This is a genomic window from Enterovibrio gelatinilyticus, assembly GCF_028683095.1.
Lineage (GTDB): Bacteria > Pseudomonadota > Gammaproteobacteria > Enterobacterales > Vibrionaceae > Enterovibrio > Enterovibrio gelatinilyticus.
This window is the reverse complement of the sequence record NZ_JAJUBC010000007.1, coordinates 1-57,671: the sequence shown is the minus strand read 5'-3', so window position 1 is coordinate 57,671 and position 57,671 is coordinate 1. Positions and strand designations below refer to the sequence as shown.

Genomic DNA, 57,671 nt, shown 5'->3' with positions numbered 1-57,671 from the left:
CTTCGTGCGCGCTCAAACACAAGAGGCGATCAATCAAGGCGCTAAAGCCCTGATCGACCCGCATCACTTTCCTGCCGATCAACCCAATACGCCGTACCTTGCCCCTCAGTTACTGGTCAATGTCACTCATGCTATGCGTGTGATGACCGAAGAAACCTTCGGTCCACTACTCGGTATCCAAAAAGTGAAAGATGACGATGAAGCACTTCGCTTAATGAATGACAGCGAGTTTGGTCTGACAGCGGCAATCTTTACCCAAGACGAGGCACGAGGAGAGCAACTGGCAGAGCGGGTTGAGGCTGGTACCGTGTTTCTTAATCGCTGTGATTACCTCGATCCTGCGCTTGCTTGGGTGGGTATCAAAAACAGTGGACGCGGTTGCACACTGTCCCAAGTTGGCTTTGAACAATTGACACGTCCCAAATCTTTTCACTTTAAGCGCGTTTAGGAGCAAACCATGAGCCTTTCTTCTTGGAACTACCCCACAGCCATGGTCGCGGGTGAAGGTGCAATCTCGCAACTCCCTGATGCATGTCACAATCTCGGTATGCGTCGGCCATTACTGGTGACGGATCCTGGTATCGCGGCATTACCGATGACCAATCAAATCATTGAGTTATGTCAGCAATCAGGCATTGAACCGACCCTGTTCAGTGACGTGCAAGGCAATCCGACTGGCCAAAATGTAGAAGCAGGAAATCGTGCATTTGTTGGCGGCGAACATGATGGCGTTATTGCGCTCGGTGGCGGCTCAGCACTAGATTGCGCCAAGGCCATTGCATTGTCCGCGCAACAGACACGTTCGCTTTGGGATTTCGAAGATGTCGGCGACAACTGGACGCTGGCCAATGAAGACAAAATTGCGCCAGTTATTGCTATACCAACCACTGCAGGTACGGGTTCTGAAGTGGGTCGCGCCTCAGTCATCACCAACGAGCACGAGAAGCGAAAAATCATCATTTTTCACCCAGCTATGGTGCCGCTAAAAGTTATCCTCGACCCCACACTGACAGTCGGTTTGCCAGCCGCTATCACGGCGGCAACTGGCATGGATGCCCTCTCACATAATCTCGAAGGTCTGTGCTCTCCGTTCTATCACCCAATGGCTGAAGGGATCGCAATAGAAGGCATTCGACTTATCAAGCACAACTTGCCAACCGCCGTCGACAATGGCGCAGACATAGATGCACGAACGCAAATGCTCGTCGCATCAAGCATGGGCGCAACGGCTTTTCAAAAAGGGCTGGGGGCGATGCACGCCATCGCTCATAGTCTTGGCGCTTTATATAACAGTCATCATGGCTTACTCAACGCTATTTTGATGCCCTATGTGCTCAACGCCAATCGCGATCAAATCGAAGACAAAATGACACGACTTGCTCGGTACCTTGATTTAGATATTCAAGGAACCGGTACAGATACCGTGCTGGCTTGGGTATTAGCGCTGAGAAAATCGGTTGGCATACCGCATACATTGGGTGAAATCGGCATTACTGAATCAGACGCCGAACTGGTGGGCATAATGGCGCTGAACGACCCTTCAGCGGGCGGTAACCCGATTTCATTCACCGCGAAGCAATACAGCCAGTTGTTCTCAGATGCTGTAAATGGCAACGGCGTGTAGTGGGGACGACGTATGCAGGTTGGCATTTTACTTTGCGATGATGTGAAAACAGAGCTTCAAGCGACACATCAGAACTATTCAAACATGTTCGCCGCGATTCTATTTCGCGAAGATCCAGAATTGTCGTTGCACTTCTATCGGGTGATTGACGGAGAATATCCGCAGCAAATCGACGAGTGCGATGGGTACATTATTTCAGGGAGTCGCTACAGCGTGTACGACGACCTGCCATGGATAAATAGGTTCGAAGCCTTTGTTCGCACTCTGTACGCTGAAGGCAAGCCGACTGTCGGTATTTGCTTTGGCCATCAGATGATGGCGCGAGCGCTAGGTGGGGAGGTCCGCCGATCAGAACGTGGCTGGGGTGTTGGTATCGCCACCAGCGAAATCAAAGCCAATGCTGATTGGCTGGATCCTGATACAAGAAAATTCTCATTGGTCGTCAGCCATCAAGATCAAGTGAGTCGTTTACCCAAGCACGGAAAAAACCTAGCAGGAAGTGAATTTTGTCCCATTGGTATGTTCACCGTAGACAATCACTTTCTTGCCATTCAAGGACACCCCGAATTCAGCCGCGCGTATTCTTTCGATCTCATGGAAACTCGGCGTGACCGTATTCCCGAAGCCGTTATCGATAAAGGTCAGGCATCACTGACTCATACACCTGATAGCGGCAATGTCACCAAATGGCTACTGAATTTCTTGCGCCAAGCTACGCGCAATTAACTCCGAAACTAATGATCATCATAAGGATATGATTCATGGACTCTACCCGCGATGAAGCCGATGAGACACTGAAGTATCTGCCCTCACCGCTAGCAGGCTATGTCAGGTTTGTAGAAACGATTAACTACTATGTAGGCCGTTTCGCTATGTACCTCATTTTTCTCATGCTTGGCATCCTCGTTTATTCCTCTGTCACCAAAACCTTTTTCTTTCCGTCACTTTGGACATTGGAAATGGCGCAGTTTGTCATGGTTGCTTACTACATGCTGGGGGGCCCCTATTCCATGCAACTCAATAGCCATGTCCGCATGGATTTAGTGTATGGAAATTGGTCACCGCGAACCAAGGCAATGGTTGACACTGTTACCGTCCTCTTTCTGTTTATCTATCTCGCCGTGTTGCTTTACGGCGGTATTTCCAGCACCACTTACGCCTTGGAATATGGCGAACGTAGCTATTCCGCTTGGCGACCTTATATGTCTCCTATCAAAATTATCATGTGCGTCAGCATCTTCCTTATGATCCTTCAAGCGACGGCCGTCATGCTCAAAGATATCGCGAAATTACGTGCACCTCTTGATCCGCCAGCGAGTTCAGCAGAAGGAGATGCACAATGAGCTATGAGTTGATCGCACTGCTAATGTTCTCCTCCATGATGTTGATGTTGCTAACAGGCCAACGCGTCTTTGCCGCCATAGGCTCTGTCGCCGTTATCGCTTCATTATTGCTTTGGGGCGATGGCGGCTCAGAAATCGCATTCGGCGCCGCAATGAAACTCATGAAGTGGTACCCACTGCTTACCCTACCCCTGTTCATCTACATGGGTTACATGCTGTCAGAATCCGGTATTGCCGAAGATCTCTACAAAATGTTCCACGTTTGGATGGGGCCGATTCACGGCGGGTTAGCTATTGGGACAATTCTCTTGATGGTGGCCGTCTCCGCCATGAATGGCTTAAGTGTGGCGGGCATGGCTATCGGTGCCAGTATCGCCCTTCCCGAGCTGCTTCGGCGAGGCTATGACAAAATCATGGTCACAGGGGTCATTCAGGCGGGTAGCTCTCTTGGGATACTCGTACCTCCCAGTGTGGTACTGGTGCTCTATGGCATGATCGCGAGACAACCCGTTGGGCAATTATGGTTAGCTGGCGTGTTCCCCGGCTTGCTCATGGCGTTCATGTTCGTCATGTATATCGTCATACGTTGTAAACTTCAGCCACAACTTGGCCCTGCGCTGTCAGAAGAAGAACGTAACGTCCCCTTCTCTGAAAAACTCAAGCTACTGCGTGCAGGTGTACTTCCTCTTGGGATCTTTTTCTCAATGACTGGCCTGTTCCTCATGGGCGTAACCAGCTTGGTCGAAAGCTCCGCTGTCGGTGCGCTCGCTGCGACGGTCGCCGCCATAATCAAGCGTCGCATGACAAAACAAGTGATCGAAAACACACTGCGAAAAACCCTCGCCATTAGCTGTATGTTCATGTGGATTATTCTGGCAGCACTGTGTTTTGGTGCAGTATTCGACGGGCTAGGTGCAGTCAAAGCGATTGAAGCCTTATTCGTCGACAGGTTGGGGCTCACGCCTTGGGAAGTACTGATTCTGATGCAGCTTTCTTATCTCATCATGGGCACATTTCTCGACGATACCGCCATGCTGGTCATCGTCGCGCCGCTTTATGTTCCCTTGGTCAAATTACTTGGCTTCGACCTCATTTGGTATGGCGTGCTCTACACCATTACCTGCCAAATTGCCTATATGACGCCGCCATTTGGTTACAACCTCTTCTTGATGAGGGCAATGGCGCCTCCAGAAGTCTCGTTGACTGATATATACCGTTCCATTATTCCGTTTGTACTCATCATGATGGGCGCGCTTGTCATCGTGATGGTTTTCCCACAAGTCGCCTTGTGGCTGCCAGAATGGCATTACAGCCGATAGCTGGCAAAAGAACCTAGACTCAAAAGTAAGACGAGCAAGGTGTAATACCAATTGGATTAAGTAGGTGGTCATAAATTTGCGCCGGGAAAATCGTCAAGAGCAAGGAAGATATTGCAGTAAGTAGTTATTCTACCTACAAAATATCTGACGCCGTTATTGTCGATTTTAACCAGCAAGAATGACCGAATATTTAATCAGATTGGTATAACACCGAGACACGTAAACCAAACGATGTAGCGTCAAACAGTGCAACATCAAACCTATATGTGAAAAGGACACCGCTATGAGTAATAGACGCGATTTTTTGAAAAAAGCAGGGATCGTCGGTGCGGGTAGTGCGACCGCCATCATGGGCGCACCCGCCGTTGTTTCTGCCAAAGAGCCGATTCGTTGGCGTTTGCAAACATATGCTGGCCCCGCTCTTGCCGAACACGTCATTAAGCCAGCCGTGGATGCATTCAACATTGCTGCCAATGGCGAGATGGTGATCGAGTTGTATTTCGCCGACCAGCTTGTTCCAACAGGCGAGTTGTTCCGCGCAATGCAAAAAGGAACCATCGACGCCGTACAAAGTGACGATGACTCGATTGCTGCCCCGGTAGATATCTCCGTATTTGGTGGTTATTTCCCTTTCGCAACCCGTTATAGTCTTGATGTGCCAGTTTTGTTTGAAGAATATGGCTTGAAGGAAATTTGGAAAGAAGCCTACGATGAAGTTAAAGGTGTGACTTGGCTAAGCGCAGGCTCTTGGGACCCTTGCCATTTCGCCACCGTTGATCCAATCAATAGTCTCGCAGATCTCAAAGGCAAACGTATTTTCACCTTCCCAACTGCAGGCCGATTCCTATCACGATTCGGTGTTATTCCAGTCACCTTGCCATGGGAAGATGTAGAAGTGGCGGTTCAAACTGGCGAACTTGATGGCATAGCATGGTCAGGCATTACCGAAGACTACACAGTCGGCTGGGCAGATGTCACTAACTACTTCTTAACCAACAATATTTCTGGCGCTTGGTGCGGGTCATTCTTCGCAAACTCTGAACGTTGGGATGCCCTACCAGAACACTTAAAAGTGCTGTTCAACATGATGATGGATACATCTCACTACTATCGTCAGCATTGGTACTGGGGCGGCGAGGCAAAACTTAGAACTCAGGGCACCAAAATGCAGCTCACCACGATTCCAGACGAAGAGTGGCGACAAGTGGAGCTGGAAGCGTATAAATTCTGGGATGAAGTGGCAGAAACAAGCCCACGCAACAAACGGGTGGTAGAAGTATTCAAAGAGTATGCGGCTGTGATGGAGAAAGCGGGTAAGCCGTATCGTAATTCCTAGTCAAAGACGGTGAACGAAAAAAGCGGCTGATGATTGCCGCTTTTTCTTTGCCTGAAGCAAATCACAAACGACAGAAATGAAAAAAACCAGCGTCAATAGGCCAATACCGACACTGGTTTTCCTCGAGTTTTGCTAGCGGCTTTAGAGTTCCGCCCTCTCATTTATTTCCTTCAGCTTACAAACTAAAAACAGAAAGAAATGAAAGTCTTGTGGTTCAGAATCAGTCGATAAGTGGCGGCCTGCATTACTGACTGATTTTGAACACAGGGCTAATTTAGTATCTGATGAATAAGAAAACTGTGAGGTCTATAAAAAGTTCCTTTATCTTTTAAATAGATGCGTAAAAAATGCGACCCACCTAAAAAAGTGGAACTAGGCTAACAATAAAATACAACAATCAGTTCATTCCTATTTCACAAAGTTTGTGGCACATTCCGCACGACCTAATTGATAAACTCGTTTTTCACGAATGGTTCGGCGGGTTTCATTCCACTGATGAATTATTGCAGCGCGATCAACACCTCTGCCCACTTCATTAAACAGAAAACGGTCAACCGTGTGATTGAACGCCTCGAGATCCATCTTCTCTTGATAAACGACACCCATATATTCAAATGCCCACATTTTCTCTTTGGCACTCCCCACCACAGTAAATCGTTGCAACGTATCCAACGCCGCTTCGTATTCGCAATCAATCACTTGCTGCTCAACGGATACCAGCTTTCCATGTACACCGTAAGTCGGTATATATGAACATGCAGTCAATACTAACAACGCCATGGCGGCAAAAAATGCGGTTCTCATTCTAAGTCCCTTTATCTATTCATTTTTAACTAGCGGCAACGTACAAAATAACTGCAAGTATCGCGCCATTCCGGTGGGATTCTATTATCAGCATCGCTCAACTCTGTTCACAAAATGTCCGCAACACACCACCAAGGGGTGCCAAACATAGATAAACTCCGACAAATGAACAGAAAGGCACTTCCAAACAATCCAAATGACATGAATGATTACTCGTTACTACACGAATATCGGCTTAATTAGCATCAACTAGCAGTCGTAAAAGCGCACACGCGTTGCTTACCTTATTGAATATGAACAAAAAAAGCAGAAGCGTTTCCGCTTATGCTTTTTCATAAAATGAACACTTTCAACCAGTAAGCCTTAACGAAGAAGGCAAACGTAATGAGAGTTATGGGCGCGTACCCAACTTCACCGTACCGTTTTGGTCAAACATGGCTACCTGCTTGTTCTTACGACCAATAAGCAAGGGCTTGTCATCGTAAAACAGAAAGTTCTTCCAGTACTTTTTGAACATGCCCCAGCGCGTTTCTATGATGTTACTTTTCTCATAGCAAAAATAGACAACGGCGTTGTCCTCCCAAGGGAAATGCGCAATGAATGCCTCAGGCAAATCCGCTTCATCTTCCCAAGCCTTTTGCCAGTTAACATCACCTTCCCACACACTTTGCATCACAGGCCAATCACCTTTACCAAAATGGTCTGGTGTCGGGCTTTCATTGCTAATGAAATCTCGCCATAACTGCGCACCACGTGCTTCTGCCATTGGCTTAATTTCCGTGTAATCTTCGGGGGCAACAGGCATAGACTGATGCGTGAAAATCCACTTACGCTTGTAATCTTCAAAGGGAATGTAATTCATAGCTCTCTCAGATTGCAGGGCAATTAACCTGCAAACATGTAACCTTCACCATGCACAGTAATAAACAACTGTGGTTTCTTAGGTTCTGCTTCTATTTTATTTCTTAAGCGACGAACCAGCACATCAACGGTGCGGTCATTTGGTGCGTCGACACGATGGCTAATCAAGTTGAGAAGGCGTTCTCGACTCAACACTCGACTAGGGTTTGCCGTAAAAGCCACTAGCATTTCATATTCAGCTTTAGTCAGCTTTACTGCGTCGTACTTATTGCTTAACGCGCGTCGATCAATATCAAATGTCCAACCGTTGAAGTTAACGATTTTATCATTTTCTCGAGGCAAACTCTCGACATCCGACGCTTTGTTGTTGCGAGATATCCGCCACAGCAAATTTCTGACCCTAACTAACAACTCACGCAATTCAAGAGGCTTGGTGAAGTAATCATCCGCCCCCATCTCTAAACCAACAATGCGATCGATGCTGTCGGTACGCGCCGTGACCAAAATAATACCCACATCAGATTTACTGCGTAGATCTCGTGTCAGCATTAACCCGTCTTCACCCGGCAAATTGATATCGAGTAAAACGAGATCAATATGCTGGTCATTCATAACTTTGTGCATTTCCCTGCCGTCAGCGGCCTGACTGACACTATATCCTTGTTTTTCGAAGTATCCGCTTATCATTGTGCGAGTAACAACTTCGTCATCTACGACCAAAATGTGATAGCTCAACGCAATCCTGTTCACAATTCGTCACTAAGGCGCGCACTGTAACAGTAAATGGGTGATGAAATTTGATTTATCTCACGGTTTTTTCAGTTTTTTACACACTCAAGCTGATGATTTCAAAAAGGCAAAAATTAAGGTTTTGCGAGTTACATTGCAAAACCTCAATTTTTTAAGCATTTAGAAGCACATAGCTAGCACACCTCAGCACTCTTTCTGACGCTATTCACAATCTTTCACAACTTGATCCTGACCGTTCATTTTGGTGCGTAACCATATTCACATCCAACCGTTACTATGCGCCACTCGAAATAACGCATCAAAAACACGTAGCTAAAGTGCGCTGGTTTGCTTTCCTAACACGGTTCAGGGAATGACCCATCACTAACTACAAGAACATTATGGGTGTATCCATTTTATGAAAAAGCTATTGCAAAAGCTGATGAAACCAAGCCGCAAGTATCCAATTATTGCGTTGGTACTGATCGGTGCCATCATTGCGATCGCAGGTGTGGTCACGATGAACAAAACCTTTGAGGTGTTCTCGTCGACTGAATTCTGTACGTCGTGCCATACCATGCAGCAGAACTACGAAGAATATAAACAATCTGTCCACTTCAGCAATGCCAAGGGTATTCGTGCTGAGTGTGTTGACTGCCACCAGCCAAAAGATTTCACAGGCAAGGTATGGCGTAAAATGGGCGCAGTGACAGACCTTTATCACCACTTCATCACTGGCAAGATCGATACGCCTGAAAAATTCGAAGAGCACCGGCTCGAGCTCGCCCAAAAAGTCTGGGATCGCATGGCTGACGAGAACTACAAAACCTGTACGACTTGTCACTCATACGACGCTATGGATCACAGCAAACAATCTGTTCAAGCGATGAAAGAGATGATCCCTGCTGCGAAAGAAAACATGGCGTGTGTGGAATGTCATAAAGGTATTGCCCACGAACTGCCAAACATGGCGGGTGGTTTCCGTAAGACATTCGAAACCTTGACCGCATCTGCAACCGTTCCTGCTGGTGCTAAAAAGCTGTTCTCAATCGAAGAGAAAAGCCTGTTCGCGACCGCTGATGCGAACGGCAAAGTAGAAGGTCAACTGCTTCCTGCGTCTGAAATCGATGTTATTGCTGAAGAAGGCGACATGCTGAAAGTTCGCATCCAAGGCTGGATCGAAACCAACGGCAAAGGCCGCGTCATGACCGAGTACATGGGTAAACGTGTATTCAAGGCAACCATTCGTGGAGACGTTAAAACAACTGAAACTGTAATTTCAGAAGAAGTTGACCAAGCGACCAACATCGCTTGGAAACAAGTCGCGGTTAACGCCTACGTGACCAAAGACGGCCTGATTGACAGCATTGATCCTGTTTGGGATTACGCGTCTGAAATGTACTCGTCTTCTTGTAACTCTTGTCACGCAGCCCCTGCTCCAGGCCACTTCACCGCTAACGGCTGGATTTCGAGCCTGAAAGCAATGAGTGCATATTACCGCCTGAGCAAAACCGAAGAGCGCACCCTGCTGAAGTATCTGCAGAACCATGGTAGCGACACGGGTGGTGCTGGCGCGCACTAATCTGCCGCAGCGATAAAAAGAATAAACAATGGACAGGTGCTCAAGTGCCTGTCCAATTCAACTTTAAACGAATAAGGATTCCTACATGGCGACTGAAAAACTACAAGGCATTACCCGCCGTCGTTTTCTCTCTGGCATGTTAACCGCAAGTGCGGGTGCTGTTATCGGTGGTAGCTTACTAGCACCACGCTCTGCAATGGCAGCGACTGACGCGAAAAACACCTTCTCAGGTGACGTGATCCACGGCTCACACTGGGGTGCTTTCCGCGCGAAAGTAGAAAATGGCATTTGGGTAGACACCGTCCCGTTTGAGCACGACCCGCACCCAACAGCAATGCTTAACGCTGTTCGCGAAGTGGTTTACAACCCATCTCGCGTTAAATACCCAATGGTGCGCCTTGACTGGCTGAAACACGGTTGGAAATCTGACACATCACAACGTGGTGATAACCGCTTTGTACGTGTGCCATGGTCTCAAGCGTTGGACTTCCTCCACCACGAGTTGGAGCGTGTTCAAACCACTTATGGCCCTAGTGCTCTGTACGCAGGTAACACGGGTTGGCAATCAGTTGGCAAGCTCAACGTTGCTGGTACCATGATGCATCGTGCGATTGGTTTGCATGGTACTTTCCTTGCGAAGATGGGCGACTACTCAACAGGTTCAGCGCAAGTGGTATTGCCATATGTTGCTGGTGCAATGGAAGTTTACGAACAACAAACTTCATGGCCTGTCGTACTGGAAAACACCAAAAACATCGTGATCTGGGGTAACGACCCTGTTAAGAACCTGCAAGTTGGTTGGCAGATTCCAGACCACAGCGTTTATGGCTACTACCAGCAATTGGCTGAGAAAGTTAAATCTGGCGACATCAAGGTATTCCACGTTGACCCAGTAAAAACCTCTTCTTATAAATTCTTCGGTGGCAAACAGATTGCGGTTAACCCACAAACTGACGTGCCATTGATGCTAGCTATTGCGTACACGCTATACACAGAGAAATTGCACGATGAGCAATTCTTGGCAGACTACACCACAGGCTTTGACAAGTTCTTGCCTTACCTGTTGGGTGAAAAAGACGGCGTAGCAAAAACACCAGAATGGGCAGAGAAAATCTGTGGCATTCCTGCTGATGATATCCGAGATCTTGCACGCACCATGGCAAGTGGTCGCACGCAAATCATGGCTGGCTGGTGTTTGCAACGTATGCAGCACGGCGAACAGTACGCATGGATGATCGTTGTTGTTTCAGCAATGCTAGGTCAAATTGGTCTACCTGGCGGTGGTTTCGGCTTCGGCTGGCACTATAACGATGCAGGTACCGTGACCTCTGCTGGCCCTCTTATGTCTGGTTTCAACTCTGTCACTGGCGTTGACCCAATCCATAACGGTAGCTACAACGGTTACTCAAGCTATATCCCAATCGCACGTATTGTAGATTGCCTTGAAAACCCAGGTGAAACCATTGATTTCAATGGTCAGAAAGTGAAATTTCCGCACATTAAAATGGCAATTTCATGTGGTAGTAACCTATTCCACCAGCACCAAGACCGTAACCGCATGATCAAGGCGTGGCGTAAGCTAGAAACTTATGTGTCTATTGACCATCAGTGGACAGCAAGTTGCCGTTTTGCAGATATCGTTCTGCCAGCAACGACAACTTACGAGCGAAATGACATTGAGTCATTTGGTAACCACTCAAACAAAGGCATTATTGCGATGAAACAAATCGTAGAGCCAATGTTTGAAGCGAAAGATGACTTTGATATTTTCCGTGAGCTTTGCACCCGTTACGATCGCGAAGAAGCGTTCACTGGCGGCAAAACCAAAATGGAATGGATCGAAGAGATCTACAACGGTGCGCGTTTGCAAGGCCGTGGTATCGGCGTTCGTATGCCAAACTTCGTTAAGTTCTGGGAAGAAGAGCAATTCATTTCGTTCCCTGAAGGCACAGAGTGGGTTCGCCACCAAGCGTTCCGTAACGAACCAGATTTGGAGCCATTGGGTACTGCATCTGGCTTAATCGAAATCTACTGTAAAACAATCGCCGATATGGGTTACGACGACTGTCAAGGTCACCCAATGTGGTTCGAGAAAGTAGAACGTAGCCATGGTGGTCCTAAGTCAAACAGCTACCCGCTTCACATGCAAAGCTGTCACCCGAACTACCGTTTGCACTCGCAACTGTGTTCATCAGACGCTTTCCGTAACACCTATGCGGTTGCGGGTCGCGAGCCTTGCTACATCAGCTCAGCGGATGCAAAAGTGCGCGGTATTGTGTCTGGCGACCTTGTTCGCGTGTTTAACGACCGTGGTCAAGTGCTAGCAGGCGCAGTGGTGACTGACGACTATAAAGCGGGCGTATGTCGTATTGAAGAAGGCGCATGGTATGCCCCTCTTGAAGGCGGTAAGCCAGGCACGCTTTGTACCTACGGCGATCCAAACGTATTGACTGTAGATATCGGCACATCGAAGCTCGCTCAAGCTACCTCTGCGCACACTGCATTGGTTGAGATCGAGAAGTTCACAGGTAAAATTCCAGCGGTTACTGGCTTTAGCGGCCCAACCTCTGTGGATGATGTGAACCCACTGTTCCCAGCGATGGATATCGCATAAGAGACAGAGTGAAGAAAAAGGGCAGCTTAGCTGCCCTTTTTTACTCCATATTCTATACACTTATACTCTTACACATTTGTACTCTCTCTGCCCTTCCCTAACGACGGAATGACAATGAAAGAATTTAACGCCATCAACGAACAACGCGCCGAGTTTTACTGGTGGATGTCTTCTCTGTTTGCTAATGAGCTGACCCAAGAAGATCTCATCAACTATCAAGGTAGCAGCATGGATAGTTACTATTCCGCGCTCGCCATGACCGATGAATTGAAAGCCCCAATCGCAGGTTTTCGTAGCGCACTAGCCGCATTAAAATTGCGCGAAGACGCGCAATTGGAACTCGCGGCTGATTTTTGTGGTTTGTTCCTTAGCACCCCAAAAACGGGCGCATTGCCTTATGCCTCCATGTACATCGGCGAGACTGGTTTGCTCAACGACAAACCTGCGCAAGAGATGGGTCAATGGATGGAGAAATATGGCATCGCTCAACGAAAAGACTTCAATGAGCCCTTTGACCATCTTGCTGTCGTCCTCGATTTCATGGGTAACTTGGTCATTCTTGCGAACAAAGAGACCGAAGAAGACAAACAAGAAGCCTTGATGCAAGAGCAACAGGTTTTCTTAGAAACCATGGTTACCCCATGGTTAGGCAGCTTCCAGAAGTCGCTTGAACAATTCGATGGCTTTGGCTTTTATAAAGCGTCTGGCGTGCTCCTCAACGCATTTGTCGCATTAGACCTCTCGTTCCTAAAAGGCGAATAGCGTCCTACTCCCGAAACCAAAAAGCCGGGCTTGCCCGGTTTTTTCATTTTTTAGAGATAGAAAGTGAAAATCGTAGCGATTTCGCAAGCTTGATACGCATCAAGCTTATGCGAGTCGCTTCAATTGAATAATTGCGACTGCGTCCATGAGCCAGTAAACTGTGAACGCAAGCGATTGGCATTGAGAAATTGCTGAAAAATCTCTTTCACAGCAACAAGGTCATAACACCTAGTGTTGTGTCGATGGAATGGTTTTTGGCGTGCTCAATGTGACATTTTGAGCCGATCTTTAGTAGCTTTAGGTGGCAAGGTCACTCCAACTCGTTTCGAACGATTCGCCGCTTTCCGTGTAAGACGAATCATAAGAGAACATGCTTGAACCAGCATAATGTTCACATCGTCAGTGCTAATGAACGTTCATCAGAATAAAGAGTCACGATTTAAGCTGATTCTTTTAATCAACGGCAAACAACCGACATGTGTTCTAGCACTACCTATTACGATGCAAGATAAAGAAAGCATGTATGCACTTCAAAAACGTGCTTTCACACATTGATACGAAACGGTCGAGAAAATGGAAACCTGTTTCGTCGAACCCAGTACGCCGCTCCTCGTTAGCGGCGTAAACATGTAAGGCAGCCAGCATTTCTCATGCTGCCGATGAAAATGATAAGAAGAATACCAAATGGCAACGATTAAAGACGTCGCACGCATGGCCGGAGTATCAACCACAACGGTTTCTCACGTGATCAACAAAACACGTTTTGTCGCAGAGAATACGACCAAAAAAGTTTGGGCTGCGGTGGATGACCTAAATTACGCACCCAGTGCTGTTGCGCGTAGTTTGAAATGCAACTCAACACGCACCATTGGCATGCTTGTTACCAAATCAACAAACCCATTCTTTGCGGAAGTTGTTCATGGCGTAGAAGAGTACTGTTACAAAGAGGGCTATACACTGATCCTATGTAACACAGAAGGCAACCTCGCCAAGCAGCGCGACTATTTACGCATGTTGGCAGAAAAGCGTGTCGATGGTTTGCTGGTAATGTGTTCAGACCTCAATGAGGAACTGCTTGCCCTTCTTGAGAGAAAGCAAGATTTGCCAATGGTCGTGATGGATTGGGGAACGCAGCACGTCAACACTGACTGCATTCAAGACAATGCAGAACTCGGTGGGTATATTGCGACGAAATACTTTATTGATAACGGCCATACGAAAATTGGTTGTATGTCAGGCCAATTGGATAAGCTAACCTGCCAAACACGACTTGCCGGTTTCCGCAAAGCGCTGGCAGAAGCTGGACTACAAGAAAATCCAGATTGGATTGTAGATGCAGATTTCGAATGCGACACAGCGGTAGAAGCAGCAAACAAATTGTTAGCACTTGATGAGCGTCCAACGGCACTATTTTGCTTTAACGACATTATGGCATTGGCAGCAATCAGTACATTCCGCCAAGCGGGTCTAGACGTACCAAACGACATCTCGATCATTGGCTACGACAATATCGATTTGGCTGCATTTTTCTCGCCACCACTAACGACGATCCATCAGCCCAAAAACCGCTTGGGTAAAACGGCAATCAAATTATTGTTGGAACGTTTAGCGAACAAAGAAAACAAGCAACAGATTTTCGTTATGCAGCCTGAACTGATTATTCGTAATTCAGTGAAAAATCTAAACGCCGAATAGTTTTAACACACAAAGTTCATCAATAGCCCGCCATTTTTGGCGGGCTATTTTTTTATGTGACAAGAAAATTTAACAAAATCTTCTCATTATTGAGATCCAGCTCAATAAGCATAGTTTGTCTAGTTTTCTAGTGCTAATCTTTAACTCAATTAAAAAATGACCGCTTTGGTTAAAATGGCTTCAATTACAAAGAGAACCTGATATTTTCATTCATATCAATAAGACTCTATCTGAAGCAAGATCACATTTTTTGAGACTAGCAATAACGACAATATGATGCGATTCAGTTAAGCTAATAGTCGTCAAGAAAAAGGCAAACCACAGCGAAAGCGTGGGACGCAAAGCTTCCGGCCTCACAGCACACAAAAATTTTGTGTTGGTGGTAGCGGAGTTACCGATGACGTTAGCATTCATACACCGAAATTACTTTTCGGTACATTGACAATTCTCTGAATTAGCTTTGCTACGTTGCTCCTTGACCGCTCATCCAGGAACGGAACGTAATGATTGAGAATAAGTCACATGGATAAACCAACACTAAAAAACACGTTAAAATTCTTCGAATGTCTGGGCAAAATCAAATCGCGTTCTATGTTTGGCGGGTTTGGTGTCTTTTGCGACGAGACAATGTTCGCCTTGGTCGTCAACGACCAACTTCATCTTCGCGCTGGTCAAGCGAATGAAGCCGATTTCATTAAACTTTCGATGACGCCCTACGTCTACAAGAAACGTGGCTTCCCTGTCACAACAAAATACTATGCCATACCAGAAACGTTGTGGGATCAATCAGAGGTTCTGATGAATTATGCGAATATTGCGTATGCCATCGCCAAAGATGATCAACAAGAAAAGAAGACTGCGGCGCCAACGCGTATCAAAGATTTGCCAAACCTAAGACTTGCGACAGAACGTATGCTGAAAAAAGCAGGAATCGATTCTGTTGAGCAATTGCAAACTGAAGGTGCCGTAAGGGCTTATCAAGCTCTACAAAAGTCACATAGCGATACGCTAAGTCTAGAACTTCTTTGGGCGCTAGAAGGCGCAATTGAAGGTAAACACTGGTCTGTCGTCTCTCCTCAGAGACGCGATGAACTGTTAGAAACACTAAGACAGTAAAAATTTCATTATTTCGCCCTGTCGGTACCCTAAAGTGAACAATCAAGGGATCGACTGGGCGAATCTATCTTCGCCCAGTCTTTCAGTTTCACCACTCTCTCGAATTCGCCTCTCACACCGCACTAAGCGCATTTCATACCGTATCTTCACAAACAACCAATCATCTACCCCAATATTACGTTCAATTCTTTCAGTTAATCGAAAAGAACATCATGTTCCATTGCTTATAGGCCATGCTTCTAACGAGCTTTTTATCTATAAATAAGCAATTATCACAAATCTCATTTTAAGGCTGCCAAAAAACCAATAATCCCATTTATGCGACATTCGTCACGTTTATTATGCTAAATGCATCTAGTTGACTATCTTTGGTTGGAATTTTGAACTAAGCCAAAAGAGTAGATAGATGAATGGCAACAATAAGATGCATTACAGCAGACCCTATCCAGACCAAATTGACAGGATCTTTAGAGACCATTTTCGTAAGTGGCCTCGACGTTTTAAGTGGGCAGTGTTTTTCTGCTTCTTATTGCCGATCTCATTTTACGCAGCGCTTGTCGACGGAATGTTTGCGCCGTCATTTCTTTCAGTATTAGTGATCGTCTTTATTAGCATTAATGCTGTTGTCATCCTCTGGGGCTTGAGGCTCAATAGCTTTGCACAAAGATACTGGCACCGTAACTATCACATCGTTGGTGCTACAACACTTGCCGTGGTTCCTTTGTCATTGTTAGCCATTCAATATTCGAAATACTGCTTATAACCACCTCTTTTATCACTTTCTCTCGGTGACCATTTCTGCTCGTTCCCGTTTTTCGCTCTGAGCACCGCTATCATTCCAATACGCAATTCGCAATATAACCACTATAAATCAATAAATTAAATGAAATCTCAAATCCAAACCTCGACAACTCTCGTACTAGATTCGAAAAAATTGATGAAGAGTGTAATGAAATCCCAAATTTGCAGGTCTTTATTTCTTAGCAAAAGCACTGAAACCCAAAACACAACTTGCTGCATATTTCGAATTTTGATTGGGCCTATTGTGGTCACAGTCTTGGCAAATAAACGCAATAATTCATTGAGATAAGCCATTCAATAACAATGACGTTATACACTTAAGCTAAGGATGGGCAGTGAGCATGTTCTCACTGAACAAGCACTTTCAAATTGCTTAAGTCATTTGGCGATGGTGCCCGAGATTCGGAACACTGATTTGCAGTAAGTGACTCATAAAGGAATACAGATGAATAAACAGAAGTTAGGCATTATCTTTATCATCGCAGCCATATTTATTGCGTGGTTTGCCTTTGATTTAGGGGCGCTTTTTACACTTGAAAATGCAAAAGCACAGCATGAGTCTCTCAAAGACAGCATTTCACAAAACTTCTTAACTGCCAGCGTTGTCTACTTCTTGGTATACATCGCCATGACCGCCCTCTCATTGCCAGGCGCAGCCATTGCGACTTTGCTTGGGGCTGCACTTTTTGGCTTTTGGTGGGCATTGCTTCTGGTTTCTTTTGCAAGCTCCATCGGTGCCACACTGGCTTTCCTCGTCAGCCGTTTCTTGCTGAAAGATTCTGTTCAAAACAAATTTGGCAACAAACTTACAACCATTAACGAAGGCGTCGAAAATGATGGTCCTTTCTATCTACTGACACTTCGTTTGATTCCCGTCTTCCCATTCTTCCTTATTAATCTGCTGATGGGTCTAACCCCTATCCGCACATTGACCTTCTATGTTGTCAGCCAAATCGGCATGCTTCCGGGCACAGCGGTATACATCAATGCTGGTACGCAACTCGCCCAAATTGATTCACTAAGCGGCATTGTGTCTCCCGGCGTACTGCTTTCACTTGTGCTACTTGGTCTGTTCCCCGTTATTGCAAAGGTTATTATGAACTTCATTCAAAAGCGCCGTGTTTACGCGAAATGGCAAAAACCCGTGACTTACGATCGTAACCTCATCGCTATCGGTGCCGGTGCTGGCGGATTGGTAACGACTTACATTGGCGCAGCAGTGAAGGCGAAAGTCACGCTGATTGAAAAACACAAAATGGGCGGAGACTGTCTAAACACGGGCTGCGTGCCATCTAAAGCGTTGATTCGCGCGGGACACTCAGTGCACGAAATCAAACGTGCCAGTGAGTTCGGCGTCACTGTTGGCGAGCCTAGCGTGAACTTCAAAGAGGTTATGGGCCGCGTTCATCAAGTGATTGCGGATATTGAGCCCCATGATTCAGTCGACCGTTACACAAAGCTTGGTGTGGAGTGTATTCAAGGAGAAGCGAAAATCCTTTCGCCTTGGGAAGTCGAAGTGAATGGGGAGCGGCTTACAACCAAAAACATCGTAATTGCCACTGGAGCGCGGCCATTAGTTCCGGGCATTCCTGGACTCGCTGACGTTAGCTACCTCACTTCAGACAACGTATGGGAACTGGAAGAGTTACCCAAGAAACTGCTGGTATTAGGTGGTGGCCCTATTGGCGCTGAACTGGCACAAAGTTTCTCTCGTCTAGGCTCCGATGTTACCTTGGTCGAAATGGCTGACCAACTGTTGATCCGTGAAGATGCCGATGCCGCAGCGTTGGTTGTTAAAGGCTTAACGGAAGATGGCGTTAATATCTTGCTTGGTCACAAAGCCACTCGCTTTGAAAAAGACGGCGACATTCAACGCGCTTATCTTGATAAGAGTGGCGAAGAAATCGTGGTGGAATTTGACCATGTCATGCTCGCGCTAGGGCGCGTTGCCAACACCAAAGGCTTTGGCCTTGAAGACATCGGTGTTGAGTTAACAGATCGCGGCACAGTAAAAGTGAACGACTATCTGCAAACCAATTATCCAAATATCTTTGCTGTTGGCGATGTAGCTGGCCCGTTCCAGTTAACACACGCTGCAGGCCACCAAGCATGGTATGCCGCTGTAAATGCCTTGTTTGGCGACTTCAAGAAGTTCAAAGCTGATTATTCTGTGATGCCTGCGGCAACTTACACCGCACCAGAAGTTGCACGTGTAGGCATCAATGAAAAAGAAGCCATCGCACAAGGCATCGAATATGAAGTGGCACACTACGGTATAGACGACCTAGATCGCGCGATTGCTGACGGCGAAGACCACGGTTTTATCAAAGTCATCACACCAAAAGGCAAAGACAAAATACTAGGCGCCACCATTGTCGGTTCGCATGCTGGCGACTTACTCGCAGAATTCACACTCGCCATGCGCCATGGGCTGGGTCTGAACAAAATTCTTGGTACGGTTCACCCTTACCCCACCATGAGTGAAGCCACAAAGTACACTGCAGGCGTTTGGAAACAAAACAACGCGCCACAAGGATTACTGGCATGGGTCGAGAAATTCCACGCTTGGATGCGTAACGCGCCAAAAAACAATCGCGCTTAATTGACATTAAGGAAGACAATTAACCATGAATTACTTATCAATCGCCGCTGCATGTGCACTCAGTGTTAGTTCTGTCAGCATCGCAGCTGACCTCTCAAACTGGGAACAGATTGAAAAAGATGCCAATGGACAAACGGTTTACTTCAACGCATGGGGGGGCAGCCAAGAAATCAATGCTTACTTACGCTGGGCTGGTGACACACTTAACGAACGTTACGGCGTCACGCTTGAGCATGTGAAGGTGTCAGACATTGCAGAAACCGTTAACCGCTTGGTTGCGGAGAAAGCCGCTGGTAAAATCGAAGGCGGCAGTGTGGATATGGTATGGATCAATGGTGAAAACTTTAAATCGATGAAATCCAATGGACTGCTATTTGGCCCGTTTGCCGAACAGCTACCAAACTGGTCAATTGTCGATAAGTCACTTCCAGTCACCGCTGACTTTACTGAGCCAACGAATGGCTTAGAAGCGCCTTGGGGTGTCGGCCAACTTGTCTTTATTCATGATGAAAAGACCCTAGCAAATCCACCGAGATCCTTTGTAGAAATGCTGAGTTTGGCGAAAGCGAATCCGGGTAAAATCGCCTATCCAAAACCACCGCAATTTCATGGCACCAGTTTTTTGAAAGCGGCTCTGCTTGAACTCGCAACAGACAGTGATCCACTTTACGTCCCTGTTGATGAAGCACGTTTTGGTGAGATCACTGCGCCACTCTGGGCTTACTTAGATGAGCTCCACCCCGTCGCTTGGCGCAATGGTAAACAATTCCCTGCCGGTAGTGCAGAAACCATGCAACTGTTAGACGACAGTGAGCTACTACTCGCCATTACATTTAATCCAAACGCGGCGGAAACTGCGGTTAAAAACGGCACACTCGCGCCTTCAGCAAAGACCTTTGCGTTTGATAAAGGTGCGCTTTCAAACATTCACTACATGGGTGTGCCTTGGAATGCCAACGCCAAAGAAGGAGCATTAGTCGCGATTAACTTCCTCATGAGTGAAGAAGCACAAGCCCGCAAGGCAAACAGCGATGTATGGGGAGATCCCGCCGTGGTGACACTGTCGAGTGTTGGCAGTAAACCCCTGTTTAAATCGCAACCTGAACCACATCCGAGCTGGCAAGTTGCGTTAGAAAAAGCATGGCTCGAGCGCTACGGCCAATAATGGTAATGTGCTATACATCACCATTAGTTAAGGGGTAAGCATGTTACGTCTGCTGTACGTTATGACGCTGACAGTATGTTGTTTACCCTTAATTCCTGGGCTTGGTGGTGTGTTACTTTCTGCCACCAGCTACCTTCCCGTTCTAGGATTAACCGAACCAAACCTTGATGGTTGGCGCGCCATGCTGGCATGGCCTGGTAGCCTTAATGCACTTCAACTGTCGGTTGTTTCTGGTGTCACCGCCACATTGCTGGCAGTAACAATCACATTTTTAATTCTTCAGCGTTGTTGGGGGACGCGTGGTTGGAATCGCATTGAAAAATGGCTTTCGCCGCTACTTGCCATGCCTCACGTGGCGTTTGCTATTGGGTTCGCCCTAACATTCGCGCCATCTGGTTGGCTGTTTCGTTTCTTTGCTTTATTTACGCAAGAATCAACGCCCTATACATGGTCATTAGTTCAAGACAGCAATGGCTTCGGGCTAATTATTGCGTTGGCAATCAAAGAAACCCCGTTTCTGTTACTAATGAGCCTATCGGTGTTGCGTCAAATGCAAGTCGACCGCTTATTGGCTGCTTCACAAAGTTTGGGATATAACCGCAGTGCGGCATGGCTAAAAGTCGTGTTACCGCAATGGCTGCCCAAAATGCGCTTCCCTATTTATGCGGTACTCGCTTACGGCTTATCAGTGGTAGACGTCGCCATGATCCTCGGTCCTTCCACTCCATCCACATTTGCTGTACTGGTCTGGCAATGGTTCAACGACCCTGACTTACTTGAACTTCCTCGTGCTGCCGCCGGTGCGATTACCCTATTCATATTATGTTTCGGTGTTTTGTCAGTGTATCGCTTGTTCGAATATGTGCTGATTTGTCGTTGGCAGAATTGGCAGTTCAGCGGCAGCAAAGCATTCAACCTACCGGGAAAGCACTGGTTCAAATTGATCGCCATTGTGCCATTTCTCATGATCCCTGTTTTACTGGTTTGGTCTTTCGCCCTGCGTTGGCGTTTTCCCGACATTTGGCCATCACGTCTTAGTATGCGTTTCTGGGAGCAAGAGTCTTCAAACCTTCTAGAACTGGCCGCCAACAGTTTGATATTGGGGTTGGTCTCCGCCACTGTCGCGCTGATTTTTTCCATTGGCTGCTTAGAGCATCGAGACAGATACCACAAATCATTGCCACAACTCGTGATCGCAATTCCTATGCTGATCCCGCAGCTTTCAATCCTGTTTGGCATACAAATCGCCATTTATATGTTACCCGGTCAATGGCATGTCCCTGCCACCATTTGGGCGCATATTCTGTTTGCCTTTCCATATGTGTATTTAGCGTTAGATGGCCCTTGGCGTTCTTTCGATCAGCGCCTGACCCAAACAGCACGAAGCTTAGGCCAGAGTGCAACAAAAGCGTGGTGGTCGGTAAAGTTACCGATCGTGCTACCTGCGATTTTGCTTGCGTGGGCGGTAGGCCTTAGTGTGAGTTTTTCTCAATATTTGCCCACACAACTATTGGGCGCCGGCCGCATTACCACTTTAACCACAGAAGCAGTTAGCCTTGCAAGCGGGCAAGACCGTCGCATCAGTGCGGTTTATGGCTTGATACAAGCCTTCTTACCACTCGTATTCTTTTGCTTTGCATTGGCAGCAAGCCGCTTTGCCGACCCACGTAGACGTATTGCAAAACGCGCCCCAAAAAGAGAAATAATGAATGAGTTTGTCCGTACAAAACCTGACTATAAAGTCTAAACAAGCGACCTTGTTGACCAATATGTCCTTCGAGGTTGAGAATGGCAATATTCTCTCGGTCATGGGGCCAAGCGGATGCGGAAAATCAACCTTGTTGAGTGCGATTGCAGGACATTTGTCACCAGAATTCGAATGCGAAGGAGACATTCAAGTCAGTCATAAAAGTGTGCTGACTTTGCCTGCTGAAAAACGGGCAGTCGGTATCTTGTTTCAAGACGATCTGCTTTTTCCTCACCTCAGTGTTTGGCAAAACCTAGCTTTTGGTTTGCCCTCCACAATGTCCGCGCCAGAAAAAAAGGCACGTTCATTAGCAACATTAGAAGACATTGAGTTGGCCGATATTGCCTACAAAGCGCCGGACCAAATTTCAGGTGGGCAGCGGGCACGAATAAGCCTCATGCGTACCCTACTTTCGCACCCTAACGTTATTTTGCTTGATGAGCCATTTAGTAAGCTCGACAAGCCGCTTCGAAAGTCCTTTCGAGCCTTTGTATTTCAGCAAATCAGAAACCGGAATATCGCCGCCGTCATGGTGACCCACGATGAAGATGACGTACCACCTGAAAGCATATTGCTTAACTGGCCGATAGCATCAAATGAGTTATCCACCGACGAGCGTCAATCGGAGCAAAAACATGCTTGATCGTTACGCAATTCCCATCATTCGATGGCCGCTTAAACAAGCGGCAAAACTGCCAGATAAAATCGGTTGTTCAGCCAATCAGGTCACTGTGGTCGGTTTTCTTATTGGTTTGCTCGCGTTGCCTGCTATCGCTATGGAGCACTATTGGCTTGGGTTATTATTTATCGCGTTGAATCGTATATTTGATGGGCTTGACGGTGCATTGGCTCGGCGACAAGGGATCACCGATGCGGGCGGATTTCTCGATATCACCCTCGATTTCTTGTTCTATGCCATGGTTCCATTTGCTTTTGCATTGGCTAACCCTGAACAAAATGCTGTGGCTGCGACCTTCTTGGTATTTTCATTCATGGGAACGGGTTCTAGCTTCCTGGCATTTGCGGTGATGGCAAGCAAGCGCAACATTGAAAACCCCGTTTATAAAAGCAAGTCGCTTTATTACATCGGTGGGTTAACCGAAGGAACAGAAACCATAGGCTGTTTCGTGCTGTTCTGTTTATTCCCCGGCTACTTTGCAGAAATCGCTTGGACCTTTGGCGCATTGTGTTGGGTGACAACAGCAACTCGGGTTTGGGCGGGATATCAAACATTGAAAGTAGAAAACAGCGACAAATAGTCAAGCAACACGCTTCAAAAAGAACCAGACAGAACATTTGATAGTGGTTCGCACCCGCACTATTTGTTTTGATGCTCAGTACGAACAACACAACGCTATGACTGCTTTGCTACAACTCTATTAATGGCAAATGCCAGCGACTCGACATCCACTTGACCAAAGAAGCGATAGCGCCCTTCGTCAAATATCCACGCTGGGCTGCCCGGTACTTTATCCGTTTCAGCACGCTTGATGTCGCCATAAACAGTGGCCAATGCATACCCACTTTGCAGACATTCCATTACGTCTGGCACCGCCAAATGCAGGTCAGAAAGCACATCTTTCATCACACCAAAATGGCTAATGTCTCGGGCATCGCAAAAAAAAGCTTCACGCAGAGCACGTTCAACGTCATGCGCCTCTTTCTCCCCCGCAACATACGCTACCGCTTTAACGGCTTGGTGTGGCATCAGTGAACTGGTTGGGCGCACTTTTCGCCAAAGGTCAGGGTGAACATCTAAACCATCAAAACGTGCCATCAATCGCTCAGTGATTTCAGCGTATTTCATGTAGCCTTTGTCACCCTCTCCTAACGCGCGCATGCGCTCCGGCACGTTTCCGTATAAATCTAAACAATGGTGTTTCCATTCCACATTGTCATCACAAAGTGGCATCACTTGATCGTTATGTTGTTGGCCGACCCAACCCCAAAAACAAAGCAAGTCGCTATAAAAGTTGATAGTTACCGTCATGTTCAATTTGTCCTTTTCATTGCGTACTTACTTCGAAGTGGTTTACCTATCCGATGGCTTCGGTTTACCCATTCTTCACTGAACTTTTCTCAATAGTTGACGGAAAATATCGTCTGACATACCGTCTTTCATCGCATCAATTTGCTGCCACATTTTCATAAAACGCTCTGGCTTTTGGTCCCATTGCGTACGACGAGATACCCGCTCTTTCATCAACCCTGTCACCGCATTCACGTTACTGTTTTTGTGCTGTGCATTGATGAGATACTGGATAAGAATGTCTTGTTGCGCATGGCTTCCCCCAAGAACAGAAAGGCTGTAACGCTGAGGGTGCATTATCTTTGCTGCGATGTCGTACTCCTTAGCCTCATAAGCCGATATACCTGAAATTAACTCTTGAGCAATCGACGTTTCATTGGTGTATCTGGTTTTGCTCCAATCTGACAGCGAAGCATGAAGTTGTGACAGTTGAAAGGCATTGCCCGATCGATTCAGTATCATCGCGGTATGCAGTTCAGTGAAAAGATAGAGGTAATCACCAACGGAATCTTTAACCCCTTGATAAAGACGATCCCATCGATTGCCAACATCAACGCCCACGAACTCAAGGCGTTTAAGCAAGGAGGCGCCGTTTTGTACACTGAGATAAAACGATGACGCTTCTGGGTAGATATATTCGTCAAACAAAGACAGCACTTTATTGACGTGGCCTTGCTCTAAATAAAACAATCCGAGATGCCACCAGATATGACCGACAAATGCGTTGTGTGTTGGTAAGTCATTTTGTCTCGCCTCAATCCAGGCGATGCCTTCATCGGTTCTCGCATTCATTTCCAGCACATGTGCCATCGAGTGTACTGCCCACATATCAGATGGGTTTATTTCAACAGCGCGACGCGCATATTTCTCAGCGAGCGAATATTCCCCCACCTCTTCGAGCGCGAAGCTGAAAGCACCAATGAAGTATCCATATCCAGGGGTATTTTCAGTCCAATGAGGCGCAATTTTCGCGGCGGTGTCCACCAAGCGTTGGCGCTCACCCATCCAAAACAAATTCCCCGTTGATTGGCGAAATGCGAGTAAATCCAGTGGCCATTCATTCAAAATATCAGCCCAAATTTCCACTGATTTTTTAATATCGCCTTGTGCATAAGCCGCCAGCGCCAACACATGCTTCCTCTCCCTTGGCGTAGAGGCAATGCTGATAGTACGATTTTCAATAAACGTCAGCGGAATACTGCTCAGTGCCCCAAAGCGCCCTTCACTGGCGATGCTGTACCCCTTTAACACCCATGCCATCAAAAAGTTTGGATACGACGCTAACAATGCATCGACCTTTGCCAATCCATTGGGTCGATAATCGAAATTCCATGCCAATGCTTCTTCATATATCGCAATACCTTCTTGATCGGTTCCTGAATATAAAAGACCTCGACTGTCTTTTTGCATGGTATTTATCTCCTTATCTCGTGCGTCCTGTGCATTTCAATCTTGTTTTATAAAGACGCTTTAGCCACTGACTTAACGTTCGTTGAGCATAAGCAGCAGTTAGGGCGCAATCAACGCAGCATAAATTGGCGGGTAAGAAAGAAATTGTTTATCGGGGGGAAGAAATAACGAAACCTGTAAAGCGATACGCGCTCACAACCCCCACATTAGGATCGCAAGGGTTCTGAACAAAGCTCTGAACGCGAAAAGCCAGTCATAAGACTGGCTTCAAAAGGTATGTGTTCAGCAAAGTGATAGAATGCGGGAAGACTATTCTTCGCCAGATTCCGCCTGCAAACGACGCTCTTTCCGTAAACGCGCTTCTTCCATCACAGCATTAATTTCCGCCATGAGTCCATCAACATCAGCGTCACTGCCATCGTCGACAAATACACCTGTCAGTTCTGTGTTTGGTGTAAGGTCACCCGCTTCGTAAAGCGCCCACATTTCTTTGGCGTATTGCGTACCAATCAACTCTGGCGCGTATTGGCCGTAATAGCTGGTCATGTTGTTCACGTCACGCTCAAGCATCCACTTCGCGTTATTATTTGCCGATGCATCCACTGCTTGTGGCAAATCGATAATAACAGGGCCGAGGTGATCAACCAGAACATTAAATTCTGACAAGTCGCCGTGAATGATACCCACGCAAAGCATGCGAACCACATCTTTGATCACCGTGGCATGATCTCTCAATGCTTGCTCTTTCGTTAGCGTCACATCGTTTAAGCGTGGCGCAACACTGCCTTGGTCATCAGTGACGAGTTCCATCAATAGCACGCCATCAACGCAACCGTATGGTGTAGGTACACGAACACCCGCAGCTGACAGCGCATACAAAGCATCAACTTCTGCGTTCTGCCACACTTTCTCTGCTTCTTCTCGTCCGAACTTCGAACCTTTCGACATCGCACGCTCTCGGCGACTGTCACGGACTTTACGTCCTTCTCGATAAGCAGCGGCCTTTTTAAAGCTGCGCTGGTCGATCTCTTTATACACTTTGGCGCAGCAAATGTTTCCATTGCTCGAAACAACAAAAACGTCAGCTTCTTTGCCACTCATTAGCTGAGAAATCACTTCATCAACCATGCCATCTTCGACCAATGGCAGTAACCTTGTCGGTATTTTCATTACACCTTCGTACGTGATTAAACCTAGTGATTTTGTATTAGCGACAATACATTTTCCGGCACAATAATTGTCATCGCGGCATAAGTAAAGAAACATACGCTGCAGTACACAGATAGGCAGTTTAACAGTGCAAAAACTGATTCGCTGCATTAATAACAAGCGCAACCATCACTACTCAACAATATGGCATCAAAACATCAGCTTCTATGACCAATGTGCACTTTTTACTAAATACAGAGCAAAAGACAGACAATTGTCCAAAACGCTTTCGGCTACACTATTTCACACGTTCTTCTGCCCGCTGTCAGAACAGCGCTTACAAAAGTTAATAGGTGCACGTTAGTGAAGGGAATCGAAGCAATGAGTAAAGAACGCAAGCAATGGATTCATGACCTTTTAAAAAAAGGTATCGAAAATGGCGATGCTGAAGCCGTCGCTGTCGTGGACGAATCTCAATATGTTCAACATAATCCACTAACAAAAGAAGGCGGCATAGGTTTGGCCGAATTGTTTGCTCGCCTTGCTTTGACCAATCCCCATGTGGAAATCATTCGCATTTTCTCAGACGGCGATTACATTTTTGCCCATACCGAATACGATTTCAGCAGCGAGAAGATTTGCTTCGAAGTTTTTCGTTTTGAAGGAAACAAAACCGTTGAACATTGGGACAACCTCCAACTTCGACAACCCCCAAATGCTTCAGGCCACTCAATGATCGATGGCGTTACTGACGTTACCGACTTGCCTCAGACAGAAGCAAACAGACAAACCATCAGTCACTTTGTCGACAACGTTTTGATCAACAAAAACATTGAAGCGCTCACAGACTATATAGACGCAACCAATTACCGCGAACACAGCCCAGAATTAAGTGACGATGTGCAGTTGCTGAAAGCAGCATTAGGCACAGCGGACAATCCTTCCACCCTTCATTATGAAACCCATCACCGTACCCTTGCCGAAGGCAATTTCGTGTTATCCGTTTGCGAAGGTTTTCGTGCAGGGGAACACACCGCTTTCTACGATCTGTTCAGGCTAGAAAATGGCAAAATTGTAGAGCATTGGGACACCGTAGAAACCGTCCCGCCCCGTAAAGAGTGGAACAACGACAATGGTAAATTCTAAACATCCACCCTCTCTTGACCTTGCAGACAGGCTGTGGAGTATGTCTTGAAGTTGTCACCCATGCGTCATGAGTTCGTCGCATTTAACAAGCTACCATAACGACAACGTTGATCATTTATGCAATACTTTGCGTAGTGATAGTACATCTAGTATGTAGAGAGGTGTGGTATGTTTTCACTATTTAAGAGAGACCCAACCAAGAAACTGCGTGAGCAATACAACGATAAGCTAGAGCGTGCGATGCAAGCGCAACGCAATGGTGACATCAGTGCTTATTCCTTTATCCACGCAGAGGCTGAAGATCTTTGGCGAGAAATAGAACGCATCGAAAGCAACGCCAAATAACGTTTTCAATTCACCTTTTCAGCCCATATTCATCCTAAAAGCCATTGATTCGATCAATGGCTTTTCTTTGTGTCGTCCAGTTATCTCCGTCATGTTAAGCTCTCGAATATTAACCACTGCTTAATAGAACGTCATGCTTAGAGATTGCGATTTAAACCTTCTTACTGTTTTTGACTCAGTCATGACTCTGGGCTCGGTTGCCAAAGCTGCCGACAAACTCAACATGACATCCGCCGCTGTCAGCCAGAATTTATCCCGATTGCGCGAGCACATTGGAGAGCCACTATTCATTCGCCAAGGGCGCGGTATTCAACCGACACAATTGGCGATCAATATGCACAAACATATTGCAGAAGGATTGAGTGCCATTCGATTTGGCCTAGAGGCAAACACATCATTTGACCCAGCAACCAGCACAAGAGAATTTATGTTAGGCGGTCACGCTTACTTTGATCTTGCAGTGCTTCCACAGTTATTACGAAGACTCAATGAGATAGCGCCAGGTATCACCGTAAATCTGACGCCTTACGAAGACAATCACTTCACACCAAGTCAGGTTCTCAGTGAAAGAGATGTTGATTTATTCCTCTCTTCTTTACCAATCAGTCACCCTTCGATTATTACCGAGAAAGTGTCGGAGGAAGTGCTTGTCGTCACCTATGCAAAAGACCACCCTAGGCTAAAAGGGAAAATCACGCTCCAACAGTTTTTTGCTGAAAAACACACTGCACTTACCAGCCGTCGCTTTGGTAGCTTTATGTTTTCTAACCTAATTGATAAGCCATTGCCAGCACGTAAAGTGCATTATCAAAGCGATTCCATGCTCAACTTAATGGCAACAGCAGCGATGACCGATTTACTGTGTTTTACGCCAAAACGTCTAGCCGATCTATGGGCAGAAAAACTAGGGCTGAGCGTACAAACTCTGCCGTTCGAAATCCGTCCCGTCCCAACATTTGTGTGTTAGCACCAAGCTAAACAACATGACGAAGGCATCACTTGGCTTCGCCAACAGATTGAAGAAATCCTTACCAACTATTAAGCGAGGCTTAACAATAGATTATTGAAGCACGAATCGTTCCCACACGCCTGTTTCCTTATAGTGAATCTCGTTTCCTGTTCTATTAGTGAAGAAAGCGAGATCACAATGAAAACAACATTCAAACCGACGTTAATCGCATTGTTAGTTGCAGCTGTTAGTATTCCTGCCGTTGCCCACACGTTCACACCAAACACCAAAGCGCCGACGGCAACCACACAAGCCTTCGCCACAGAGCAACGTGCCACTCTTCCTTTCTCAGACAAGAAGGATTTTGAGTTAGTCGAAAAAGGATTTATCGCGCAGCAAGAAAATCTAGAAATTAAAGATGCCAACGGAAAAGTCGTATGGGAGCTCGGTAACTATGAGTTCCTGCTTGAAGGTAAAGACTACGACAGCATTCACCCAAGCCTCCAACGCCAAGCACAACTAAACATGCACCACGGTTTATACAAAGTCACCGACCGCATTTACCAAGTCCGCGGCTATGACCTTGCAAACATTACCTTTGTTCAAGGTGATACTGGTTGGATCGTCTTCGATCCACTCACCGTGCCAGCGACCGCAAAAGCCGCGCTGGATTTCGTGAACAAAGAACTTGGCGAACGCCCAGTAAAAGCCGTGGTATACAGCCACGCGCACGCTGATCACTTTGGCGGCGTAAAAGGTATCGTGACACAAGAACAAGCTGACAGCGGTGAAGTCGCTATTATCGCGCCTCGCGGTTTCTTGCATCACGCTGTCGCGGAAAACGTGCTAGCAGGCAATGCAATGTCTCGCCGCGTGACCTACCAATACGGTAACGCTTTGGAAAAAGCGGCAACAGGCCAAGTGGATGCAGCCATCGGCAAAGGTGTAGCGCAGGGTGAAATCAGCCTGATCGCACCAACTACAGTGATTGTCGAAGAAGTCGAAACCAAAACTATCGACGGCATCACCATGGAGTTCCAAAATACACCGGGTACCGAGTCTCCAGCTGAAATGAACACCTACTTCCCGCAATTCGATGCGCTGTGGATGGCGGAAAATACCGTAGGCGGTCTGCACAATGTCTATACGCTACGCGGCGCAGAAGTGCGTGATGCCAAAGCATGGAGCAAGTACATCAATGAATCCATTCATATGTACGGCGACAAATCTGACGTGATGTTCGCATCGCACAGTTGGCCACGCTGGGGCGAAGAAGAGATCAATCACTTCCTTCGTAAACAACGTGACATGTATGGCTACATTCATGACCAAGCGCTTCGCATGGCAAACCACGGCGTTACCATCAACGAAATTCAAGATGAGTTCTATGTGCCAGACGTACTTGCGAATGAATGGTACAACCGTGGCTATCACGGCAGTTACCACCGCAACGCGAAAGCAGTGATCAACAAATACTTGGGTTACTTTGACATGAACCCAGCAACGTTGCGCCCTCTATCGCCAGCCGATGCTGCACCAAAGTATGTTGAAGCTATGGGTGGTATCGAAAATGTCATCAGTGTAGGGCAAAAAGCCTTTAACAGCGGCGATTACCGTTGGTGTGCCGAGATTGTCGATAAGGCTGTATTCGCAGAGCCAACCAATAAGAAAGCACGTTTCCTGCAAGCTGATTGTTTAGAGCAATTGGGCTACCAAAGTGAATCTGCGGGAGAGCGAAACACCTACCTAATGGGCGCATTTGAGCTTCGTAACGGCACGCCGAAAGGTGACGCAACCAAAACTGCGAGTGCTGACATGGTGGTCGCTATGGATACCGAGCTGTTCTTGGATTACCTCGGCGTGCGTTTGAACGGCATGAAAGCGGCCAACGTGGATTACACCATCAACTTTGTACTGCCTGACGTGAATGAAACCTTCTTGGTAGAGCTAGAAAACGCGCACTTGAACAACCTCGAAGGTGTGCAATCTGAAAACCCAGACATGACGCTCACCATAAACCGTTCAGAGCTTAACAAAGTCCTGATGGGCACTACCAGTATCTCTGAGTTAGTGAAAGCGGGTAAAGCAAATGTCGAGGGTAACGGTAAAGCCCTAACCGATATCGCAGGCATGATGGACAGCTTTGATTTCTGGTTCAACATCATCGAACCGAAAAAGTAATCACTACACGCTAATCAAGAAAACAGGCTTTACTAACGCCTTATTCAGCAAAACCTCCTCATCTAGGGGAGGTTTTTTTTCCGCTTCCCCTCCCCTTTATCGATAAGAACTACGCGCTATCTCAACACGATGTATGGCTTATTATTCCTTGGCGTAATGACACCAAGACAAAAGTGGGGTGAGATCAATTGAACGCGCTTAAATATCGAAAAATTCGAGGGAATTATTGCGACTGACTTCGATTTCCTATGTAATTCGCGCGCGCAATATCGCGCTTTATCAATATACCCAAGCAACCTGAACACCCAACCATCCTGAAGGTGCAGGATTCAGCGAGCTTTACTGATATTATGCTTTCGGAAAACACGACATAAATGAAAAAAACCTTTGTTATCGCAGCGACCTCTAGCCTGCTTTTCTCTGCCTCTGTGCATGCTGAACAATTCTTGAACATCTACAACTGGTCAGAATATCTTCCACAACAACTGATCGAACAGTTCACCAAAGAAACCAACATCAAGGTCAATTACTCTACGTTTGAGAGTAATGAAACCATGTACGCCAAGTTGAAATTACTCAATGCAAAAGGCTATGACTTAGTAGTGCCTTCCACGTATTACGTTTCTTTGCTGGCACAAGAAAACCTGCTGCACGAATTAGACAAAAGCAAAATCGCTGCTTTTACCAATCTTGATGCATCTATCCTTAACCAACCGTTTGACGCAGAAAACCGCTACTCTCTCCCGTACATGTGGGGCAGCACTGGCTTGGGTTATAACGCAGATATGGTAGATGGAAAAGACGTTAAGCGTTGGGCTGACCTTTGGAAAGATGAATTCGCAGGTCAGTTGATTTTGACTGATGATGTACGCGATGTGTTCGGTATGGCACTGATCATGAATGGTCACAGCGTAAACAGCCGCGATGAAAATGAAATTCGCCAAGCGTATGACAAACTAAAAGCGCTGAAGCCAAACGTCACCTTGTTTAACTCAGATGCGCCGCACACGCCGCTCATCATGGGTGAAGTGAATGTTGGCATGCAGTGGAACGGTACAGCATACCGCGCAACGGTTGAAAATCCTTCCATCCACTATGTTTACCCAGAAGAAGGCACCATTTTCTGGATGGATAACATCGTCATTCCAAAACATGCTGAAAACAAAGACGCGGCTTACGCCTTCATCAACTTCCTGATGAAACCGGAAAACCAAGCGGTGTTAGTGAAAGAGATTGGCTATGCAGTTCCAAACCTTGGCGCACTTAACCATCTGCCTGACGAGCTGAGAAACAGTGACGTGATCTTCCCTCCTAAAGAGGTTAAAGACAAAGGTCAATTCCTGTCAGACATTGGTGATGCCGTGTCTATCTACAATCAGTACTGGCTGGAGCTAAAAAGATAATGAAGGTCATTTACAGCGAGAAGCAAAAGCTTCACCAAGTAAAATACGAATTCCTTGGTGGTGAACCCACCGCGTGCTTTGAAAAGCCAGAGCGTGCCGACATGGTACTCAACGCCATAAACAGCAATGGTGGCTACGACGTTATCGAGCCAAAAACGTTTGGCATCGACCCTATGCTGTGGGTTCACACGCCAGATTACGTCGAGTTTCTTCAAAACGCATGGAACGAGTGGGAAGCAACCTACGGCTCAGAGCGTGATGCCTCGCCTTACTGCTTTGTTCCTGCTCGCCACCTTCGCAACCGCGTGCCGAAAGACATTGAAGGTAAACTGGGCTATTACAGCTTTGACATGACCGCAGCCATCACCAAAACCAGTTTTGAAGCCATTTCATCGGCGGTAGATTGCGCCCTGACAGGTGTTGAAGCTCTGATAAGTGGCGAGAAAGCCGCATTCGCATTGTGTCGTCCACCCGGCCACCATGCCGCGCCAGATCTGATGGGCGGTTACTGCTACATCAACAATGCCGCCATTGCCGCAGAAGGCTTACGCCGACAAGGGCACGTGAAAGTTGCGATTCTTGATATCGACTATCACCACGGTAACGGCACCCAGAGCATTTTCTACGACCGTGACGATGTGCTTTTCGTATCGATTCATGGTGACCCAGATTACGATTACCCGCACTACTTAGGCTTTAATGATGAACACGGCGAAGGCAAAGGTGAAGGCTTCAACCTCAACCTGCCATTGCCACAAGGTAAAACCGATTGGTCTTTGTATCGCCCTGCGCTTGAAACCGCTATCGAGCGAATTCGCCGCTTTGGCGCGGAGTCTCTCGTGATTTCATTGGGCATGGACACGTATGAGCACGATCCAATCAGCCACTTCAAGCTAAAGCTTGAAGACTACCTGAACATCGGTGAGATGCTGGGCGAGCTTGGTTTACCAACCCTGTTTGTGTTTGAAGGCGGATACGCCGTTGACGATCTAGGCCATAATACGGTTGCTGTGTTAAACGGGTTTAAATCCACCTACTAACTGCAGATAACTCAAACTAAAAAGCCTCACGAAAGTGTGAGGCTTTATGCGAATCTAGCTTTGCTTTGCGTCAAAGGCGTTGAGATTCGACGAGGTATCAATCATTAAACTGCACCTAAATATCAAACTCCACCTAATTATCAAAAAGCAGGTGACCAGCGTCACTGCCATCAGGATATTGTCCGGTCCACTTGCCTACTTTTTCCCCTGCACGATAAACACCCGTCCACATCGCGGTTTTACTTTTTTCAGGAATAATGGTTTGCCATTCCCCCTCTTCCTTGCCGTCCACGAAGTGGCCTTTTGACCAAAGTGTGCCGTCATCCCTGTATGATTCTGACAGGCCATGCTGAATACCGTTGTCATAGGTGTCCAATCGGTCTAACCCACCCAAACGGTAGTATTTTTTAACTTCACCATGGTATTCGCCCTTCTTGTTATAGTTAAAGACGCGCTTACCATCCCAGTCATGCTCCCAATAACCGTATTTTTCACCCTCAAAATACTCGCCCTGTTCAATGATTTCACCAAACTGTGTCACCGAAAACTTGCCATGCTTAACACCATGTTTATAGTGCTGCTTCCTTGCTTTATGATCCACAAGTTGAGTGAAATACAGGTTGTGGTATTTGCCATCAATGCTCTCTGTGCGATGAGTTAGCTCGCCTTCGTCAAAAAACTCAGTCAGCTTCCAAGCCTTACTTTCATCTTCCTGAAGCCTTGCCGTGACAACACCCTTTCGATATCGATATTCATCACTGATACGTTCGCCGTTTTCATTAAAACTCACAGAAAGATCGAAGGTTTTCTCGCCTTGTTGATTGAATTCTTTTTTCGCGATCAAACGACTGTCAGCATTGTATTCATAAAGGGTCTCAACAACATCACTCTGCTGATGAAATACACGCTGCTCACCCACTTTCTTTCCATCCATATAATGATAGATTTTCGTGGTATTTCCGACTTCGTCATACTCAGTTGAAACGCCGTGCAGTTCGCCAGCAACAAAGTGTTGCTCAGAAGACAGTTGGCCATCGGCATACCAGCTCAACGTCACGCCATGCTCTACATTGTTCTTGTAGTTTTGCTGTTGAATTTTGTTCCCGGCTTTGTCGTACCGATTAAACACACCTTCATACTGACTAAATGCGGATTGACCTTCACTCTTTAGCTGACCGTCAAAATAGTACGCTCGGTATTTTCCATGCCGCTGATCATGTTGAAAGTTCATCTCGTAATTGACATTGCCATTTGGGTAGTAATTAAACATTGGCCCATGCTGCTCTCCATCCAGCCATGTGGTCAAAGACCTGACAGAACCGTCATACTGATAGCTGATACTTTCACCCGTTTGTTTTCCATTCAGCATTTCAAATTTTTCAGACACATGACCATTTGAATAAAAGACCTTTTGCGTCCCATTCAAAACACCGTTCACATAGTGTTGTTCTTTTTTCAAATCGCCTGAAGAGTATGTCTGCTTCAATCCGTGTTCTTTGCCTTCACTATTTTTGTGTCCCTTAGATTTAATCACCCCTTTCCACGTATAGTACTCATAGTCTCCAACGACGTTCCCTTTCGCAGGCTCTTTGCCGTTAAACCCGCCGTTAAAGTAGACAGTGTCGTATTCAACAAAATAGACAACCGCAGGCCACTTTTTGTCTTGCTCCGTAAGTGGCTCCGTCATGTAGTACGTGGCTTTCTTATCACCCGTCACTGCCTTTAAATTGGCATCAAGTAATACTCGTTCTGCAAAAGCGGGTGAAATCATGCTCAATGATAAAATCATGAGTGAAATTAGAGTAAAAAAGCGCATCAATCCCTCGTTTATGCTTTTGACTAAATGGGTTTAACATTGAAAATGGCACCCTTTTGGGTGCCAAGATATTGCACGTGCTATGTCTATGGTTACTTGTCGTCACTAAACAGGAATGACGACGAGTCGTCTTCGTCATTGCTCCGCACATATTTACCCATGTCATAACTTTGCGTCTGGTAAATATCGCCATCGGTTCCATAAGTGTCGACATCGCCATCCAGCTCATCATCGACATAACGCTCAACGCGTTTTACATTGCCGCTTTCGCCAAAGTAATAGAATGCTCCTTGCTTACGACCTTGAATATCAAACTGCTGACGCCCCAACTCATAACCTACCTCTGAGTGCGCAAACCACTTTCCGACTTTATTGCCCTGTTGATATTCTCCAGACCAAAGCACAACATCGTACTCATAGTCTTCTTGATGTTGCCATTGGCCGTCTCTTTCACCGGCAACATAATTCCCCTTAGCGAGCAACATGCCTTGGTTGTTATAGTTTTCGGTCAAGCCATGACGTTTGCCATCGAGGTAATGCTCCGACGTGGTTTGCTGACCACTCGCGTTCACCTGGGTCAGTTCGCCATGTAATTGGCCTTTGCGGTTGTAGTTCTCCGTGCGTACGGTGCCATCGAAGTGCATGACCCAAGCACCGCTTTTCTTACCCTGATGGTAAGTGCCACTTTCAACTGGTTCACCCTTTGGCGAAACAACAAGGCGCTTGCCATGGCGGATCCCATGCTTGTAATGAGTCGTTTCTATGTTGTTGGTGTAGACATCCAATTGGATAAAAGCCTTGTTTCGCTTACCGTTGACCTCTTCCGAGCGACGAGTTAGCTGGCCATTGTTGTCGAAGCGCTCTTCGAGCTCCCACTTCTTCTGAGCATTTGTTTGAATACGCGAAATCAGCACACCGTCGCGATATTTCTTCTCATCGCTGATTTCTCTTTGGTTGGGGTAAGAGGCAACATATTCGTAGGTCAATTCACCATCCTTATTGAATCGCGTTTTAGACTTAACGTTGCCGTTATTGTTGATAATGGACTCTTCTTGCACCGCATCAACTTGGTCGAAATACGTTCGCTGAGTGCCTCTCTGCAATCCTTTAACAAGGTTGTTGGTGCGTTTTAAGTTGCCGGACTCGTAATAGTGAGTCACTGCGCCATGTTGTTTTCCATCACGGTAACTTTCCTCAAAACGCAACTTACCTTCGATGTGCCACCCGCGAACAACACCATGTTTCTTCCCTCTTTGGTATGGGGTTTCTAGGTACAAGAAGCCATTCTCGTTGTAGGAGTAGCCCAGCCCCTCTGTCTTATCATCAACATAATTGACGCGATGCGAAACTTGCCCGTTTTTATAGTAACTGGCGTATTCACCATGCACTTTGTCCATCTTGTAGTTGACGCTGTAACTCATCGCACCATTTGGGTAGTAATACAATTGAAGGCCATCTGATTTCCCATTAACAAAATGAAAGCGATGCGACACCGTTCCATCTTCGAAGTAATGGATGTTCTCACCCTCTTTGATACCGTTTCGGTTTGTATATTCTTCTTCAACGCTACCATCTAGATAGAAGCTTCGATTGATTCCGTGCCTTTTCCCCGCGAGAAAATCAGCTTCTTCAATTAACACACCGTTTTCGTTATATAAGCGCGTTAACCCTTCATACTGTCCTTTTTCGTTGCGGCTACCCGTTGTCAGCAAGTTGCCGTTTTCCCGATAAATTTTGTAGGCTCCCACGGATTTCCCCGTAGAAATATCAGCGCTGTTAAGCGTCCCTTCAAAATTGAGTATTTCTCCACCCTGAAAGTAGACGTTAACAGGCCATACGCCATCTCGTTCAGCCAGAGGTTCAGCGAGGTAATAACTGGCTTGAGATTCAGTTTTTACGATATTCCAATCGTCATCAAGCCATACTGGGGCAGCCCAAGCAACCGACACACTTAACAACGAAACGAGAGGAAGTATATGCTTCAGTATTGATTGCATCGTCTTACCCTTTCTTGATCGGTGGAAGCTTAGTGACAAAGGATTTCTCTAACGGTTCACCTTCAACCTTGAAGTGCTCAATGCGAGAAATCTTGCCTGACATTTTGATGTAGGTTCCATCAAAAAGAGCCTCTGAAAGCGGGCTATCATCGACAGTCACCGCCTTGCCATATCGATCGATGGGTGACAATGGTTCACCATGTTTATTGTAAATTCGGTATCCGCTGATGAACTGTTTCACTGATTGCTGATGGTCAAAATCGACCACCTTACTCACATCAATCAGCCAAGGAAATGGACTCGGGGCAAGCGCCATTTCTTCCCATGACGGTGTTCCTTCACACGATAAACGTGTTGTAACTTCCATGTCATAGAAATAGCGTCGTATGCCATCTGGCGTCGTCAGTTGGTACGCAGTCGTGTTGTCTTCAATCTTGTTCGGCCCACCCGCTACGTCATTGCTGGTTTTTGGTTGCGGTTTCCACACCAAAGGATGACCGTTAACGTTCGGCGTATTATCAATACTTAACTGGCACACGTTCTCCCATACATAAGGCAGTGCAACGACCGCGTTGTGAGGAGATTCGGTCGCAATGTGCAGGTCATTATTAAAATCAAACGTTGATTCTTGCTCGCTTGACGCTGCAAGGTCTTCCGCGTCAAACAAATAATTCTCTGAAGGCACTAGACCCATAGGCGGCATTTCAGCACTGGACAAGAACCACGCTTGATCCCAAAAAACCACTTCGCGAGAAAAGCTCGGGGTCTCACTTTGACTATGCACAGTGAAGGTCACTTCAGTTGGGGCTGAAAAGAGCTTCACTGCAATAGCATTCTGTTGGAGAACTGAGTTTCCTAAGAAGCTAAGCATTTGTTTTGAACTCGGTGCCAACCATGACGGGAGGTTCGGATCTGATGGGAAGCTCATTTGACCTTGAAGTCCACCAACAGTTAACGCTAATCGGCTATTAGCCGTATTGGTATATTCAAGTCGATACTCATTATGTGTACCTGTAACCAAGGTGGCAGTAAGCGTTATCTCTCCCAACTGGAACGTTTGTGTTTTCCCACCTGTCCACGGCACGTTGTAACGCGCTTCCGATACGTTGTAGTAATCAACGTAGGCAGCAACGGTTTCCAGATCATTTAGCTCTCGCTCGATCTGCCACCCCAAGGGCTGAATATGCGCTGAGACATTCATCCCTTCATCAATGAATTGTTGATCTAGCGGTGCAGAAAATTTCACCTTGGTAGGTTGACCGTCGATATAACCTCTAACATCGCGAAATGCGATTCGCCCGATCTGTTGCTGTTTAGCTATGTCCGTCGGGTAAGCAAGGCGAAAACCCGCATCTTCTTCAAGTAGCATACCGCGAGGATAAGGTAGAACATCTTCCGCAGTCAGCATCTCGTTTGTTGGCTGCCCCTCTGGTAACGGAAAAATATCAAACCAATGCTGTTCGTCATCGTAATAGGTGTTGTAAAAAATCTCAGCGAAAGTCCCTACCGATTCATCTTCAGGATGCATAGCAAAAGCGAATTGTGTCATTTTGGTTTTGCCATAAACCTCTACGGGAATATTCATCACAAGCAGCATCTGTTCTAACCAGCCGGTAGCACGATTAATTTCGACTTGACCAAACAGCTGTTTTTCTAAGACGTTCTGCTCTACCGAAGAAGCCTCTGTGCCTCTAGAAGACATTGTTGCAAACACCGCTTTTTCAGAAACACTCTGAACCGTCAATGTGACAGGAACGCCTTTAAAGTTCGTTAATTGCACTTCGCTGCCAACTTTAACCGGAATGGATTGGATGAACCCCGGCGCGTTAATGGTTGATTGCAAGCTGTTCATCAAAATCTGACCACCTCGCTTAACAAACGACTCCCACTGTTCTCTATTTCTTGCTGTAAAATCGGTCAGTTCTCCGCTTTCCGAATTCAGCGAAACATCAAAGCCAGCGCTAAATATTGTCTGTATCTGTGGGTTACGTTTAGACGAATCGACACTTGAAAAACCCGAACGCCCTGTCGAAAATTGCAAGTGCTCAGGAGTAACATGCAAGCTCAGAGCATCTCCCGTTTGTTCCACTTTATAGTGAAGTAAACTCTCACTGAGCATCACTGTTTCAGGGTTAGTCGCCACATCGCGGGTGGTATGTGCATATGCCCAATAGCGTTTTTCATCACCGATTTCTGGGGAAAAAGTGACAGATTCACCACATGCTGTTAGGAATAAAACCATTGGTAGGAAAAGAGTTCTAAAACTATTATTCAGGTACATCCATATATTCCAAAATAAATAAAACTGTAGGTAGGTAAGTACAACAAAGGCGATTGGCACATCACCTAGTAATGTCTAAGATCAAACTGTTTTTTCTCGCTGTATTTGCCATGTAAACTATTCATGTTTAATTCAAGAAGCAGGTAACCTTTGTCAACACCCTCTCTTCTAGCGCGCGCTATATTTACACCACAACATATTGATTTAAAGCTCAATTCTATATTTCTGCGCCGACTTCAAATATTGAACTGCACGCATATGCAACTCACGTTTTCATGATAATAAACAATAAAAAAGCCGCCCCGAAGGGCGGCAAATTTGTATCATTTTATTTCAGCGTGAGTAATTACAGAACGAAGCCTGCAAAGATAAAGCCGAAGATAATACTAAACACCATGCTCAATAGACCCGGGATCATAAAGCTGTGGTTAAAGATGTACTTACCAATCTTGGTTGTTCCCGTGCGGTCAAAGTCGATAGACGCAATGATTGGGCCATAGTTAGGAATGAAGAAGTAACCGTTCACTGCCACAAACGTCGCAATAATTACTTCCACTGGCAACTCAAGCGCAATAGCAACGGGCACCAACACCGCAGTGGTTGCGCCTTGGCTGTTTACCATCACGGATAAACCAAACAGCGCAAAAGCAAATGTCCACGGTGCCATTTCAACAAGACCTGACACCGTTTCTTTCACGACATCGCCATGACCCGCGATAAACGTATCACCCAGCCATGCAATACCGAAGATTGCCACGATCGCGCGCATACCCGCATGGAACACCGAACCTTGCGTGATTTCATTACCATCAGGCTTACAAATCAAAATGATCAACGCACCCATTGATAACATGATGATTTCAATGGTGTGTGCCATGCCCATCGCCGAGCCATTAAACTGAGGGCGAAGTGCAGGGAACGCCCCCATGATGACCACAGCCAATGCACCAAATAAGAACAGGCCAACGGCGGTTTTCGCTTCTTTTTTAACAACGATTTCCGCCACTTCAACATCTTGTTCCATCTCGTGACGGAATGCAGGATCTTGCATACGACGTTGGTATTCAGGGTCGTCTTTCAGTTCTTTACCTAGCTTGTTCACGATGACACAAGCAGATGCTAAACCAAGGAACGTACCTGGAATCGTGATAGCCAGTACTTGTGCAAGGGTAATGCCTTGAGGCTCAAGGAACGCCACCAAAGCAACAACGGCAGCGGCAATTGGGCTCGCTACAATCGCAAACTGCGAAGCGATAACCGCCATACCCAACGGGCGTTCAGGACGAATACCGCTGCGACGGCTAACTTCAGCAATAACAGGCAGCACGGAATACGCTACGTGGCCAGTACCAGCAAGGAAGGTAAATAGATAGGTAACAAGTGGCGCGATAAAAGTGATGTGACGAGGATTTTTGCGCAAAATGCTTGAAGCAATCTTGATGAGGTAATCTAAGCCACCTGACGCTTGCATTGCTGCCGCAGCCGCCACAACCGCCATGATCATTAGCATGACATCAATAGGTGGGCTCGTAGGTTGAAGACCAAAGCCGAAACTCAGGATGGCAAGACCAACACCACCCAATACACCTAGACCAATCCCGCCGATGCGAGCACCAATTAAGATACAACCGAGAACAATGAAAAACTCGATGAAAAACACATCAAACTCCTTGATGACAACGTTATTATTAACGCGCAAATCATAGATATTTATTCTCGCGAATTATCGAATTAACATCACAGAAGATGGTCAAATTTTGAATGTAAATACCTTAACTTCAATAATTTAGAGTGACATCTAGTTTTACGGAGTTTCCGAAACGTAATGCGATCAAAAAAGAGTAAAAGATGTAACACGGAAGTGGTTCTTGCTTTCCTATTGCTGGTATTGACGGATGTATTGGAGGAAAGCTTAAAGGAGATATCTCAGGAGGCACTAAACATCTTGAACGGATTTTGCTTAGAATTGAGCATATGCAGGATGGCATCACACCAGCCCAATCAATGCGAATGGTGCTAATGATGCTTAAAGTGCTCGTCGTGCTAATGGCGATTTGTATGTCGTTTTCATGTCAAAAACGATCCCAATAGGCAGATCCATTTCCTAGCTTCTCGACAATGAAATCTAAAAACACTCTAACCTTCGCAGGTAAATAATGTCGCTCTGGGTACACTGCATAGAGATGTTTATGCGGCATGTTATAGCCTTGGAATAGTGCGACCAACTCGCCCCGTTGAATGGCATCTCCTGCAATGAATGTCGGGAGCCGTGATACACCCAGCCCAGCGATCACCGCGTCGCGAACCGCGGCAATATTATTCACGCGGTAGTTTCCCGCCACTTTTATCTTACACACCTCTCCGTTCTCAGACGTAAACTGCCATAGGGATGCGTTGCTGGAATAGCTATAGATAAGACAGTTGAGATCCACCAATTGATGCGGTGTCATCAACTGTGCCTGATGCTTTTCATAAAACGTTGGAGAAACACATACAACACTGTGCAATGGCACCAAACGACGCGCCACTAACGTCGAATCTGATAAATCTCCGCCTGTTCGTATCGCTAAATCAAATCCCTGCTCAACAAGATTCACCTCACGGTCATCCAGAATAATATCGATGTCTAATTGAGGATATTGCTCAAGAAACACAGGAATCAGCGGGGCAATGTGCAATTGCCCAATCGTCATCGGCAACAGGATTTTCAATAGCCCTTTGGGTTCGCCTTGCATTTCACTCACTGCATCTTCGGCTTGCTGTGCCGCCCGATTGGCCTGAGCGGCATATTGATAATATCGCTCCCCAGCTTCCGTCAGGCTCAATTTTCTCGTTGTGCGATGGAACAATCGCGCTCCGAGTTGCGCCTCTAACTGAGTGATACGCTTACTCACCGCCGATTTAGAAATACCCAGCATTTGTGCAGCACGAGAGAAGCCTTCACTGTCCGCAACAGCAACAAAAATCGGGATCGCATTAATCGTATCCAAAGACCTACCCACACTATTGTTGAGAAAAACTCAACTAAGAGTCTACATGTAACCGTATTGTTAATGCAACGTGATGAATCTAAAGTTTGACCATCCACTGAGAACATACCAGCAGCAAATTGGAGATACCTATGGTGCGCTTAGAACATATCAATTTAGTGATGGAAGACATTCAACCCACATTGGCATTCTTACTCACTGCGTTTCCACAATGGCGAGTGCGTGGCGAAGGCGATATGACATGGGGATCGGGAGACAACGTCTCCAAGCGTCATTGGCTGCATGTCGGCGACGATGATTATTACCTGACGCTAAACGACAGTGCCGTTGGCCAAATTCGCAGTGTTAAAGGCATCGAACCAGGCGTAGCACATATCGGTTTTGCAGTAGATGACCTACAGAGCATCATTGACCGCTTATCACTCAAAGGCTTTAGCGTAGATATCAAAGGCCGCGACCACCCTTTCCGTCAAACCGTGTATTACAACGATCCCGCAGGCTTTCAGTTTGAGTTTATTCAATACAGCAGTGAAAAGCCTTCAGAGAAAAACATGTATGGCGGCGAAAGTGGTGAGCTTGAAAAGAAACAGACAAACAAAATAACAACCAACGCATAAATAGAGGTAGAACAGCATGGACAACCAACAAGTCGACACCCTAGTACGAAACTTATACCAAGCCGTCGACAATAAAGACGTCGATTATTTGAATACCGCACTGAGCGAGCACAGCCGTTTTCGTCTCGGGAACTACCCTGAAGTGACGAACAAAGCGAAGATTTTGGAGGGAAATAGTCAGTTTTTTTCCAGCATAGAATCCATGAAACACACCATCGATGACATTATGTTTCAAGGTTCAGTTAAAACCGATTCTACCCGTATCAGTTGTTTTGGCACCGTAGACTATGTCAGGTTAGATGGTAGCGAGTACTCAGCCGTTTTCTCTACATTTCTCGATGTGAAAAATGGCTTGATTGAGGACTATTTAGTTTTTGCAGACATTTCAGGTTTATAAAACGCACGTAAAAACCGAGGTTTGTGTCGTACTCGGTTTTCCTATTGTCTATCTGCTATTTCTGTTTCCACTCACTCGTTCACAGAGTGGGCTGCGAATTAGATACCAACCAAAGACTTTTTGAGTGTTTCAATGGATTGAACGCCAAGGTTTGTGCTCACCCAACTAAACCCATCTTCTTCGAATCGAGGAAATATGTGTAAGTGATAATGCCCAAGATCGTTAAACGCCCCATTGTTCTGCATGAAGGTAATGCCATCAGGTGAATACAAGTTCTCGATACGTTCGTAAAGGTCTTTTGCCACACGTTGAATTTCTTCGTTTATATAGTCAGGTAATTCAATAAACGTTTGGTAAGGTCGAGTTGGGGCAATCAAAAGATGACCCACGTTGATTGGCTCATGATCTGCGAAAGCGATCACATCTGGAGACTCGTACACAATCACCGCGTCTAATTCTCTCGCCACAATTTGTTCAATGATTTTCATTTCCACCACCGTATAAAAGATGCCGTAACACCTTTTTTTATATCAATACTTTTAAAAACTTGTGTTTGAAAACAGGTTTTCAACGGCCTGACATTCTCAAAACAGTCACACAATAACGTACAAAAACATTAGCAGTTTATAGCTTTTGCGACACCGCTTCCGCTTTCGAATGTGTGAGACTTGAGCTGTAAATTTCTCACCGTCAGCAGTCCCTTACTGCATCCATTTTGAACGCTGACGAGCAAAGAGAAATGACAAAACGTGCAAACTTCACTCGTCAAAAGTACGAGATTTTGAATCCCCTAATCGATTCAATCTAAAGAAAAGTGACACGTACAAAAGTATCTATAAAAAGGAAAGCGGCGGAATGAAATTACATCAGCTTGCAAGTCTCGTCAGTGTGCTCGTAGCAACAACAATTATCGGAGGTTGTGGTGGCGGCGGCGGTTCAGAGCCTGAAACGTCTTCACCATCAGACCCTTCATCCCCTGAAACACCGGTTGAATCAAGTGCCTCATTAACAGGCGTATTCATCGACTCCCCCGTAGAAGGCCTGCCCTATACAACGTCGTCTGGAGAAAAAGGTTCAACAAACGCCCTAGGTGAGTTTTCTTACAACGACGATGATATGATTTCATTCACGTTGGCAGGTATCCAATTCCCTGAAGTTGAAGCTTCCGGTGTTCTCACACCGTTTGATCTTGTTAGTAACTTCAACACCCGAAACCCAACGACCTCAAATCTATTAAGGTTGCTTCAATCGCTTGATGACGACGGTGATATATCCCAAACGATCAGCCTCGACACCGACAAAATTAACTCCATCCAACAAGCCGGTCTTTCCTACCAAGATCTCACATTATCAGCGCTAGAATTTGAAGATTTGCTCACCTCACATGCCTTGTTTGGGTTACCCGATGAAAGCGCTTTAATTTCGGCGAATCAAGCTTTTGAGCACTTCGAGAAAACGCTTTCAGAGTCCAAGATTATTGATACAGACAATGACGGTATTCCAAACGCTACTGACCCTGACGACGATAACGATGGTATAGAAGACAGTCGCGACCATTTCGCTTGGGACAAAGATGAGAGTCAGGACTTTGATTTGGATTTCATTGGTGATAACGCTGACACCGATGATGACAATGATGGCGTACTAGACACAGAAGATACCGAGGCGAATTTTGCTTTTACTGCGACATCACTTGAGAGTGGTTTTACATTTACCGCATTTGATTCGTCCACAGGACGACTCTTCGCAACGGATTATCAACGCCAACAGCTAAAAGCATTTTCTTTATCTTCCGCAAAAGAAATAAGTGTTGTGGAATTTGATGAAAAACCGAGCTACCTATTTTTTGAGCCAACGAGTAAACGCATATACATCTCGTTGCATTCCCCTGGAAATCGTCACTCTGGCAGCATCGCCGTCGTCGACCCAGATACTTTCGAGATCATTAATGTTTTCGATGTTGATATCCAACCAGGAGAAATAGCAGCAAGAGAAGATGGCTTAGTTGTCGTCAACTCAGGTTCGTCAGCTAGGACAAACCTTTACAACGCTGAAAATGGAGAACTGGTCGATAGCGAGTCATCAGTCTTTGGTGGCACTATCGCCATATCTAAAGACGGTAATTGGCTTTACATCGGAGACTCAGGCGGCTCCGATAGAACATTAGACAAGTATGCATTGTCAGCATCTGGCATCACACCAGCAGGCAGTTACGTCGCTCGTGACAAAGAAGCTATTGCAGATAAAATCTGGCTTTCACCGGACGGCAGTTTTGTTATTACAAAAGCAGGGGTAATCCTCGACACAGAAGACTTATCAGTGCTTGGCTCGCTACCAGACGTCGTATTCATAAACGATATCCACTTCGATGAAGAGCGTGATTTTATATATGTCACCAAATTTGGTGGCTCCATCTTAGTCGTAAACGCCAAAAGCCTGAGCGTAGTCCCAGACAGCGAAATAGATGGAATTTATGAAAAAACGTTCACCGTTGATGACCTTATCTATTTGGTAGACATCGACTATCTCAATGAACAACTTACCATCAATAAATTTACCCATCCTTGCTTAGATTGTGTTGATAATCAAAAACCTGTAGCTCAGTTTGCTTACTCTCCTGAAAACGGCACCACGCGGGATGAATACACCTTTGATGCATCAGACAGCTATGATCCAGACGCCAATCAAACACTTCTCTACCGCTGGGATTTAGGTGGAGATGGAAACTGGGAAACTGAGTATTCATCGTCTCCTGAATTCAAACATTCATTTTTGACAGCAACGACTGAAACCATCGTCCTTCAAGTCATCGATAATTTTGGATTAACTGATACGAAAAAAATCGTTATCGAAGTAATGTCTGGTGTTGATACTGGTGTTGAAATAACCAACAGCACGGCAAATCAGCTGGACTTTTCTCCCGCACACATTATCGCGGATCCCCAAAGAAACAGAGCTTATCTATCTGACAAAGAGGGAAAACGTCTCTATGTCATCAACCCCATTACTGGCATGTCAGAACGGTATTTTGAATTCGACTATATGCCTGAACGAATGGCGCTTTCGCCTGACGGTTCACAACTTTATGTAGCGCTTCTAACTCAAGAGCATGACCAATATTGGCATGAAGAAGATCAAGCGGGCTTCATTACCACCTTCGACTTGGAACAGCTTGCAAGGGTCAATATTTTTGAAGTACCCGTTGACCCCTTTGATATCGTGGCCACTTCATACGACCGTCTAGTGGTATCAACAGGCTCTGGGCAATATGGCAGTATTTTCCTGCTTGATGCCTCGACAGGAGAGACCATCAGCAATAGCTATATTGCTGAGCGAGCTAAATTATCGGTTTCAAAAAACGAAAGTTATATATTCGCTACGGATGCACAAAAGCGAGATGTAGGCATACAAATATTCTCTTTGAATGAAACAAGCATCCTAAACATCGGCAGTTTTGGATATTCTGGCAATTACCCTGACGCTGCGGAAACTTGGGTTTCCCCTGATGGTGTGTATCTCATTACCTCTAAAGGGGACATATACAACATTAACGAAACAGAGCTTTTTGCTGAACTTGGCGTTGAAGCAAAGCACATCAGTTTTGACGCTGAACAAAATACATTTAGCTTGGTGTCGCCTGAAGGAACTGTAAATTACTATAACCTCTCTACCTTTCAACCAGTTGCGGTATTGAATGATGCCAATGCTGAATTCGCAACATTTTTCCGAGACCAGGTATTGGTCGTCGAGCAATCAGTCGATGGTTCAACCTCCTTTGGAGTTACCGCACACCCGTGTCTGAACTGTGCGCCAAACACAGCCCCAGTAGCAGACTATTCATACTCTCCAACTGCCGGGACGGTGGAAGATACTTTCGTCTTTGACGCAAGCCCAAGTTCTGATGTTGAAGACCAAGAATCACTGCTTTATCGATGGGATGTAGGCTCTGACGGAACATGGGAGACAGAGTTATCGAACCAGAAAACGTTTAACCATGTTTTTTCTAGTACTGGAAATTTCTCCGTCACACTAGAAGTAATGGATCCGAGTGGACTCAGTTCTACTCGAACCATTGATCTCGTTGTTAGAGACCTTCCTGATCTTGGTGTTTTGGTGGAAGACAGCCAAAGCTTCCAGATAGACTTCAACATTACTGACTTTGAGATTGATGCTACGAGAAACAAAGCCTATTTTTCAGACATAGAAGCAAAGCGACTTTATGTCGTCGATCTTCAGACTGGTTCTACCGAAAAATACTTCGAGTTTGACCAAATGCCTGAACGAATGGCGCTGTCACCTGATGGAAAAACTCTTTATCTTGCATTGCTGACTCAACAGCACAGTTCATATTGGTGGGAGGCTGACCAGAATGGTTTCATCGCAATATTCGACCTAGAGCAGATGGCTAAAGTTCATACCTATGAAGTGAAAACCGATCCATTTGATTTAGTCGTCAATCAACAAGGGAAGTTAATTGTTACTTCTGGGTCAGGCCAATGGACAGATATTTATGCACTTGATGGCTTATCGGGGAAAGTACTAGGATCAGCGTCCATTAGGCAACGTTCTCATCTTTCACTTCATCCTTCGGGGGATTACGTATTCGCAGCAGATACTGACTTGAGCCCTTCAGACTTTGAAAAGTTTGATATTTCAGGTGAAGCGATCGTTTCATTGGGTGATTCGCCTTACCATGGTTCGTACAATATCGGCGGTAAAGTTTGGGTATATCCAAATGGAGACTTTCTGATTTCGGCTGGAGGAGACATTTTCCTGACTTCGGATATGACTCATTATGCCAAGCTACCCAATACTAGTGGTGAAATCGTAGACGTAGCTTTCGACACAGCAAACAACGCACTTTTTGTGCTCAAAAGTGACGGTTCAATCCAACTTTACAACTTCGAAAGCAACGGGTTCATTCAAAATCTTTCAATCAATGAAGTCGATTTACTAGCGTTTACAAACGGACAATTATTAACGTTGTCGGCAGTAGATAGTACTCTGTACTTTGCAGAAAACCCTTGCGCAGATTGCGGTGCTAACACTCCGCCAACAGCAGGACTTACTTACTCGTCCACCTCCGACACCACAAATAGCCTATTTACTTTTGATGCAAGCTCAAGCACTGATAATGAAGATGGACACTCACTTTTATATCGATGGGACATAGACAACGATGGCCAGTGGGATACCCAATACAATACCGACGCTCTACTAGAGAGAAGATATAGCACCGCTGGCTCGAAAACGATTATATTGGAAGTCAAAGACTCCTCAGGCTCAACGGACGTTACCTCAATTACCGTTGATGTCTTGTTTGAAAATGACTTCGGGGTTCAGTTTTCTGAAGCCCACTTGCCTTACGAGCTACCTTTTAAATCTACTGCAATTCAATATGACGATATCCACAATATTGCCTATATCTCAGACTTCCTAGCTAAAAAGCTATACCTCGTTAATATGCAAACAGGGTTAACAGAAAAGTATTTTGAGTTTGAACATAAGCCAGAGCGAATGGCACTTTCTCCGGATGGACAAACACTATTCGTTTCATTGGTAACTGAAAACCACAGCTCATACTGGTGGAATGAAGAACAATCTGGCTATATCGCTGTATTCGACACGGCTCAACAAGCTAAGATCAACACTTATGTTATCCCGATTGATCCCTATGATTTAGTGGTCAATCAACATGGGAAGCTCATAGTTTCGTCTGGTTCGGGTCAATGGACCAGCATTTATGCGTTTGACTCGTTATCAGGTAGTTTGCTTGGTTCATCATCTATTAGGCAAAGATCCAGACTATCCCTTCACCCAGATGGAGAAATTGTATTTGCTGCAGATACAGATCTTTCGCCGTCTGATTTTGAAAAGTTCGATATTTCCGGTGAGGGAATCAGTTACATAGGGCAACTCTCCTACCACGGTGATTACAACATTGCAGGGAATGTTTGGGTGTTACCAAACGGGGAAAACGTTTTGGCTAGAGGTGGTTTCCTGTTTACCGCTGAAACAATGACATTCGTTCAAAGCCTATTTGAGCAAACCGAGTTCATCCTAGACTTGAGCTTTAATTCTGACAACCTGAATGCATACATGTTGACGACCAATTCCTATGCGTCAACTCCTTACCAGCTTTATGAGTTTAATTTAGAAAGCTTTGAGTTGACGAATGCAACAGAAGCCAACTCTGCAGGCAAGCTCATAAACACCCCTTCAAGTTTGTTTGGTGCAGTGGATAATGAAGATGGTACGACTAGCCTCATCACTTTTACCTTCGACTAAATACTTATAAATCTGATCCAAAAGGCGAACCTAGGTTCGCCTTTTCTCGCTCTCACGCATCTGGCTGCAGCAAGCAGTAATTCAGATATATCAATTTGCTACTCCACCCCACACGCCCCAAGCACTACATTCACGACATGCTCGATGTTGTCGTCGATATCCTTCCCCTCTGGGATGGCACGCATTTCGAAGACTTGTGGCCATAAGAACATACCGTTGAACAGGCTCGAATAGGTGTTGGTGAAAAGCTCGGGTGTCATGTTGCTGAGTTTGCCTGCTTCTATGCCACCGGCAAACCACCCGGCTAGTGCTTTGGCGTTATAGAGCTTGGTGATAATGGCTTGGCCCATGTCAGGCTGGCGAAGAAACTCGATCAGGATGACGCGTGTCAGCGGAATACCGTAGTAGTGATAGAGAATATCGACTTCCTTTCGGCTAATCGCTTTTAACTGTTCATACGCGCTGATTTCAGGGTCAAACGGATAGCTAGCCTTTTCCTGTACAGACTCTTGAATAATGGTCAGTACAGATTCAAACAACACCTCTTTACTTTCAAAATGGCGATATAGCGTGCGCTTAGACACTTCTGCCGAGGTGCAGACCCTGTCCATGTTTGCTGCGATAAAACCATATCGAATGAATTCTTCCTTCGCCGCGTTGATGATGGCCAGACGTTTTTGTTCCGAGCGTGTCATACATATCTCCATTTACCGATACAAGAACTTTAGCAACACAGTCGAAAATAGTACACTTTAGAGTTTACTTGTTATGAAAACTAGTTAATATTGAGGTGAATTTCACTTCTTGGCAATGTTTTAGCCAGAATAGAAAGAAAACACAACGGTTAAACAGTGATCGCGTCGATCGCCGTTTTTATGAAGAAAAAGGTGACCATGGTTTCTAAAAAGTCTACGTTGGCAACTTTCAAAGCCAATACCCTCGCCGCAAGTATCGCGTTCTCTGTGCTTTTATTGAGTGGATGTGGAGAAAATGAGGTTCAGCAAGTTGCTGCCCCTGTGATTAAGCCAGCCCTTACCGAATTGGTGTCAGCGCGTGGCAGTGATGAACTGAGTTTCAATGGCGTGATCCGCGCAGCGGAACGAGCTGATTTGGCATTCCGTATCGGCGGACGCCTGACAGAAGTATTCGTGAAAGAAGGCGACCAAGTTAAAGAAGGCCAAGTATTGGCAGAGCTCGATGCGCGTGATGCCAAAACCGCGTTAGCATCTGCCAAGCTCGAACTCAAAAACACCGAAGTCGAGTACCGTCGTGCCAAAGCGATATACGACAAGAGCCAAGCCATCTCTAAAAGCGATTTGGACGCCATTACGACACGCTATGACTTAGAAAAAAACCGTGTTGAAGATGCCACTCGCCAACTTGAATACACCGAACTGAAGGCCCCGTTTGATGGGATTATTGGCCGTAAAATGGTCGACAACCACATTCAAATTCAAGCCAACGAAACCATTGTTGCTTTGCATGATTTAAGCGATTTGGAAGTTGTGATCAACATCCCTCATAAAGTGATGCTTTCTGGCATAGATCAGACCAAAGCCTTTGCCGAACTGTCTTCGATTCCTGGGCAAAAATTCCCACTTGTTCTTCGCACCTATGCCACCGAAGCCGACCCTGTTACCCAAACCTACCCTGTTGTTTTGGGCTTTGAGGATTTGAAAGGTTTTCGCGCTTTACCTGGCATGGCCGTAAAAGTTGTCCCTGCTGATGAAGAAAAGGCAGAAACCAACGCACAAACTATCACTGTGCCACTGACTGCTGTCGTTCCTGACAATCAAGGCAAGCAATTTGTGTGGGTGATCAACGCTGACAACAAAGCCGAAAAACGCTTTATCGAGGTCGGCGCACTAAGCAAAAATCGCATCGTGGTGAAAAGTCATCTTGCGCAAGGAGAGCGTGTGGTGATCGCGGGAGTGTCGAGCATTCGTGATGGGTTAGAAGTGCGTCCTTACACCGATGACAAGAACGGAGAGTAATTGATGGACTTAGCTCGTATTACCATAGCCAAACGCACCAGCGTTTGGGTATTGATTGCCCTCACTCTGATCGGCGGCTACATCAGTTACTTAAACCTCGGGCGCTTTGAAGATCCCGAGTTCGTTATACGTCAGGCCGTGATCAACACGCCTTACTCTGGCGCAACGGCACAAGAAGTATCAGACGAAGTTACGGACCTGATTGAAGGCGCAGTGCAATCCCTTCAAGAACTCAAAGAAGTGAAATCTGTGTCGAAACAAGGCATGTCAGAGGTCACGGTTGAGATCAAACTCGAGTTCGCCAAAGACGCGGCGGATTTGCAGCAGGTATGGGACAAACTGCGCCGCAAGATTTCTGATGTGCAGCGACAGCTCCCTCCCGGTGCTGGTCCTTCTATCGTCAACGATGATTTTGCTGATGTGTATGCCCTCTTCTTTGCCGTCACGGGTGAAGGGTTTACCCACAAGCAACTGCAAGATTACGTCGATACCTTGCGCCGTAATTTAGTGCTGGTGCCAGGCGTTGCCAAAACCGCCACGTTAGCCGAACAACAAGAAACCATCTTTGTTGAGATCTCTAGCGAGCGCCTAGCAAAGTTCGGCGTATCAGCCGATAAAGTTTACGACGTGCTGCAAAAGCAGAACATGGTGACCGTGGCAGGCAGCATCGAAACCGACGTCATGCGTATTCCGGTCATCCCCAGTTCAAGCATTGAATCGATAGCAGACTTGAAGAACCTGCAAATCGCCGTCGGTAACAACAACACCGTGCTGCGTTTGGGCGACATAGCTGACGTAACCCGTGGCTACAAAGAGCCGTCTTCCATGCTGATGCGTTACAACGGTGAGCGTGCCATTGGGTTTGGTATCTCCAATGTCACCGGCGGTAACGTCGTCGACATGGGTGATGCCGTGAAAGCGCGCATTGCTGAACTCGACAACCAGCGCCCATTGGGCATGGAACTGCACGTTATTTCGATGCAATCCGACTCGGTGCGTGACTCTGTTACCAACTTCATTGATAACCTGATTGCCGCAATCGCCATTGTGTTTGTGGTATTGCTGCTGTTCATGGGTGTGCGATCTGGTGTGATCATCGGCTTCGTGTTGCTACTGACGGTGGCGGGTACATTGTGTGTGATGCTGATTGAAGACATCGCCATGCAGCGTATTTCATTGGGAGCATTGATCATCGCGCTGGGCATGTTGGTGGATAACGCCATCGTGGTGACAGACGGTATTCTGGTGCGCTTCCAGCAGAACCCAGATGAAGACCGTGAAACCATCGTGTCAGAGGTGGTGAATGCCACCAAATGGCCACTGCTTGGCGGCACGGTCGTCGGTATCTGTGCGTTCAGTGCGATTGGTCTATCCCCGTCGGACATGGGTGAATACGCGGGCTCCCTGTTCTGGGTGATCTTGTATTCCATGTTCCTCAGCTGGGTGTTTGCCGTCACCATCACGCCGATGCTTTGCTTGGATTTCCTCAAAGTCAAAGCTGCAAAAACAGAGCAAAAGCCTGGCCGCATTGTTACCGCATACAAGATCTTACTTCATTGGTTACTGACGCACCGCGCATTGAGCACACTTATTCTGCTTGGCACCCTCGCCACCGCAATATGGAGCGCACAATTTGTGCCAGCGGGCTTTATGCCTGAATCACAACGTGCGCAGTTTGTGGTAGATGTTTACTTGCCGCAAGGCTCTGACATCAAGCGAACCGAAGCGCTGGTTGCAAACATTGAGAAAGACGTTCAAGCCAAAGAAGGCATCACCAATATTTCTAGCTTCATTGGCGGTGGCGGTTTGCGTTTCATGCTGACATACGCCCCAGAACCGCGTAATCCAAGCTATGGTCAATTGCTGATCGACATCGACGATTACAAGAAAATCGCGCCATTGTTGGGTGAACTGCAACACGATCTTTCCGTGAAATACCCAGATGCGTCTATCAAGGTATGGAAATTCATGCTCGGTCGCGGGGGCGGCAAGAAAATTGAAGCTGGCTTTACCGGCCCAAACAGCGCCGTGTTGCGTGAACTGGCTGAAAAAGCCAAAACCATCATGATAAACAACCCGAACCTGATTGCGGTTCAAGACGATTGGCGTCAACAAGTGCCTGTGCTTCGCCCTGTGTATTCAGCAGAAGACGCACAACGCTATGGTTTGACGACACAAGATATCAACCAAGCCATTGCACAGACTTTGTCGGGTCGTAATGTTGGTGCATTCCGTGAAGGCGACGATTTGATTCCGATTGTGGTGCGCTCACCAGAATCGGAACGTAACCACCAGCGCGCGATTGAAAACACGGAAGTGTTTAGCCACGCTGCTGGTAGTTTTATTCCTCTGAGCCAAGTCGTCGAATCGGTCAATGTGGTGTATCAAGATGACATGCTTCGTCGAACTGATCGCACGCCAACCATTCTGGTGCAAGCAGATCCAGCTCCGGGCGTGTTAACGGCAGATGCGTTTAACAATGTGCGTACGGAAATCGAAGCGCTCGAACTGCCTGCGGGTTATTCCCTGAAATGGTATGGCGAGTACAAAGCGTCAAAAGACGCGAACGAAGGCTTGGCGATTTCTGCGCCATACGGCTTTGCCGCGATGATTTTGGCGGTCATCTTTATGTTCAACGCCATTCGTCAGCCATTGGTGATTTGGCTAACTGCCCCGCTCGCCATCATTGGTGTGACGGTCGGTTTGATCATCTTCCAAACGCCGTTTGAGTTTATGGCGATACTCGGCTTCTTGAGCCTGATCGGGATGATGGTGAAAAACGCCATTGTATTGGTCGACCAAGCCGACGTAGAAATCAAAGACGGTAAAACCGCTTACCACGCGATTATCGACGCTGCTCTCAGCCGCGCAAGGCCAGTATTGCTGGGCGCATTAACCACCATCTTAGGTGTCGCCCCCCTCTTGGTAGACCCGTTCTTCAAGAGTATGGCCGTCACCATCATGTTTGGTCTGCTGTTCGCAACCATCCTGACCTTGGTGGTTATCCCGCTTTTCTATGCGATTTTCTTTCGAGTGAAGGTGGAAGCGGTTTAGGCATTAAAGCTGAAAAATAGAAAGCAAAACGCCACGTGAAAGCGTGGCGTTTTTGTAGGTGCTTAAAACTTGGCTACTTTACTTAAAAGTGTGTTGGGGAGCTGATTTTTTTAGGGATCAAGTTGTTCAATTTACTGTACTATCAACAGTGTCAATGCACAGTATGCAATGCTGTTTAAATGAACAGCATTACGAATATAGTGAAAAAAAGCACAATTTTGGTCGGGAGGCCTGATTTTGGACCAAGCGGCAAGTTGCCAGCGAATAAGTTGTCAGCACTAACCAAACAAACAGAGAGTAGCATTAATTGCCTGATAATATAGACAACAAAGCCAAGTGTGCGGATGAGATTGATCGTGCAGCAATAGATCAAATCTTTGAATCTACATTGCAAATAAGTAATCAATGCTTTGAGTATAAAAAGTTATGTGTGACAGTTTTGGGGGTAATCGTTGCAGCACTGCTGAAAATTGATACTCCTACAAGCTTTACAACCATAGCTATCGTCGTGATGGTTATTGGAATTGGCTTTTGGCTATGTGATGCAATCGCATACTTCTATCAAAAAAAGAATCGAAGTGTAATGGATAAAATTACTCATAAGATTCAAGACAGACATTTGATTGAGTGCACAGATGAGCCATCAAAACCAGTTTGTTGGTATGCTGCTATTTTAAACATCTCGATGGTGCTCTATATGTACATATCACTTAGTTGCATTATAGTGTTGCTTTACGATAATTGGCCAAAATTAACTGCGTATTTTGTAAAGTGAAAGTCTTTGTTAGTTATACAGTTAGGGATTCTCTAGTAACTAAAGAGTTACTAGAACGACTTAGTAACATGTTAGTAGCGTTCAGTGAACCCTATATAGATTTACTCCATAATGATTCTTTAGATAAACAAGCCCGAGTGAAAGATGAATTGATAAACTCTGATGTAATTCTACTCCTTGAAAGCGACGCTATTTCCGATTCCCCATGGGTTCAGTGGGAAATCGAAACTGCAACAAGTCTAGGAATAGTTGTAAAACCGATTTGCATTAGAAATCAGTCGCTAAATCAAAGAAGTATTCAGGCACTAATTGAGTCCAAGAGGGCCAATCAATTTAAGAGTGATTCCTAACGCTTGGGATTTTTGATTCTAATATGAGTTCAGTGTTTACGGTGGTAAGGTTGATTTTCGTGTTAACGTTACTCACTCCTTAATTGGGCCACATGGATCCCCCCCGTTCGGCAAACATCCGCAATACATTCTGAGATATGTTTTGGACTGCCGCTCTACAACACCGCAAAAGAATTGAGAAGACATAGAACCTTCGGTTTTGATTAAGACAACTAAGTGGGGCAAATCCGTATGAGAGGGGATTCATGTCATTCGTTAGGCGACATGAGTAGTAATGCTGGGTGCAACCAGTTTTAGTTTAAGTAAATAGGATAGTTATGGATAAGCGTTATCAGGTCTTTGTGAGTTCTACCTATGTTGACCTTAAAGACGAAAGGCAAAGTGTGCTCCAAACATTGATGGAGATGGATTGCATTCCTGCTGGGATGGAGCTATTTCCAGCGGCGGATGAAGAGCAGTGGGAATTCATTAAAAAAATAATTGATGACTGTGACTATTACTTACTAATAATTGGAGGTCGTTATGGTTCAACCGCTGACGACGGACTTAGCTATACAGAAAAAGAGTTTGATTATGCTGTAAGTAAAGGTATTAAGGTAATTGCGTTATTGCATAAATCACCAGATGAATTACCAAGGGCTAAATCAGAAAATGATGAAAGAAATTATCAAAAACTGCAAGAGTTTCGCGACAAAGTAGGTGACGGTCGTTTAATTCGTTTTTGGGATAGTCCAGAACAGTTACCCGGTCTTGTCTCACTGAGTTTAAACAAAACCATGAAAATGTTTCCTGCAATCGGCTGGGTACGAGCAGATTCAACAGCTTCACCTGAGTTACTAGCTGAAATAAATGAGTTGAGAAAAGAAAATAGTAGATTAAGCATCCAGCTAGCAGAAAGTAACTCTCACTCATCGCTAATTCCTGAAAAAGAGCTAGCTAACCTTGATAGCAATATAATGCTTAAAGGTGATTATAGTATTTATGCAAAAAGCTTTAACCACAATACTCAATATGCTAATTGGTCTAAAGAAACCACCTGGGAAGAGCTTTTTAGTACCATATCACCATTCTTAATCGATAGCCCATATGAAACCTCTATTAGTAAGTTTATTGCGTCTCACTATAGTAATACAGATACAAATGATTACAATATTAGTAGTCTACTAGTTGATACGCAGGTGCTATTTACTATTCGCATTCAGTTTGTTGCTCTAAATCTAATCTCTATTAATAACGACGATGCAGTCTCTAAGTGGGAGTTGACAGAGTTTGGCTCTAGAAAAATGTTGGAAAGTAGAGTCGTGAGAAAAAGTGAAAAGGGTAATAAGTAACGGGTGATGGGGGTGATGGGGGTGATGGG

General features: G+C 45.9%; 42 protein-coding genes, 1 pseudogene and 1 riboswitch (1 of these 44 running past the window's edge). Of the genes and pseudogenes, 30 read left to right on the top strand and 13 right to left on the bottom strand.

The window, feature by feature from the left end:
• The 6 genes from LRP50_RS07940 to LRP50_RS07915 all read left to right on the top strand — a co-directional run.
• Positions 1 to 448, top strand: partial view of an aldehyde dehydrogenase family protein gene (locus LRP50_RS07940; RefSeq protein WP_274163929.1) — the 3' end only. 938 nt of this gene lie to the left of the window's left edge; the window shows 448 of its 1,386 coding nt (coding positions 939–1,386); its start codon lies beyond the left edge, outside the window; it ends in the stop codon at positions 446 to 448.
• Positions 449 to 457: 9 nt separating this feature from the next.
• Positions 458 to 1,624 carry an iron-containing alcohol dehydrogenase gene (locus LRP50_RS07935; protein WP_274163928.1) on the top strand — a complete coding sequence of 389 codons (1,167 nt, stop codon included), beginning with the start codon at positions 458 to 460 and terminating at the stop codon, positions 1,622 to 1,624.
• Positions 1,625 to 1,636: 12 nt separating this feature from the next.
• Positions 1,637 to 2,350 carry a glutamine amidotransferase-related protein gene (locus tag LRP50_RS07930; protein ID WP_274163927.1) on the top strand — a complete coding sequence of 238 codons (714 nt, stop codon included), beginning with the start codon at positions 1,637 to 1,639 and terminating at the stop codon, positions 2,348 to 2,350.
• A gap of 35 nt (positions 2,351 to 2,385) precedes the next feature.
• The gene (locus LRP50_RS07925) at positions 2,386 to 2,967 is read left to right on the top strand and encodes a TRAP transporter small permease subunit (protein ID WP_274163926.1); all 582 of its coding nucleotides are present in this window, start codon (positions 2,386 to 2,388) and stop codon (positions 2,965 to 2,967) included.
• Positions 2,964 to 4,286, top strand: a complete 1,323-nt coding sequence (locus LRP50_RS07920) for a TRAP transporter large permease (RefSeq protein ID WP_274163925.1) — start codon at positions 2,964 to 2,966, stop codon at positions 4,284 to 4,286. Before LRP50_RS07925 ends, LRP50_RS07920 begins: the two co-directional genes overlap by 4 nt.
• Positions 4,287 to 4,569: 283 nt before the next feature.
• Complete coding sequence (locus tag LRP50_RS07915; RefSeq protein ID WP_274163924.1) at positions 4,570 to 5,622, top strand: TRAP transporter substrate-binding protein; 1,053 nt, start codon at positions 4,570 to 4,572, stop codon at positions 5,620 to 5,622.
• Between the two features lie 408 nt (positions 5,623 to 6,030).
• On the opposite strand, the gene LRP50_RS07910 is transcribed toward LRP50_RS07915, so the two are convergent.
• The 3 genes from LRP50_RS07910 to torR form a co-directional block, all read right to left on the bottom strand.
• Positions 6,031 to 6,426, bottom strand: a complete 396-nt coding sequence (locus LRP50_RS07910; RefSeq protein ID WP_274163923.1) for a hypothetical protein — start codon at positions 6,424 to 6,426, stop codon at positions 6,031 to 6,033.
• A 391-nt stretch (positions 6,427 to 6,817) separates the two neighbouring features.
• Entirely contained in the window at positions 6,818 to 7,288 is a 471-nt protein-coding gene (locus tag LRP50_RS07905; protein ID WP_274163922.1) for a DUF2947 domain-containing protein, read from the bottom strand.
• A gap of 23 nt (positions 7,289 to 7,311) precedes the next feature.
• The gene (torR, locus tag LRP50_RS07900) at positions 7,312 to 8,022 is read right to left on the bottom strand and encodes a two-component system response regulator TorR (RefSeq protein WP_274164025.1); all 711 of its coding nucleotides are present in this window, start codon (positions 8,020 to 8,022) and stop codon (positions 7,312 to 7,314) included.
• A gap of 412 nt (positions 8,023 to 8,434) precedes the next feature.
• Between torR and torC the strand changes: the two genes are divergently transcribed.
• The 10 genes from torC to LRP50_RS07850 all read left to right on the top strand — a co-directional run bounded on the left by torC (position 8,435) and on the right by LRP50_RS07850 (position 23,359).
• On the top strand, positions 8,435 to 9,598 hold the full coding sequence (gene torC / locus LRP50_RS07895; protein ID WP_274163921.1) for a pentaheme c-type cytochrome TorC: 1,164 nt from the start codon (positions 8,435 to 8,437) through the stop codon (positions 9,596 to 9,598).
• A gap of 85 nt (positions 9,599 to 9,683) precedes the next feature.
• Positions 9,684 to 12,212: a trimethylamine-N-oxide reductase TorA gene (gene torA / locus LRP50_RS07890; protein WP_274163920.1), complete on the top strand. Its 2,529-nt coding sequence runs from the start codon at positions 9,684 to 9,686 to the stop codon at positions 12,210 to 12,212.
• 114 nt (positions 12,213 to 12,326) lie between these two features.
• Entirely contained in the window at positions 12,327 to 12,974 is a 648-nt protein-coding gene (torD, locus tag LRP50_RS07885; protein ID WP_274163919.1) for a molecular chaperone TorD, read from the top strand.
• 684 nt (positions 12,975 to 13,658) lie between these two features.
• Positions 13,659 to 14,669, top strand: coding sequence for an HTH-type transcriptional repressor PurR (gene purR / locus LRP50_RS07880; protein ID WP_274163918.1), 1,011 nt, complete (start codon positions 13,659 to 13,661; stop codon positions 14,667 to 14,669).
• Positions 14,670 to 14,971: 302 nt separating this feature from the next.
• Positions 14,972 to 15,068, top strand: a riboswitch (cyclic di-GMP riboswitch).
• A gap of 123 nt (positions 15,069 to 15,191) precedes the next feature.
• Positions 15,192 to 15,785, top strand: a complete 594-nt coding sequence (locus LRP50_RS07875; protein ID WP_274163917.1) for a TfoX/Sxy family DNA transformation protein — start codon at positions 15,192 to 15,194, stop codon at positions 15,783 to 15,785.
• 1,246 nt (positions 15,786 to 17,031) lie between these two features.
• On the top strand, positions 17,032 to 19,188 hold the full coding sequence (gene lpdA / locus LRP50_RS07870; protein ID WP_274163916.1) for a dihydrolipoyl dehydrogenase: 2,157 nt from the start codon (positions 17,032 to 17,034) through the stop codon (positions 19,186 to 19,188).
• A gap of 25 nt (positions 19,189 to 19,213) precedes the next feature.
• A complete protein-coding gene (locus LRP50_RS07865) occupies positions 19,214 to 20,353 on the top strand; it encodes an ABC transporter substrate-binding protein (protein WP_274163915.1) in 1,140 nt (379 codons plus the stop codon).
• A gap of 40 nt (positions 20,354 to 20,393) precedes the next feature.
• On the top strand, positions 20,394 to 22,100 hold the full coding sequence (locus tag LRP50_RS07860) for an ABC transporter permease (protein WP_274163914.1): 1,707 nt from the start codon (positions 20,394 to 20,396) through the stop codon (positions 22,098 to 22,100).
• Positions 22,063 to 22,743 (top strand): ATP-binding cassette domain-containing protein, encoded by a 681-nt coding sequence (locus tag LRP50_RS07855; RefSeq protein WP_274163913.1) that lies wholly within the window; start codon positions 22,063 to 22,065, stop codon positions 22,741 to 22,743. Before LRP50_RS07860 ends, LRP50_RS07855 begins: the two co-directional genes overlap by 38 nt.
• Positions 22,736 to 23,359, top strand: coding sequence for a CDP-alcohol phosphatidyltransferase family protein (locus LRP50_RS07850; RefSeq protein WP_274163912.1), 624 nt, complete (start codon positions 22,736 to 22,738; stop codon positions 23,357 to 23,359). Before LRP50_RS07855 ends, LRP50_RS07850 begins: the two co-directional genes overlap by 8 nt.
• Before the next feature lie 95 nt (positions 23,360 to 23,454).
• Here the strand turns inward: LRP50_RS07850 and LRP50_RS07845 are convergent, their stop codons facing one another.
• The 3 genes from LRP50_RS07845 to LRP50_RS07835 all read right to left on the bottom strand — a co-directional run bounded on the left by LRP50_RS07845 (position 23,455) and on the right by LRP50_RS07835 (position 26,709).
• Positions 23,455 to 24,090 (bottom strand): DsbA family oxidoreductase, encoded by a 636-nt coding sequence (locus LRP50_RS07845; protein WP_274163911.1) that lies wholly within the window; start codon positions 24,088 to 24,090, stop codon positions 23,455 to 23,457.
• 75 nt (positions 24,091 to 24,165) lie between these two features.
• Entirely contained in the window at positions 24,166 to 25,539 is a 1,374-nt protein-coding gene (locus LRP50_RS07840; RefSeq protein ID WP_274163910.1) for a tetratricopeptide repeat protein, read from the bottom strand.
• 309 nt (positions 25,540 to 25,848) lie between these two features.
• The gene (locus tag LRP50_RS07835) at positions 25,849 to 26,709 is read right to left on the bottom strand and encodes a PA4780 family RIO1-like protein kinase (protein WP_274163909.1); all 861 of its coding nucleotides are present in this window, start codon (positions 26,707 to 26,709) and stop codon (positions 25,849 to 25,851) included.
• A 360-nt stretch (positions 26,710 to 27,069) separates the two neighbouring features.
• Between LRP50_RS07835 and LRP50_RS07830 the strand changes: the two genes are divergently transcribed.
• The 6 genes and pseudogenes from LRP50_RS07830 to LRP50_RS07805 all read left to right on the top strand — a co-directional run bounded on the left by LRP50_RS07830 (position 27,070) and on the right by LRP50_RS07805 (position 33,752).
• Positions 27,070 to 27,834 carry a nuclear transport factor 2 family protein gene (locus LRP50_RS07830; RefSeq protein ID WP_274163908.1) on the top strand — a complete coding sequence of 255 codons (765 nt, stop codon included), beginning with the start codon at positions 27,070 to 27,072 and terminating at the stop codon, positions 27,832 to 27,834.
• 168 nt (positions 27,835 to 28,002) lie between these two features.
• On the top strand, positions 28,003 to 28,179 hold the full coding sequence (locus tag LRP50_RS07825; RefSeq protein WP_274163907.1) for a DUF6435 family protein: 177 nt from the start codon (positions 28,003 to 28,005) through the stop codon (positions 28,177 to 28,179).
• 133 nt (positions 28,180 to 28,312) lie between these two features.
• A pseudogene (locus LRP50_RS07820) lies at positions 28,313 to 29,221 on the top strand (LysR family transcriptional regulator).
• A 105-nt stretch (positions 29,222 to 29,326) separates the two neighbouring features.
• Complete coding sequence (locus LRP50_RS07815) at positions 29,327 to 31,309, top strand: alkyl/aryl-sulfatase (protein ID WP_274163906.1); 1,983 nt, start codon at positions 29,327 to 29,329, stop codon at positions 31,307 to 31,309.
• A 374-nt stretch (positions 31,310 to 31,683) separates the two neighbouring features.
• Positions 31,684 to 32,712, top strand: a complete 1,029-nt coding sequence (locus LRP50_RS07810; RefSeq protein WP_274163905.1) for an ABC transporter substrate-binding protein — start codon at positions 31,684 to 31,686, stop codon at positions 32,710 to 32,712.
• Entirely contained in the window at positions 32,712 to 33,752 is a 1,041-nt protein-coding gene (locus LRP50_RS07805) for a histone deacetylase family protein (protein WP_274163904.1), read from the top strand. The genes LRP50_RS07810 and LRP50_RS07805 overlap by 1 nt, the downstream gene beginning before the upstream one ends.
• A 133-nt stretch (positions 33,753 to 33,885) precedes the next feature.
• On the opposite strand, the gene LRP50_RS07800 is transcribed toward LRP50_RS07805, so the two are convergent.
• From LRP50_RS07800 to LRP50_RS07780, 5 genes are all read right to left on the bottom strand, one after another.
• Positions 33,886 to 35,568 (bottom strand): toxin-antitoxin system YwqK family antitoxin, encoded by a 1,683-nt coding sequence (locus tag LRP50_RS07800; RefSeq protein WP_274163903.1) that lies wholly within the window; start codon positions 35,566 to 35,568, stop codon positions 33,886 to 33,888.
• Positions 35,569 to 35,660: 92 nt separating this feature from the next.
• Complete coding sequence (locus LRP50_RS07795) at positions 35,661 to 37,565, bottom strand: toxin-antitoxin system YwqK family antitoxin (RefSeq protein WP_274163902.1); 1,905 nt, start codon at positions 37,563 to 37,565, stop codon at positions 35,661 to 35,663.
• Positions 37,566 to 37,569: 4 nt separating this feature from the next.
• Complete coding sequence (locus LRP50_RS07790; RefSeq protein ID WP_274163901.1) at positions 37,570 to 39,846, bottom strand: hypothetical protein; 2,277 nt, start codon at positions 39,844 to 39,846, stop codon at positions 37,570 to 37,572.
• Positions 39,847 to 40,192: 346 nt separating this feature from the next.
• A complete protein-coding gene (locus LRP50_RS07785) occupies positions 40,193 to 41,506 on the bottom strand; it encodes an anaerobic C4-dicarboxylate transporter family protein (RefSeq protein WP_274163900.1) in 1,314 nt (437 codons plus the stop codon).
• Between the two features lie 412 nt (positions 41,507 to 41,918).
• A complete protein-coding gene (locus tag LRP50_RS07780; protein WP_274163899.1) occupies positions 41,919 to 42,836 on the bottom strand; it encodes a LysR family transcriptional regulator in 918 nt (305 codons plus the stop codon).
• A gap of 131 nt (positions 42,837 to 42,967) precedes the next feature.
• Between LRP50_RS07780 and LRP50_RS07775 the strand changes: the two genes are divergently transcribed.
• On the top strand, positions 42,968 to 43,453 hold the full coding sequence (locus LRP50_RS07775) for a VOC family protein (protein ID WP_274163898.1): 486 nt from the start codon (positions 42,968 to 42,970) through the stop codon (positions 43,451 to 43,453).
• A gap of 16 nt (positions 43,454 to 43,469) precedes the next feature.
• Positions 43,470 to 43,850 carry a nuclear transport factor 2 family protein gene (locus LRP50_RS07770; RefSeq protein WP_274163897.1) on the top strand — a complete coding sequence of 127 codons (381 nt, stop codon included), beginning with the start codon at positions 43,470 to 43,472 and terminating at the stop codon, positions 43,848 to 43,850.
• A gap of 98 nt (positions 43,851 to 43,948) precedes the next feature.
• Here LRP50_RS07770 and LRP50_RS07765 read toward each other — a convergent pair whose 3' ends face one another.
• Positions 43,949 to 44,338 carry an HIT family protein gene (locus tag LRP50_RS07765; protein WP_274163896.1) on the bottom strand — a complete coding sequence of 130 codons (390 nt, stop codon included), beginning with the start codon at positions 44,336 to 44,338 and terminating at the stop codon, positions 43,949 to 43,951.
• Between the two features lie 367 nt (positions 44,339 to 44,705).
• Between LRP50_RS07765 and LRP50_RS07760 the strand changes: the two genes are divergently transcribed.
• The gene (locus tag LRP50_RS07760) at positions 44,706 to 50,138 is read left to right on the top strand and encodes a PKD domain-containing protein (protein WP_274163895.1); all 5,433 of its coding nucleotides are present in this window, start codon (positions 44,706 to 44,708) and stop codon (positions 50,136 to 50,138) included.
• 98 nt (positions 50,139 to 50,236) lie between these two features.
• On the opposite strand, the gene LRP50_RS07755 is transcribed toward LRP50_RS07760, so the two are convergent.
• Complete coding sequence (locus LRP50_RS07755; protein ID WP_274163894.1) at positions 50,237 to 50,833, bottom strand: TetR/AcrR family transcriptional regulator; 597 nt, start codon at positions 50,831 to 50,833, stop codon at positions 50,237 to 50,239.
• Positions 50,834 to 51,025: 192 nt separating this feature from the next.
• On the opposite strand from LRP50_RS07755, the gene LRP50_RS07750 reads away from it, so the two are divergent.
• The 5 genes from LRP50_RS07750 to LRP50_RS07735 all read left to right on the top strand — a co-directional run bounded on the left by LRP50_RS07750 (position 51,026) and on the right by LRP50_RS07735 (position 57,642).
• The gene (locus tag LRP50_RS07750; protein ID WP_274164024.1) at positions 51,026 to 52,132 is read left to right on the top strand and encodes an efflux RND transporter periplasmic adaptor subunit; all 1,107 of its coding nucleotides are present in this window, start codon (positions 51,026 to 51,028) and stop codon (positions 52,130 to 52,132) included.
• 3 nt (positions 52,133 to 52,135) lie between these two features.
• Entirely contained in the window at positions 52,136 to 55,186 is a 3,051-nt protein-coding gene (locus LRP50_RS07745; protein WP_274163893.1) for an efflux RND transporter permease subunit, read from the top strand.
• Between the two features lie 307 nt (positions 55,187 to 55,493).
• Entirely contained in the window at positions 55,494 to 55,961 is a 468-nt protein-coding gene (locus LRP50_RS07740) for a hypothetical protein (protein WP_274163892.1), read from the top strand.
• A 68-nt stretch (positions 55,962 to 56,029) separates the two neighbouring features.
• Complete coding sequence (locus LRP50_RS25730) at positions 56,030 to 56,311, top strand: TIR domain-containing protein (protein WP_420791205.1); 282 nt, start codon at positions 56,030 to 56,032, stop codon at positions 56,309 to 56,311.
• Between the two features lie 317 nt (positions 56,312 to 56,628).
• Positions 56,629 to 57,642 carry a DUF4062 domain-containing protein gene (locus tag LRP50_RS07735; RefSeq protein ID WP_274163891.1) on the top strand — a complete coding sequence of 338 codons (1,014 nt, stop codon included), beginning with the start codon at positions 56,629 to 56,631 and terminating at the stop codon, positions 57,640 to 57,642.
• Positions 57,643 to 57,671: the final 29 nt, after the last annotated feature.

Excerpts from the sequence above, each read along its gene's own strand:
- purR (WP_274163918.1), top strand. The coding sequence starts at position 13,659 with ATGGCAACGATTAAAGACGTCGCACGCATGGCCGGAGTATCAACCACA.
- LRP50_RS07840 (WP_274163910.1), bottom strand. The coding sequence starts at position 25,539 with ATGCAAAAAGACAGTCGAGGTCTTTTATATTCAGGAACCGATCAAGAA.
- torD (WP_274163919.1), top strand. The coding sequence starts at position 12,327 with ATGAAAGAATTTAACGCCATCAACGAACAACGCGCCGAGTTTTACTGG.
- LRP50_RS07800 (WP_274163903.1), bottom strand. The coding sequence starts at position 35,568 with ATGCGCTTTTTTACTCTAATTTCACTCATGATTTTATCATTGAGCATG.
- LRP50_RS07755 (WP_274163894.1), bottom strand. The coding sequence starts at position 50,833 with ATGACACGCTCGGAACAAAAACGTCTGGCCATCATCAACGCGGCGAAG.
- LRP50_RS07845 (WP_274163911.1), bottom strand. The coding sequence starts at position 24,090 with ATGACGGTAACTATCAACTTTTATAGCGACTTGCTTTGTTTTTGGGGT.
- LRP50_RS07805 (WP_274163904.1), top strand. The coding sequence starts at position 32,712 with ATGAAGGTCATTTACAGCGAGAAGCAAAAGCTTCACCAAGTAAAATAC.
- LRP50_RS07920 (WP_274163925.1), top strand. The coding sequence starts at position 2,964 with ATGAGCTATGAGTTGATCGCACTGCTAATGTTCTCCTCCATGATGTTG.
- LRP50_RS07775 (WP_274163898.1), top strand. The coding sequence starts at position 42,968 with ATGGTGCGCTTAGAACATATCAATTTAGTGATGGAAGACATTCAACCC.
- LRP50_RS07830 (WP_274163908.1), top strand. The coding sequence starts at position 27,070 with ATGAGTAAAGAACGCAAGCAATGGATTCATGACCTTTTAAAAAAAGGT.
- LRP50_RS07875 (WP_274163917.1), top strand. The coding sequence starts at position 15,192 with ATGGATAAACCAACACTAAAAAACACGTTAAAATTCTTCGAATGTCTG.
- LRP50_RS07860 (WP_274163914.1), top strand. The coding sequence starts at position 20,394 with ATGTTACGTCTGCTGTACGTTATGACGCTGACAGTATGTTGTTTACCC.
- LRP50_RS07810 (WP_274163905.1), top strand. The coding sequence starts at position 31,684 with ATGAAAAAAACCTTTGTTATCGCAGCGACCTCTAGCCTGCTTTTCTCT.
- LRP50_RS07815 (WP_274163906.1), top strand. The coding sequence starts at position 29,327 with ATGAAAACAACATTCAAACCGACGTTAATCGCATTGTTAGTTGCAGCT.
- torA (WP_274163920.1), top strand. The coding sequence starts at position 9,684 with ATGGCGACTGAAAAACTACAAGGCATTACCCGCCGTCGTTTTCTCTCT.
- LRP50_RS07850 (WP_274163912.1), top strand. The coding sequence starts at position 22,736 with ATGCTTGATCGTTACGCAATTCCCATCATTCGATGGCCGCTTAAACAA.
- LRP50_RS07905 (WP_274163922.1), bottom strand. The coding sequence starts at position 7,288 with ATGAATTACATTCCCTTTGAAGATTACAAGCGTAAGTGGATTTTCACG.
- LRP50_RS07930 (WP_274163927.1), top strand. The coding sequence starts at position 1,637 with ATGCAGGTTGGCATTTTACTTTGCGATGATGTGAAAACAGAGCTTCAA.
- LRP50_RS07915 (WP_274163924.1), top strand. The coding sequence starts at position 4,570 with ATGAGTAATAGACGCGATTTTTTGAAAAAAGCAGGGATCGTCGGTGCG.
- LRP50_RS07745 (WP_274163893.1), top strand. The coding sequence starts at position 52,136 with ATGGACTTAGCTCGTATTACCATAGCCAAACGCACCAGCGTTTGGGTA.
- LRP50_RS07795 (WP_274163902.1), bottom strand. The coding sequence starts at position 37,565 with ATGCAATCAATACTGAAGCATATACTTCCTCTCGTTTCGTTGTTAAGT.
- LRP50_RS07790 (WP_274163901.1), bottom strand. The coding sequence starts at position 39,846 with ATGTACCTGAATAATAGTTTTAGAACTCTTTTCCTACCAATGGTTTTA.
- LRP50_RS07910 (WP_274163923.1), bottom strand. The coding sequence starts at position 6,426 with ATGAGAACCGCATTTTTTGCCGCCATGGCGTTGTTAGTATTGACTGCA.
- LRP50_RS07835 (WP_274163909.1), bottom strand. The coding sequence starts at position 26,709 with ATGAAAATACCGACAAGGTTACTGCCATTGGTCGAAGATGGCATGGTT.
- LRP50_RS07765 (WP_274163896.1), bottom strand. The coding sequence starts at position 44,338 with ATGAAAATCATTGAACAAATTGTGGCGAGAGAATTAGACGCGGTGATT.
- LRP50_RS07760 (WP_274163895.1), top strand. The coding sequence starts at position 44,706 with ATGAAATTACATCAGCTTGCAAGTCTCGTCAGTGTGCTCGTAGCAACA.
- LRP50_RS07825 (WP_274163907.1), top strand. The coding sequence starts at position 28,003 with ATGTTTTCACTATTTAAGAGAGACCCAACCAAGAAACTGCGTGAGCAA.
- LRP50_RS25730 (WP_420791205.1), top strand. The coding sequence starts at position 56,030 with ATGTTAGTAGCGTTCAGTGAACCCTATATAGATTTACTCCATAATGAT.
- LRP50_RS07735 (WP_274163891.1), top strand. The coding sequence starts at position 56,629 with ATGGATAAGCGTTATCAGGTCTTTGTGAGTTCTACCTATGTTGACCTT.
- LRP50_RS07935 (WP_274163928.1), top strand. The coding sequence starts at position 458 with ATGAGCCTTTCTTCTTGGAACTACCCCACAGCCATGGTCGCGGGTGAA.
- torC (WP_274163921.1), top strand. The coding sequence starts at position 8,435 with ATGAAAAAGCTATTGCAAAAGCTGATGAAACCAAGCCGCAAGTATCCA.
- lpdA (WP_274163916.1), top strand. The coding sequence starts at position 17,032 with ATGAATAAACAGAAGTTAGGCATTATCTTTATCATCGCAGCCATATTT.
- LRP50_RS07925 (WP_274163926.1), top strand. The coding sequence starts at position 2,386 with ATGGACTCTACCCGCGATGAAGCCGATGAGACACTGAAGTATCTGCCC.
- LRP50_RS07865 (WP_274163915.1), top strand. The coding sequence starts at position 19,214 with ATGAATTACTTATCAATCGCCGCTGCATGTGCACTCAGTGTTAGTTCT.
- LRP50_RS07855 (WP_274163913.1), top strand. The coding sequence starts at position 22,063 with ATGAGTTTGTCCGTACAAAACCTGACTATAAAGTCTAAACAAGCGACC.
- LRP50_RS07770 (WP_274163897.1), top strand. The coding sequence starts at position 43,470 with ATGGACAACCAACAAGTCGACACCCTAGTACGAAACTTATACCAAGCC.